Origin of the sequence: Lamprocystis purpurea DSM 4197, from assembly GCF_000379525.1 — a bacterium.
Lineage (GTDB): Bacteria > Pseudomonadota > Gammaproteobacteria > Chromatiales > Chromatiaceae > Thiodictyon > Thiodictyon purpureum.
On the sequence record NZ_KB902452.1, the window covers coordinates 57148 to 99344 of the forward strand.

The following is a 42197-nucleotide window of genomic DNA, read 5'->3' on the forward strand; positions in this document are numbered from 1 at the left end:
TCAGTGCCAGGGGCCGCGGTGGGGCCGCGGCCTTGCCCAGGGGGCGGGGCAGGTCCAGGGCCAGACCGCGCAGGTCCGAGCGCAGCGTGAAGCCGAACGGCGTACTTTGGCCCGAACGGTCGCCGCGGGTGGTATTGCCCCGGCTTGGAGCGCCCCGGGTGAGACCGGAAGTGTAGAGGTCGACCGCCAGGTCCCAGCCCAGGTCGCCGCTTGCGACCCGCCACCAGGGGGACGGAAAGGCCTCTGCCAAGGCCGCGACCGCGGTGCGGGAACGGGCCTGGATGCGCGTCGCTGCCGAGCGCGGGCCCCCGGCAGCGACCGTGCCGATGGCGAGCGTGACCGGCGCCCCCCAGAGCCGGGCGCGGATGCCGTCGGCCTGCACCAAACCCAGGCCGAAACGCAGGTCGCCGGAGAGCGCGGTCAATTGCAGCGGGGTGCCGAGCAGGCGCAGGCCGGCGGGGCCCGGCCAGGACAAGCGCCCGTCGAGCTTCAAGGCCCCGGCCGCATCAAGGGGGAGATCCAGGCCCAGGACCAGTTGCGAAGGGCCATCGACCTCCAGGGCACGCGCCAGGGGTCCCAGGGGTCTGTCCAGGGGGGTGTCGCGGACGAATTGCAGCCCATCGGCGAAGGGCCCGCTGGCCGTCAGTTGGATCGACAACCGACGCGGGTTCCAGAGGTCGGCGATGGCGGCCCGCCCCTGGCTCAGCTCGGTTCGATAGAGACGCCCCTGGTCCAACCGGACCTCAAGCCGCTGTGCGGCGAGGCGCAGCCCGCCGGCGGCGGCCTCGATCGGCGGCCAGCCGGGCAGGTACCGCAGCACCAGGTCCCGATAGTCCAAGTCGAGCTCGAAGCGGCCCTCCCCGGCGCGGAAGGGAAACCGATCAAGCGGGCCGCGCAGCACCAAGTCGCCCCGCGGGAGACGGCCGGCGACCAGTGCCTGGCCAAGCCAGCCGGCCGCACCCGTGTCCGACGCCGCGATCGGCAGGTAACGCCGAATCTGGGCCAGGTCGGCGTCCTCGATGCCCGCTTGCAGGTCCAGGACAGGGCCGGTCTCCGGCGCGTCCGCGGGTCCCGCCGGAGCGCCTGGCAAATCCAGGGTGAAGTGCCCTCGCGCGGTGAGGTCCTGATTGCCCAGCACCAGCTCGGTGCTCGCGACCTGCCAGCCGCCGGCCGGACCGCGCGCCCAGGTAAGCCCCCCGCCGAGGCGCTCGAACTGGAGGATGGAGTCGAGGCGCGGGCGCAGGTCGAGTCCCAGTCCGTTGGTGCCCAACCCGACGGTTCCCCCGTCCTGATTCGCCCGCAGAATGGCGTTGAGCCCAGTGACGCCGGGCCATTGTCCCTGTCGCCGCAGGCCCAGTCCCCGGATGTCGGCTGCCACCTGCCAGCTCGGCGGCCCCTGGGGCGGCAGCCGGACCCGTACCGCGAGTCGCCCGAGCCGGCCGCGCGGGTCCAGGGCGGCAATCCGGTACGGGTCCACTGCCGACGTGTCCAGGGCCAGTGACCGGGGCCAGGCGCCGAGCACCCGCGCGACGAGTTGCAGGTCGAGGTCGGCGACCGCCAAGTCCAGTGCGAGTGGCCGCGCGTCCGCGGCCAACCGCAGATCGAGCCCCAGGTCCGTGACCCCGGCGCCATCTACCGCCAGCCCGAGTTGCGCCGTCTCAACACGCCAACCGGGGTCATCGGGGGTGACACGGACCAGGCCGTCGAGATGGTCCAGCACCAGCAGGGGCAGCGACGTTGTCGGTCCCGTGCCCACTGTGTCGCCGCCTGGATCGCCCTTGGGATCGGTCGTGGCGACCCCGGCTGGATCGGGTCCGGCAGGACGGCGCATGACCACACCGTCCATCCCGACCCGATTGAGACTCTCGCGCAGTTCCCCCTGCTCCAGTTGATTCCAACTCTCCAGGCGCACCCCTTGGCTGCTCACCAGTCCCGGCCCGGGCAGACTCGCAAACACCAAGGGGGCCAGATCGCCACCGGCCAGGCTGAGCCAGACCTCGCCGCTCCACCGGCGCGTATCGCCCGCCGCCCCCCGCAGGTCCGCACGCACTGCGAGCTGCGCCTCGATCGGCACGGCGACCGGGGCGGCAACCGGGTCTGCCACGGGCCCGGGTGCCGCGGCGGCGGCCAGGCTGGCAGCGAGTGCGAACTGGTGGAGTGGACCTGTGTTGTGCAGCCGCAGACTCAATCGCGCGAGCCGGCCCTGCGCCCCACCCAGGGCATCGTCCGCAAAGTGCAGGTCCCCATCGGTAATCGCGAGCTCGCGCGCGGTCAGGAGGAGCGCCAGCGCACCCGGATCGTCCGTGCCCGAATCGCCCAGCCCGACCAGGCTCACCCGACCGTCGTGTGCGCGATGCAGCGCCAGTTCGGCACCGACCAGGGTGAGGAGGCTCAGGCGGGGCTCGCCCGCCATCAGGGAGGCGAACGGGTCCAGGTCCAGTTGCAGGGCGTGCAGGCGCAACAGGTCGGCCCCGCCCCCCTGCGAGCCGATCGTCACGTTGGCGAGCACCAGTTGGGGCGACCAACCGACGAGGCGCAGCCGCAGCGTCTCAACGCTGACGGGACGCTCGAGCCGGGCGGACAGGGCCTGGGCCAAGGGTTCGCGGTAGCGGTCGGCGAGCGGCAGGGCCAGGCGCAGGGCCGTCAGCAGGACGGCAAGCAGGATCAGGGCTAGCAGTCCGAGCCGTAGAGCCCAGTGGATCAGCCGATACATCATGAAATCGCGGCCGTGGATGGGTGAGGCCGGCGCAGATTGCGGCGCCGACGGAAACACCGCCGTCTGTCCCAAGACGGCTCGGTGCGCGCCACCGGGCATTGATCATAATCCCGGCCCGGAGGCAGTCTACGACGCCGCTGGTCCGCACAGCGGACCCCACGAATCGCGGCCTTACCGTAGGGTCCGCTGTGCGGACCTATCAGGGCCGGCTGGAACGACGATAACGGCAGGCCACCGCTCAAGGCCAGGAGGGGGAAGGCGCAACCATGCAGGCCCAGGATGCGCCCCTCAGCCACTCGGAACCCCACCCCTGGATGGCCGTGCGTCGAACGCGCTCAGTACGGCATCCAACCCCGGGAAGAAGCCGTCAGCCCCGACCAGAGCGGTCAGCTGCGAGCGGTCGAATTCCGCTACCGGCAACCGCAATCCGCGCCTGGTGGTGGTCGCTGTTGCCATTCGCAAACTCCTAAGCAACGAGCAAAATCGCTGTCGCTGTCGCCGAACGATCGGCAGCAATCGGCCTGTCTCAGCCCTTCTTGCGCTTGCCGCCCCCCGTCTCCTCAACCGCCGCCGCATGATACTCGCGCCGGATCTGGTCGAGGTCCACTGTCGGCTTGGGGTATTTCAGGTCCAGCGCCTCCATGGCCTCGAGTACGATGTGGCCAACCGCCAGGTTGCGGAACCCTTTATGGTCGCACGGGATGGTGAACCAGGGTGCGTGCTCGGTCGAGGTCCGCTCCAGTGCCTCGTCGAAGGCATCCAGGTAATCGTCGAAGAATTCGCGCTCCTTGTAATCGGAATCGCTGATCTTCCATTGCCGATCGGGGTCATCCAACCGCTCCGCGAAGCGCTTGAGCTGTTCTTCTTTAGAGACGACCAGGCAGAACTTGAGTATCGTCGTGCCGTTCTCGACGGCCAGCAGCCGCTCCCACTCATTGATCAGGTCATAGCGCCGTTCCCAGACCTTGCGCGGGACGAGCTGATGGACGCGCGTGACCAGCACGTCCTCATAGTGCGAGCGATTGAATACAGCCACCTCGCCTTTGGCCGGGGCGTGTGGGTGAATGCGCCACAGGAAGTCGTGCGCGGCCTCCGTCGCGGTCGGCACCTTGAACCCCTGGACCTTGCAGCCCTGGGGGTCCATGCCGCCGATGACGTGCCAGCACACGCCGTCCTTGCCCGCGGCATCCAACCCTTGCAGGACAATCAACAGTGAGTGCTGATTGTCGCCGTACATCTTGCGCTGGAGGTCGCCGAGCTTGACCTTGACCGCCGCAAGCTCCTTGTCCACATCCTGCTCGGCATCGCCCTTGCCTTCCTTGCCCTGGTATGCGGGATCGAATTGCTTCAGCCGTACCTTGGTGCCCGGCTCGACGATCAGCTTCTTCGTGTAGTTCATGCCGGCTGCCCCCCGGCAATCGGCTGGCCAAGAGGCGCCTGTTTCAGCTCACGTTGATCAAGGATGTGATAGTAGGCCAACTTGACCAGGTCGATGATCACCATCCAGGCCAGGACGTAGAGCCACACGATACCGATCAGGCTCCAGGGCAGCTGCGGCACCAGGACGCCGTACGCGCACATCAGGGCCGCAACGGCCTGGGTCGCCACGATCGCCAGGAACAGTGGCGCGCTTGGGTAGGGCGGCACGAAGATCGAGCGCCTGGTGCGCACCACGAACAGCAACAGGTGTCCGCCGGCGGCGAGTTGCAGGAACAGCATGGTCTGGAGGTGATGGTGGTCGAGGGCGAATTGGGCCATCAACTTGGGATCGCTCATCCATTCCATCCCGGCCAGGACCAGGCCGAAGCTTTGTGCGATGGCGAGCAGGCCCATCAGCGAGGAGAAGATCAGGATGCGCTGCATTTGCCACCGCACCGGCCGCGCCGCGGTCTCCACATTGTCATAGGCGATGGTCATGATCGGGATGTCGTCGAGCAGGGCGAGCACCACGATCATGATGGCGGTCAGCGGCTGGAAACCGAAGAACACATAGGCCATGACCACGACGAACATGATGTCGAGCGTCATGGCAATACGGTAATAGACATAGGAGCGAATACGCTCGAAGATCTTGCGCGCCTCCACGATCGCATTGACGATGGTCGAGAGTCCCGGTGCCGTCAGGATCAGGGCCGCGGCGCTGCGGGCGGCATCGGTAGCGCCGCTGACCGCCACGCCGCAATCCGCCTCCTTCAGGGCCGGGGCATCGTTGACCCCATCGCCGGTCATGGCGACCAGATGGCCCAACTGCTGGAGGGCTTTGACGATCTGGTATTTGTGCTGCGGGAAGACGCGCCCGAAGCCATCGGCCCGCTCGACCGCCTGGGCGGCGGACCTCGGGATCTGGTCCGGGTCCGCGCCTTCCTTGAAGACATCCCCGGCCACCAGCAGGTGCCCGCCCATGCCCAATTGCTTGGCGATCTCGCTGCCGATGGCCACGTCGTCGCCGGTGACCATCTTCACCGCCAGGCCAAGCTTCTGGGTTTCCGCGATGGTCGACTTGGCGTCGGGCCGCGGCGGGTCCATCAGCGAGAGCAGGCCGATCAGGGTCCAGGTCTTGCCGCCGTCGCCGGAGTTGGCGACCCCGAGCGCCCGGTAACCGCGGCTGGCCAGGTCGTTGACCTGACCGTCGTACTTACCGCGCGTGACCGGGTCCAGTCCGCACAGTTCGGCAATGGCCTGGGGCGCACCCTTGGCGTACTCAAAGGTTCGGCCCTGGGCGTCGGTGATCGTCGCCACCGTCTTCTTGTTTACCGGATCGAAGGGCACGAACTTGGTCTGCTTGACGGTATCCAGCGCCTTGGGGTCGGCCAGGGCATGCAGGACCGCCTGGTCGATCGCATCCTCGCTGTTGCGAAGGCTTGCGAGCGCGGCGGCGAAGACCACGTCCTGGGGCTGGGCCGTACCATAGGGGATGGGGGCATCCAGCTTGAGCTGATTCATCGTCAGGGTGCCGGTCTTGTCGCTGCACAGCACATCGACACCGGCCAGTTCCTCGATCGCCGAGAGTCGCGAGACGATCGCCTTCTCCTTGGAGAGCGCGAGGGCCCCCAGGGCCATGGTCACCGACATCACCGCCGGCATCGCCACCGGCACCGAGGCGATGAGCAGCACCAGTACGAACTGGGCGATGGCGCCGACCGTGTCCCAGCCCCAGACATCGGCGACCACGACATCGCGATAGACCTGGAAGCCCACCAGCACCACCGCGAGCGCAATGGCGAGCAGGATCAGGAAGTCGCCGATCTGCAGGACCGCCTTCTCGGAGTGCGACTTGGCGCCCGCGGAGGCGACCAGCTTGGCGGTACGCCCGAAGAAGGTCTGGTTACCCGTCGCGGTCACCGCCGCCGTCATAGTGCCCTGCTTGGCGATACTGCCCGAGTAGGCGCTGTCGCCCACGCGCTTGGAAACCGGCAGCGATTCACCGGTCAGGGCCGACTGGTCGACGCTCAAATAATCGCCGTCGATCAGTAGACAGTCGGCCGGCAGGATCTCGCCGGCAGCCACCGTGATCACATCGCCCGGAACCAGCTCGGCGGCATCGATGGACAACCACTGACCCCCGCGTAGCGCCCGCGCCTTGAGCGCCAGGCCCTTCTTGAGTGCCGCCAGCGCATTGGCCGCCTTGTTGTCCTGCCAGAAGCCGACCGCCGCGTTATAGAGCAGGAGCCCCGTCACCACCGCGAAATCGGGCCAGTCCCGGCGCGCCAGCGAGATCAGGGCCGCCGCCTCGATCATCCAAGGGATGGGCCCCCAGAAATAACCGATGAGCTTGGCCCAGCGGCTCTCCTCATGGGCGACGATAGCGTTGGGGCCGACCTTCTCCAGCCGGCCCTTGGCCTCGTCCGCGGTGAGGCCCTTGGGCGAGGTCCCGAGTTTGGCGAGTTCGGCCGCGATGGCAGCCGGGCCGAGGGTGGTCGGCGCCGCCGCACCCGATGAGGCATCGGCGACGGCTGGAGGCGTCGTCGTCGCCACAGTGGCGGCGGCGTCGTCGGGGGCAACGTTGGCAACCGCAGTGAGGGTGGTCATGGTATCTCCCCAATCAATGGTTTTGGGACCGCTAGTCCTGATTCGCTTCGACCTCGGCCAGCGCGGACTTGATAGCCTGGATGACCAGGCCCCGCGCCTTGCCCTCATCATCGACGTCCGGCACGTCCCACTCCATGATGCGGAGGTATTTCTTCAGCACATGCTGGACGTCCTCAACGAGCTCCCGGTGATAGCGGGCCAGCTCGATCTTTTCACTGTCTTCACTTTCGCTCATGGGTGCAATCCTCTCGGTGAACCGACGACTCGATGATTGGCCGCATTGATCGACGCGGCCAGGCGCATCCGCTGATTGGGATGCGACCGGTAGCGACCGGCAATGTCTCATTCAGTGAGGCGACTACGGTCGCGACCGGAATAGGCTGTGATCGTGTCAGCGAATGGCCAAAGTTAGCGCACCCTTGCGAGCGGCGGCAAGCCGGCAAGTACCCAATATGGGCCAGTGCACAGGCTCATCCGCGCGGTGCGTGCGCATGCCTGTGCCAAGGCAGGATGGACCCCGATCATGATGATTTTGTTACGGCTCCTGGTCACCACTGAAGGCCGGCGCACCCCGCGCGATATGGCCCATTTTGAGTACCCGCCGCATTGACTCGCGTTTCGCAATGGCTAAAGTCGCTACCTGTTATAGCCTTCGTACCTGATATCCAGACAGAGCCTTGGTGTAGAGGCGGGTTTGAAACCCGCCCCTACGTCCGGTTATCACGTCCGGTAGCTATATCAGGAAAGTTCTGAAGGCAGACGCTCTGTACGGGTGCAGATTCGATTCTTGCGTCCCTCGCAGCCCTGGTCCGTGACCCAGTCAACCCAACCTTCCTTATTGGAGTACAAGATGGCAACTGATCCAGTGTCAAAGCCGGCCGCGACAGTGAGTCCGCTCGCAACGCCTTACGCCGCCTTTAACGGGGCGCCTTACGCCGCCTTCAACGGGGCCTTGCCGGAGTATCTGATCGACGCCTTTCAGCGTAGCGTACTCTTCCTCGAATTGCTGCGCGAGCGCGGCAACGAGCAGGCCGAGATCACGTCCCAGCCGCTGGCGACCGTACTGCGCTTCGAGCACGAAATCCTGATCAGTGGCCGCTCGCTGCCAAAGCCGATCAACTATTCGCTCTCGCGTATCGTCCCGCCGGTCGGGACCATCATCGACTCGCGCAAACGCCCCGTGGTGGTGGTGGACCCGCGCGCCGGCCAAGGCCCCGGCATCGGCGGCTTCAAGGCGCAGAGCGAGATCGGCGATGCTCTGGCCGCCGGTCACCCCGTGTATTTCATCGGATTTGCGGCCACGCCCGAGCCCGGCCAGCAGTTCCTGCATATCGTGGAGGGCCAAGTCAAGTTCTTCGAGCGCATCGTCGAAATGCACCCCGACGCCCCGCGCCCCTTCGCCATCGGCAACTGCCAGGCGGGCTACCAGACGCTGATGGTCGCCATGCTGCGGCCGGACCTCTTCGGCCCCTGCCTGGTCGCCGGTTCGCCGATCTCCTACTGGCAAGGGGTGCACGGCAAGAACCCGATGCGCTATTCCGGCGGTCTGCTCGGCGGCAGTTGGCTGACGGCACTGACCAGCGATCTCAGCGACGGCAAATTCGATGGGACCTGGCTGATCCTCAACTTCGACAACCTCAACCCGGCCAACTGGCTGTGGGGCAAGCAGTACGATGTCTATGCCAACATCGACACCGACGCCAAGCGCTTCCTGGAGTTCGAGAAGTGGTGGGGCGACTTCATCCAGCTCAACGGCGACGAGCTCCAGTTCCTGGTCGACAACCTCTTCGTCGGCGACAAGCTGACCCGCAACCAGTTGCAGTCGAGCGACGGCAAGGTCTTCGACCTGCGCAACATCACCTCCCCGATCATCGTCTTCACCTCGCTTGGCGACAACATCAGTCCGCCCCAGCAGACGCTCGGCTGGATCCTCGATCTGTACCGCGACGTCGATGACATCCGCGCCACCGGCCGGACCATCGTCTATTGCCTGAACCAAAAGGTCGGACACCTCGCCATCTTCGTCTCCTCAAAGGTCGGGGCCAAGGAGGACGAGGAGTTCGTGCAATTGATGGACGTCATCGACTGCCTACCGCCCGGTCTCTATGAGATGGTCATCGACCCGCGCCCGGCCGACCTGCCCCCGGGCGGCTTCGTGACCGGTGACTGGATCTGCCGCTTCGAGGCCCGCTCGCTCGACGACATCCGCGCCCTGGGGCGCAACAGCGAGGAGGACGACCGCGCCTTCGCCGCCGCGGCCCGGCTGTCGGAACTGAACCACTCGATCTACCGGACCATGATGCAGCCGCTGGTGCGCGCAATGGTCAGCCACCCGGCGGCAGAGTTCGCCCGCACCATGAACCCGCTGCGCCTGAGCTACACCCTGTTCGCGGACAGCAACCCCTGGATGAAGGGCATGCAACAGCTCGCCACTGCGGTGTCCGCCGACCGCAAGCCGGCGGCGCCCGACAACCCCTTCCTCGCGCTGCAGCAGCAGGTCTCCGATCAGATCGTCGCCAACCTGGACGCCTACCGCGCGGCGCGTGACCAGTTCGCTGAGCAGCTGTTCTTCGGCTTCTACGGCGCGCCGCTGGTACAGGGGCTGCTCGGGCTCAACACCGCGACCCCGGTGCGCCAACTCCCAGGCACCTCGCCGGAGGTGTTGGCGGCGCGTGAGGCGCAAGCGGCGGCCTACGCCGCCAAGCTCAACAGCGGCGGCTTCGACGAGGCCCTGACGCGGGCGGTGCTTTACGTCATCGCCGCCGAGCGCTCACTCGACGAGCGTTGCGCACTCGCGCTCAACGCCGCGCGCCAGAAGTTCATGCACTTGTCGCTGGACGCATTCAAGTCGCTGGTGCGCGACCAGTTCTTCGTGCTGCTCGGCGAGCGCGAACGCGCGGTGGAGGCCCTGGCGACACTCGTGCCGGAGGCCGAGGAGCGTGCCGAGTTGCTCAAACAACTGGATGCGATCATCGGTGCAGGTGACCCCGCGACCCCTGCCGAGCATGAACGCCTCGCCCGACTGTCGCAGGTCCTGGCGGTGCCGACCGAGAAGCTGGCGTCCCTGGCGGCCTTCCGCCGTGTCCACGCCGCCAAGGCGGCCGGCCAGCACGCCACGGGGTCGCGCTGAGCCGGTCGCCCAGATCAGGTTGCGCCCAGATCCGCACTGGAGTCATTACCATGCAGACGCTCGTGAACAAGACCTTCGATGAGATTGCCCAGGGCGACACCGCCGCCATGCAGCGCACCCTGCAGGCCGGCGACCTGCGGGCCTGGGCCGCCGCCTTCGGCGATCCGGACACGGTCGCCGGCCCCGGCGAAGACCAGGCCGCCGCCGGGATCGTCACCGCCATCCTGACCGGTTTGGTCGGCTCGGCCCTGCCGGGCCCTGGGTCCTGCGTCCGTGCCGCCTCGGTGCAGATCAAGGCCGAGTTGCCGATCGACTCCGCCCTGACCGCGCGGTTGTTGGTGCGAGAGAAGCGAGACCACGGGATCGTCGTCCTCGACGGCCAGTGCACCGACGCGGCGGGCCAGGTCGTCGCGACCGCGACCCTGGAAGTACTGGCACCGACGACCCGGCAGCAGCGCCAACTGGCCGAGCATCGGCTGGAACGGCTGATCGAGCGCTGCCGGGGCTCAAAGCCCATGCTGACCGGCGTCGTGCACCCGTGCAGCACCGATGCATTGGCGGGCGCGGTGGAGGCCGCCGCGGCCGGGTTGATCGTGCCGGTGCTGTTCGGACCACAAGCGGAGATCAAGACAGTCGCTGCGAAGGCGGATCTCGATATTACCAAATGCCGCATCGTCGATGCGGACGGCGCCGAGGACTCGGCCCAGAAGGCGGCAGCGGCGGCCGGCGCCGGCGAGGTCGCCGCCCTGATGAAGGGCAGCCTGCACACCGACGTGCTGCTGCACGCGGTGATGCAGAAAGAGGCGGGGCTGCGCACCGGCCGGCTGCTCAGCCACTGTGCCATGGTCTCGGTGCCGACCTACGCGCGCCGCTTCGTGGTCACGGACGTGGCGCTCAACATCGCCCCGGACACCGACCAGAAGCGTGACATCTGCCAGAACGCCATCGGCTTCGCCCGCGCCCTCGGCATCGAGGTCCCCAAGGTGGCCGTCCTGGCGGCCGTGGAGATGGTGCGAACCAAGATGCCGGCCTCCCTCGACGGAGCGATCCTCGCCAAGATGGCCGACCGCCGCCAGATCGTCGGCGGTATCGTCGACGGGCCACTCGACCTCGATGCCGCGGTGGACCTGGGGGCCGCGCGGATCAAGCACATCGAGTCCCCGGTCGCGGGCCTCGCCGATGTCCTGCTGGTGCCGAACATCGAGGCCGGCAACATGGTGTACAAGAACCTCGCCTTCATGGCCGATGCTCAGACCGCCGGTCTGGTAGTGGGTGCCCGGGTGCCGGTGATCCTCACCAGCCGCGCCGACACCGCCGCCGCGCGCCGCTTCTCGGCCGCCGCCGCCGTACTCTACGCCGATGCACTGGCGCGCGATCCCAGCATCCTGAACCCCGAAACCGCGGAGTGACCGGCCATGAGCGACGCCATCGTTTGTTTCAACGCGGGTTCCACCAGCCTGAAGTTCAGCGCCTACGCGGCTAGCGGACCCGGCGACCTGACCCTGATCAGTCACGGTCAAATCGACGGGATGCAGACCGACCCGCAATTCATCGTCAAGGACACGAGCGGCAAGACCCTGGACGAGCATGCCTGGGGCAAGGGTCAGGAACTCGACCACCGCGCCGCCTTGCAGTTCGTCATCGGCTGGATCGAGCACCACAGCGCAGGGATGAAGGTGATCGGCGCCGGGCATCGCGTGGTGCTCGGCGGCACCCGCTTCGAGTCACCGGTGCTGATCGACGCCGGGGTGCTCGACTATCTCGAATCGCTCGTGGTCATGGAGCCCTCGCATCAGGCCTATGAGGTGCGCGGGGCGCGGGCACTCGCCGAGGTGTTTCCCGGACTCCCGCAGGTAGCCGTCTTCGACAGCTCCTTCCATCGCACGATGCCCGAGGTCGCCCAGGTCTATGCCCTGCCCAAGGACGTGCTGGACGCCGGGGCGCGGCACTGGGGCTATCACGGCATCTCCTATGACTACATCAGCCGGCAGGTACCCAAATACGCCCCTGGGGCGCGCCGGGTGATCGCCGCGCATCTGGGGGGCGGCACCAGCCTATGCGCCATGCTGGACGGCAAGAGCATTGAGACAAGCATGGGCTTCGCCGGGGTGTCCGGCCTGCCGATGGGGACCCGCTCGGGCGATGTCCCGGCGGACCTGCTCTTCTACCTGCTGCGCACCAAGTGTTTTACCGATGAGTCACTGGAGAAGATGCTGTACGAGCGCTCCGGACTGCTTGGTCTGTCGGGCATCAGTAGCGACATGCGCGACCTCCAAGCGAGCACCGATCCGCGCGCCGCCGCAGCCATCGAGTACTTCGTCTATGCCATGACCAAGTACGTCGGGGCCTATACCGCGGTGTTGGGTGGACTTGACGCGCTCGTCTTCACCGCTGGTATCGGCGAGCGTTCCGCCATCGTGCGAGCGGGGCTCTGCCGTGCGCTTTCCTGGCTCGGCGTGACCCTGGACGAAGCGGGCAATGCCGGCAATGGCCCGCGCATCTCGACCGACGACAGCCGGGTGTCAGTCTGGGTCATTCCGACGAACGAGGAGTTGATGATCGCGCAGCATACCTTGGCGTTGGTGCGGCCTTAGCCTGATCACGCTCACCGCCGAGATGGCCCAGGCCGTGCGCGGCGGTGCCGTGCAGGCGCGCGAGTACGCCTCCAGCAACGCGATCACCCGCGAGGCCCTGCGCGACTGGCGGCACAAGCGGGCCTTGCCATTAGGTGCTGGGGCAGTGGGTTGCTGTCAAGACCAATAGAGGTGCGTTGAGTCATGCCATCCGCTGGCGGCATCACCGGACGTCATGTGTATCTTGTATTTTCCTTGGCTTGGCTGTTAATTGCGAGCCTGTTCTTTTTCCACGCCAGTCTGCTCTTTGAAGTCGCCTGGCACATGCAGAGGTATGGCGCCTGGCTCATACCGCATCTCGGCCCCCGCAGCGCCGGCAAGGCGATTATCTTCGGCTGCTTCGTCATGCTCTTCTTCGCCCATCTCGCGGAGTCCATGGCCTGGGGACTCCTGATCTGGCGCGCGGGGCTGACCCCGAGTTTCTCCGCGGGACTGTATTTTTCCGCCACGTCGATGACCGCGCTCGGTTATGGCGATGTCGTGCTGCTGCCGCCCTGGCGAATCTTCGGCCCCCTGATGGCCATCAGTGGCCTTCTAATGTTCGGTTGTTCGACCGCCTTTCTGTTCGTCGTCATACAAGCGGTCTGGGAGCATCTGGGTTGACGAAAAGTCCAGTCATTGATCCAGTCGAAGAAGGCCACCGCTGGAGGCTGTTGCGCAGGATGGCGAAGCGGTCCCTGAATGCCCCGTCCGGTTCTCCCCCGATGCTAGGCTCGCAACGACCGTCGCCTACGGGCGGTGCCCCTCAATAACACGGCTTGCCCCATTTTGAGTAACCGAGCGCTTGTCGATCCCGACGCGCATTGGCTAATCTCACCCCCACGGTAACTGGGATCACGGCACTCGCCGATGATCGGATCAATCGCGCGGCGTATGCCGATCGCATCACCACGACAACCATCACCATGGCCAAGCGGATTGAAATTGGCCGCGCAAGGTAACTTTGATAGCCTGGGCTTCGCCGCCGCCGTAAAGGCGACCCACGCCCGTTGTCACGGGAGATTTTAAAATGCCGCTGCTTGACGCATTTCGAATGGATGGCCAAGTGGCCATTGTCACCGGTGCCGGGGCCGGCATCGGCCAGAGCATCGCCGAGACCTTGGCGGGCGTCGGCGCCTCGGTGCTGGTAAGCGATCTTGACGCCGTCCGTGCGCAAGCCGTTGCCGAGGGCATCCGCAACACTGGCGGGGAGGCGATGGGCCTCGCCTGCAACGTGACCGTGGAAGACGATCGCACGGCCCTGGTACAGACCGCACTCGACCAGTTCGGAAAGATCAGCGTGTTGGTGAACAATGCCGGCGGGGGCGGTCCAAAGCCATTCGACATGCCGCTGGCAGACTTCATCTGGGCCTATGAACTCAACGTTTTCTCGGTGTTCCGGCTGTGCCAACTGGGCGCGCCGGAGCTTGCCAAGGCAGGTGGCGGGGCTATTCTCAATATCAGCTCCATGTCGGCCGAGAACGCCAATGTGCGGATGGCATCTTACGCCTCCTCGAAGGCGGCGCTCAGTCATCTGACCCGCAACCTGGCCTATGACCTGGGGCCCGATCAGATCCGCGTGAATGCGATCGCTCCGGGGGCGATCCGTACCGCCGCTCTCGGCAGCGTATTGACACCCCAGATCGAGACCGCGATGCTAAAGCGTACGCCGTTGCAGCGATTGGGAGAGCCTATCGACATCGGCTATGCGGCGCTCTTTCTCTGTTCGCCCGCGGCGGCCTGGATCAGCGGGCAGGTGCTGACCGTGAGCGGCGGCGGAGTTCAGGAACTCGACTGATCGTGCCGGTCCCGGCAGTGTCTTCCCATTGATTCCATATGCAGCGGAGCGAGCGCATGGTCCAATTCGACCCCTTTGCCGACTTTCGCATGGACGGACAGATCGCCATCGTCACCGGCGGTGCCCAAAATATCGGCGAGGCCATCGCCAGGACTTTCGCCGGTGCGGGTGCCGGCGTAATGATCGCGGACCTCAACGGCGACCAGGCCGTGGCGACCGCCGCGACGATCGCCGAGCAGACCGGGCGCGCGGTCAAGGGCATCGGCTGCGATGTGACGGTGGAGGCGGATATCCAGCGCTGCGTCGATGAAACCGTCGCGGTATTCGGCGGCATTTCCACGCTGGTTAACAACGTGGGCTGGGGCCGCGCCGTCGATGACCCGCTCGCGGTATCGGCCGAGGAAATGATCGACAGCTACCGGCTGAATACCATCTCGGCACTGCGCATGACAGCGGCATGCCGACCATTCCTGTTGCAGGCGCAGAACGCGTCGATCACCAATTCGGGATCGATGGTAGGCACCTTGCCCGCCTTCGACTTCTTGCCGTATTCCGCGGCCAAGGCCGCGATGAACCACATGATGCTGGGGCTCGCGCACTACTTCGCCGGGCAAGTTCGGATCAACACCGTGCTGATCGGCACGGTCCTGACCGCAGGCTATGCCGATGCCGGGCTGGATGCCGCGGCACAAGAGAAGCTCGCGCATCCGAACAATCTGACCGGCCGGGCCGGCTCGCCCCAGGATGTCGCGGATGCCTTCCTGTGGTTGGCGTCGCGTGCCGGCGCCTGGGTCAGCGGTCAGACGATCCAGGTACACGGCGGCGGTACCCGGGTACGCCTGAAGCCGCAGTGATCCGGTCGCGACTTACTCCCCGTCGTATCGTTGGACTTTGCCTGCTGGTCGCGGTCTTCGGAACCAGCGACGGCGCCGCGGCCGCGGGCGTTTCCCCTTTGGCAAGCCCAGGTCCACTCAGGCTGCTGGACAATACGCAAGGGGTCAGCCTAAGCGAGGTCCTGATCGATCTACAGGGCTCGACCGGCGACCCCCAACGGGACGCATCCCTCGGCGAGCAGGCGCGCGACCTGGTCGGAATGGGCGCCGGCGAGCGCTTCAACGAGCTGATCGCCGACAGCGCGATGCTGCGCATTAGGCGCATCTCCGGTGTACGAAGCGCCACCTATCGCCTCCAGGCGCGCATCAATCCCGACACCGTGGCGCTGGTCGTGACGGTGAAGCTAGAGACTGGCGAGGCCGCCGTGGCCGAGCCTTCCGGCGTCTTTCCCGAACGGGCGATTGCGCCCTTCCCCGTCCTCTATCGCAGTGATCGCAGCCTGGTCCGGGTGATCCTCAACGGGGGCTCCGGGGTCTTTACCGACGGCAATCCCTGGTTCGGCAATCCCGCGACCTTTACACGCGGCAATCCGCTCGTCCAGGACCCGGCCGTGGGCGCCGGGACTCGGGGCCGCGCGACCTGGATCGAAAATTATGCGGAATACGGGTTGGGCGGCTCCATGCAGGTCGGCGATTCGCCTTATTACCTCTACGGGGCCGCGACCGCCCTGACCGCCATGTCCGCCGGGCGCGACATCTTCCGGGACGATACCCGGTGGACGACCAACATCGAAGACCTCTACGCCGGCCTACTCTATGTCAGCCCACGCACGGGCATGAAAGGGAATATGTCGATCGGCCGACAGAACTTCACGCTCAACGATGGCTTCCTGATTTCGCAATACGGGTCCCAATACAACGCCGGTCCCCGTCCGGGCGTCTATTTGGCGCCTCGAACCGCGCACGACTTCGCCGCGCTCGGACAGGCGACGATCGGGCGCTGGACCCTGCAAGGCTTTTATCTCGATCCCAACGAATACGAGCCCATCGAGTCCAATACCCGGGTGGCGGGAACGAACCTGCGCTACACGGTCACGCCACAATTCTACGGCGACGCAACCCTGATCCAGGTCCCGCAATCCGCTACACGCTACCTGGTCCCGGACGGGCCGCCGCTCGGGCGAGCGGGATTAACGACCCTGGCTGCGCATCTGCGCTGGTCGGATCGCAGGCACCTGTCCGGCGTCTGGACCGAGACCGAGGTCGCGCACCAGACCAATGAGCATTTCCCGATGTCGGCATGGGCCGGCTACGGCACACTCGGCTACCTGGCCTCCGCGTGGCCATGGAACCCAAGCCTATCGTATCGCTATGCGTATTTCTCCGGAGATGACCCGCGCAGCAGCCGTTACGAGCGCTTCGATCCGCTGTTTTCCGGTGGTCTGTCGGAATGGTTGCAGGGCATCTCGCTGGCCAAGGCGTTGAGCCAGGGCAACCGCGCCAGCCATCGCGTCCGCTTCAATGTCAGCCCGATGGCGGGAGTCGATCTGACCCTCGACTATTTCCTGCATTTCGCGGACGAGTTCAATAACCGCGGGGGCAATCCGGCCCTCTCGCAATTGAGTTCCAAGGATCTGGGGCATGAGTTACAGCTCGTCGCGCGCTGGTCCATCTCGCGCAACCTCTATTTCCTCGGCGTGGCCGCATCCGCATGGCCGGGCGCGGCCGTCCGGCAAGCGACGCCGGACGGCGCGGCTAAACCCTGGTCGTCATTCCAGGCGCAGGTCTTTTGGAACTTCTGAGCCGAACGCGCCGTGGTGGTATTTTGGCGTGGGTACGACAACCCACCGGGGGGCGATCGGTGTCGCTCCGGGGCTATTCAAGGCCGCGCTCGCGCGTCCGGCTCTTGACTAATACCCGACTAATTTGCTATAAATACAAGCGGCACCACCGTTTGAAACGTTCCGGTGAGTGGCCGGACAGCTCCGCTCATCCAGCCGGGAGTCGCCATGAATGCCAACGCCGATGGTCCCGGAGGGGATATTGAACTCGTTGCGTCTGCCGCAACGCGCGGGCTGCAAGAGGCGCCATCGCCGGCGGAGCGTGTCGAGCTGCCCCTGACGCTGCTTTCCGCCGGTTATCACCTGCGCCAGATCAACGCGGTGCGCGCCCGTTTCGACGGCCACGCCGAATGGGTGGTGCTTCCGGTCCTGCTATGGCTGGCCGGACGGCTAGCCGACCCCGACCCAGCGCTCGCGCACGCCGCCGCAGTGGTGCTGGAAAGCATGGGGCTGCAGACGCGACCGATCCCAAGAGGCTATTCGCTGCGCGAGATCGGAGACGCGACCGGCGTCCCGCGCGAGACGCTGCGGCGTACCGCCCAGCAGCTCGATGGCTTCGGTTGGATCGTGCGCGACGCCGAGGGCCAGTGGAGCGTCGCGACAAAGTTCACGGACTACCTGTGGGCCGATGGCGGATCGGAACGTATGCGCGATTTCCGTTGGACGGCAGCACGTGTGCGCGAGCTGTCCGACCCGGCAACGGCATCGATCGGCGCCTGCGTTACCGAGGCCTTGGCCGCTATGCGTGCGTGCCGCAGCGACGAACTGCCCCAGTCCATTCACTGGTCAGTTCCCGCAGCCCCGACCGGGGCGCCGATGGCGGCGGCCATGGTCTATCTGACCGGCTACAACGTGCGGCATCTGTTGCAGCTCGCACCGCACTTCGACGGCGATCTGCTACAGGTCGTCCTGCTCGGGGAGCTCGGCCACCGCAATATCGCGGCGCTGGCACCCGGTGCCGTCAAGCGCGGCGAGCAACTCGGCTCGGTTCTGAAGCTCGATCAACCGGCGCAGACCGTGCTGTCAAATCCGCAACGTGCCTTCAATGCCTACTCACTAGCGTCCTGTCTGTGCGTCCCTTACGAAACGACGCGGCGCAAATTGACCCAACTATGTAAACGCGGCTGGGTCGCGCGCGACACGCGCGGGCTCTACTGGGTATTGCCGACGACCAGCGGTCACTTTCGGCAGTTCAATCTCGATCGCCGCGTCGACATGCTCGAAACCGCCGCTAGGATTGAGGCGCTGCTGCAATCTCCCACTCCGCCGGCCTGATCGACCGCATACCCTCACCGCGGCGTGTCGCGAATGGCGCGGATCGCGGCAATCGTCGCGCTTTGGGTCGAAACGAACGCAATCTCGGGCATGAGTCTTGCGAACCCCAACCTTTTTGATCCATGTCCCAAAGATGTTGGGGTTCGTTCCTCACCCCAACGGTCATGATCGATCGGGGCGCTCGCCCCAGCCAATGAAAGTTGGGCTATGCTTAGGGGGCCGCGCCAAGGCCGCGAAGTTATTGGCACCCTTGGGGGTGGTGCTTGACCGAGCGACGGAGGCCCGGCCACCGCCGTACCCCTAGCGATAACACCAGCATCGGGATGGCGCCGATGGCGATCTTGAAGACCTCGGCACCGGCTCGGTTGATCGTGTCGAGCCTGGACACGGTCGTTGACCCGTCGTCCGCCAGAAAATAGCCCGCTCGGGTGCAGGAGGGCATCGTACTGGTCGCTGGCCGCCCGTGGCCGCGTCATGCGCTGCCGACGGGCACCGGCCGCAATGATTCCTCAACCTCGATACAGACTGCTGCTCAGATAGGCATCACGGGCGCCATGCAACAGTACCCGAATGACCGCGGCGATCGGTAGTGCGAGCAGTATTCCCACCAGTCCAAATAAATAGCCCCCGGCCAGCACCGCGAATAGCACGGCCACCGGGTGCAGACCGATGCGATCTCCGATCAGCTTGGGGGTCAGGAAGAAATCATTGGCAAGTTGTCCCAGACCGAACAGGAGCAGGACCGGAAAAATGCTAAGCACGCTATGGAATTCCAGAATCGAAACGGCACCGGCGAGCAGAATACCGGTGATCAGGCCCAGGTAAGGCACGAAGCTCACCAGTCCTGCCAGCATCCCGATGATCAACGGAAATTCCAATCCGATCAGTGCCAGACCCACGGAATAAAAGAGACCCAGCATGGCCATCACGATGAACTGCCCACGCAGGAATGCCCCGACGACCTGATCCGATTCCCGTGTCAGGTCGCTGACGTGATCTACGATGGCGCGTGGCAGCAGTTCATGGATGTTGGCCAGCACGACATGCCAGTCGCGCAACAGATAGAATGTGAGCAGTGGGATCAGCACCAGATGGGCGAGCCAGGTGAAGATCACGGTCGAAGAGGACTCCAACGACTCCACCAGACTGATGGTCACCGTGCTGATCTTCTGCGCATATTCGGTCAGCCGCGTATGCAATAACTCCAGCTCGAACGTCGCTGGACCGAAACCGAAATGATCGTGAGCCCAGGGAACCACGCTGGTCTGGAGCCAATGAATATAGACCGGCAGCCGATCCACCAGCGATTCATGCCGACGACCTGCGCGTATCCCGCTCCGACGGCCTGATCAACCGCGCACCATCACTCCCGGCGGCCAACATGCGATACATCAGTGAGCCGTCCAGGTTCTCTTTGGCCAGATCCTCTTGGGCCAGGTGCTCTTGCGTAGAATGCTGGACGGCGGGGCCTGCTGGGACCACCGGGTAGAACCCCAGTTGGCGCCACTGGGCGAGGGTCGCCGCGGCATCCATATCAGTGCGCGGATAGGCCGAGATGTGGCTGGCATAGGGGTTGAGGCCGAAGCCGCCGCGCTGCGCGCCCGCGAAGGAATCCAGCTTCAGGTTGCAGGGCGAACCCAGGCACCCGTGGCAGGCGATGCAACGCCGATTGAAGATCGGTTGAATGTCCCGGCCGTAGTCGATCGGGTTCGCCGTTGGGACCGGCTCAGGTGGGGTCTGGGGTGCCGACTCGGCCGGTGTGAACACGCCGCCGATGAGCGTGGCCATCGAGATCGCTTGAATGCAGATCAACAGGCGGCGGTGCATGGCGCTCTCCGTTTGGGACCTGGATCGATGGCGAACGCCACCCGGGCGGGCGGGCGGGCGGGCGGTTCAATGACCCGCCCACTTTCCGGGTTCTCCTGCCCTCAGACCGCCGCGGCACCCGCGGCACCCGCGGCGCCAATCTTACCCGCACGCCGCGCCGCCAGTGCGACGAACACCGCCGCCCAGCCGTTCAGCAGTAACTCAATGGCCACGAACAGCCCGATCACCCACAGACCGGACACCGGCCATTGGGCGATGATGATGCCGCCGAGCAGGATGGACAGCAGTCCGGCCAGAACGGCCCAGATCCATCCCGGCGCGACCCGGTGCTGGAACGCCATCCAGATGCGCAACACCCCGACGGCGATCATGACGCCGGCGATGATCAGCGTGAAGCTGCGTGAGGCGAGCAGCGGGTCCTGAACGATCAGGTACCCGGCCAGGATGTACAGCAGCGCGGTCAGTACGTGCCCCAGCACGCTCTTCCAGCCCGCGCAGCCGAAGGCATCCACCAATTGGAAGCCCCCGGCGACCAACAGCAGCCACCCAAAAAGAAGCACGGTGATCAGGGTCAGACCGAAGCTGGCGCCGAGCCCGATGGTCCCGAGCGCGATGGAGAGGATCCCGACAGCGAGTAACCAGCCCCAGTTCTTCTGTAGGTCACCGAACAGAGCGACTTCGGCGGCGGGCAGCGGGGCGAATTCGATATCGGACATGGCGGTCGGCTCCTCAATGATTTGTCATGGAAAAAGGGGGGGCGATACGCGACCCCCTCCCGAGATTGGTTGGCACGGAGGCGCCGCATCAGACGGATCGTTCGCGGGGTGTGCCGCCTTGGGTTGCGCCCGCGTCACCGCGCCGGCTCATCCTCGCCCGACACCGGCGGCGTCGCTCAGTTGCTCGAGCAGTTCAAGCGAACTTGCGCTTAAAGACGACCGCAGCCGCCACGGCGGCCAATGGCAGCACGACCAGGAACAGCGACAGTTGGTCCAGGAACCCGAGCGCAACGGCAATGACCGCGAGGATGACCCCGAGCAGCATGAAGGTCCAGTCGAAATACACCCCCGCCAGATAGCAGCTCAAGGCGAGAACCAGGAGGGACCATACCGAGGCTGGCCCGCGGTCCGTGACTCCGGTTGCCTCGAACAGAAGAATGATCTTGATCGCAATCAGGGCGCCTAGCCAGTGAAGGACCTCGGTGCGAATCATCGGCCACACGGGCCGTGCCTGCTGTTTGGCCTTTAACCAAGCCCTTACTATACTGATCCCGGCATAGACCAGGATCAGGCCGAACCAGTACAGCCACAGAAACCCACCACGGTCCTCGACCTGCGACACGCCAGCACCTATAAGCGCAAGCACCAGCATAACGAGAAAAACCCAGAAATCAGCGCGTCGAGCGCGCGACTCGGGTTCAGCCAGTGATGGGAAACCCTGGTTCCCGCTCACTTGCACATGCGCAGCTTCATTGGACATCGTTGTTCTCACATTATTTCTTTATCGACACCCTGCACGAGCGCCGCATACGACGTTTAAGCGCCACCGAGCACACAGTGTGCGGAGCGCCGTCGGGCTTATTGCCCCACCGCTTCGTCGTCAGTCCTCGGCGCGCTCCACTGGTCCGCCACCGTGATGACGATGTTCTGGAGACTGGCCCGGCTCAAGCGTTCAGGGTCAAGATTGACGACATGATCACCGCTTGACCTGATCGATTGGGCTGGCCACTGAATCTAATGCGTAAGAGCGATTACTGGCTAGTCGGAGAATACCCATTTTGGGTCACGTAGCGGGACACTGACAAACATCCGCGGCCCCATTGTCCGCAGTCGACGGCTCCTGATGCGGCAGAATGAACCGATGATCGAGACTTCACTGACCCTCACCGGGATAGGTATACCCCAACCGAGCCTCAGATTGGCCCGCCCTACCCTGCCGCGTGTGTTCCTAGAATGTCCGGGTCTTACCTGACCGCTTCGTGGGTGGACGCCAGGTAACCTTGGATGAGTTGCTTAACTAAGTCCTGAACGGTACGCCCCTCCTGAACCGCCCGAATCTTCAGTTGTTGGCGCATTTTCGCCGGGATCTGAACATTGAGCCGCGCAGTGGGTTCCTCGGCGACCAGCGCTGTCAGCGGCACCAGATCCGGCGGCGTACCGCTGCCTGCGGCCGATTGCCCGGGGCGGGGCTTGACCTTCAAACGCGGTTCAGACATCGAACGCCTCCTGGATTTGCTTGAGCAGGTGGTGGATCTCCCACGCGGCCGGCCCCGTGGGCTCGTCGTCCATAGCCGTCGACCCGTCGGCCATGGACCGGGCGAAGATCGTGCGATCGTAGATGGCCCCTTGCAGGATCGGGAACCCGTAAATCTTGATCGCGTCCGCGACTTCCCGCGCCAGGAGGGTGCCCTTCTTGGACCGGGTGATCACGAAAGCCGCCGCGGGGATACCGTCCGTGACGGTCTGTCGCGCCTGTATCATCTCGACCAGCGGGTCGCAGGCCCAAATATCCAACGGCGAGGGCTGGATCGGGATGAGCACCAGGTCCGCGACCTTGACGGCCGCCGCGCTCATTTTCTCCAGCTTGGCGGCGCCGTCGATGAAGACCCACTGGTAGGGTGCGCCCAAGGAGATCAGGTCCCGATCGAGCGTCGGCCGGTCCAGGCCGATCACGGGAAAGCCGGCTTTCCCGTCGCCCGCATGGTGCCAGTCACGGGCGCTGCCTTGCGCGTCGGCATCGGCGAGCAGGACCGTCTGACCCTTGAGGTGCAGCGCTCGGGCCAGATGGGCGGCCAGGGTGGTTTTCCCGCACCCGCCTTTGGGATTAAGGATGGCGACGACATTTGGCACAGGTTAACCCCCTGGTTGATCAAGCTTTGTTATATGATTTCAACGGTTCCTCGCTTCCCTGCTTCTTGGCTGCATCGCCGTTTTCCTTCCTCGCTTCCTCACTTCCCCTGAACGCCCGTTCCTTTGAAGCCGTCTGCCGGCGACATCGCGTTGCGCGGCCAGATCGAGGGTGACGCCATTTGAGTTCGGCACGTCTCATTGCTTCCCGCCTTCCTCTCTTTACCGCTTCGTTGCTTCATCGCTTCCCCGTTCGTCCGAGACGGTGAAACATTCCACCAGGCGACAAGGAGGGGACGGCTCAACATCCGCCTGGCCCCGCCCGGCGAACTTCACATCCTCCCTTCTCAACTTCCCGGCTTCCTTGCTTCCTCGTTTCTTCGTCTCCGAGGAACGTTGGAAGAGACCAAGGAAAGAATCCTGCATCCGTCACGCTGGTGCACCAGCCCCAAAGAACTGCGCCATCCCTCCTTCGCGTGCCCGTAACTTACGCAGGTACCGCCGGATCATCCGCTCATCCTTCCAGCCCCCGGCCTGGAGAATCCCCGCCGTCGAGACGCCGGCCGCCGCCAGGTCCTGGGCCGCGCCGACCCGCAGCGAGTGCCCGGAGAAGGACGCCGCATACCGCAGCATCGCCCGCCTGACCTCGCGCCGGTCGCTGCCCGTCACGTCTAAAGTGCCATTCATGATGGCGATCCGCGCCACGGCGAGTTTCACCACCGAGTTGACCTCCGGCGCGCTCAAGCGCTGCGCCGTGACCAGCAACACGGCGGTTGGGCCACGCCCGCCGTTGCTGCGCAAGCGGGTGAACACCGGTCCTGACTGAATGTTGCCGCGCGCCATCCAGGTGCGCAGCAGGTCCGCGGTCAGCGGCGCCAGATACCGGGGCTCCGGCTCCGCCGCCAGTCGCTGCTTGGTCGGTCGCAGCATCACCAGGGCACCGTCGCCGTCCGTGAACTCCAGGTCCGCAACATCGATGGCCACCAACTCGGCACGGCGCGCCATGGTGTTGTGGCCGACCGCCAGCAGAGCGGCATCCCGCAGCCCCTTCAGGTTCGCGGGGTCACGGGTCAGCGCCGCCAGGGCCTCCAGAACATCGGTCCAGCGGAACGGCGCCGCCTGGTCCTGGCCGCCGCTGCCACGCGTCTTCGCCTTGACCGTGTTGCGCACCATCGCCGCCTTGGTCGGATCGGGCGCATCCAGGAGGCGATGCAGCGTGCTCAGGGTGCTCAGGTAGCGCAGCACCGTGGCGCGGGCGCGGGCCGGTTCCCCATCGTAGCCACCCAACATGTCGGTCACGAACCGCACCAGCAGTTCCGGCCGGGCCGGGATCCGGATGCGGTCGCGTTCGTCCGGGTACCAGGCCGATGCCCGGCCCAGTGCCCAGGTCCGGAAGACCGCCCAGTCGCAGGTCCAGGCGATCCGGGTGTTCGGCGCGGCGGCCTCCAGTGCGGTGGTGATGGACAGGTCGGAGGTCGCCAGCCAATCGTCGCCGCGGAAGAGCGCGTGGGTAACCGCGCTCGGCAGGCGGCCGAGGGCGGGATCAAAGAGTCCGGCGGTTCCTCCGGCATGTGGCTCCAGAGCGTTCACAGCCGCTCCATGGCCACGACGCCCGATTTGATGGAGCGGCGGGTTCCGCCGAAGTTGATGTCCAGGATGTCCTGGTCACGAATGCCGACCACCAGGCCCTCGCCGAAGAAGGGGTGGCGCACCCGGTCGTTGAGGCCCCAGTCACCGGGAGACACCGGCGCCGTCGGTGGCTCCACCGGCGCCTGATAGCGCTCCTCAAGCCCCACTTCCCCGAGATAGCGGTTGAGCACCGGCGCCGCCGACAGCGCCGCCGCCGGCAAGAGTGCCCCGTGGTCGACGCCGGACAGCCGATGGGTAATCGCCTCCCCGAGTACCGTGCTGGTGCGCAGATTGGCTTCGAAGACGAAGGCGCTGGCGGGGCTCTTGGCCCGCGCGGGTCCCCGGGTGGGGGTGCCAAGCCACACCGCATCGAAGCGCGCATCCGGCGGCACGATCAGCAGAAGTTGCTCCTGGACGCGGGTCAGTGCCACATAGGCGAGCCGCCGCTCTTCCTCGGCATTGGCGCGGCGCGACGGGAACAACCCGTCTTCCAGCCCGGCGACGATGACCAGGGGAAACTCGCGTCCCTTCACCTGGTGGATCGAGGACAAGAGCACGGCATCGCCCCCGGCCTCGTAGCGCTCCCGCGCCCGGCGCAGCGCATCCATACGGGTGACGAACTCACCGACCGTCGTGCGGGTGCGTACCGCCCAATCCAGGAGCGTCTGGAAGGCCAACTCCTTTTCGGCCGCAGCCTCGCTGGTCGCCGCGGTGGCGAACGCACTCACCAGATCGGTCGTACTGGCGTAGTACCGCAGCGCATCGGCTGCCGGCCACTCGGCCCACCCCAGGGCCTCGTGCCACAGTTGCGCACGATCGCTGATCCGCGTTGCGTGATAGGGCTTTTTGGCCTGGCGGGCGGTCGCCATGAGCCTGGCCGGGGCCTGCGCGGGGGCCTCCACGATGGCATCCGCCAAGGCATCCAGGGTCGCCGCGGTGAGCCACAGGGTCGGGGTCGACAGCATGTGGCGGACGATCTCGCGTGCGCGCGGCTCGGCGAAGAGGGTGCCGGCGGCGAGGCGGAGGTAACCCAGGAGCCCGGCGATCTCGGGGACCCGGAACAGGTCGTCCTTCGCCTTGACGTAGGGGATGTCGCGCTCCAGCAGGGCCAGTTCCAGGCTCAGCGTCTGGGCCCAGAGGCGGGCGAGGACCGCGACTTCGCGCAGCGACCGCCCGGAACGGCGCCAGTCGTCGATGGCCGCCACCACCGCCGCCTGATCCCCGGCCGAGGTGGCGCGCAGCACCGCGATGCCGGTGTCGGGCGTGGCCGGCGCCGAGACGCACAGGGTATCCATGCGGTTGCGGTTATGGCCGATCAACTGGGCGGCGGCCAGCGACACCCGGTGGCCGAAGCGAAAGGTCCGGGACAGGGTGTAGCGGGTCGCCCCGGGGAAGTGCTGCGCGAACTCCTCCCCCATGATTTCCGGGCGCGCACCCCGCCAAGCGTAGATGCATTGGGAATCATCGCCCACCGCGTTCAGGTGCGCCCGGGTGCCCACCAGTTGGATCAGCAACTCCACCTGGACGCGACTGACATCCTGGAACTCATCGACCACCACCAGGTCCAGCTTGTTGGTGACCAACGCGAGCGCGGTGGGGTTGGCCCGCATCACCGCCACGGGGTCCGACAGCAGGTCAGCGAAGAACCGCAGGCCGGCGCGCTCGCGCGCCTGCTCAAAGTGCGCGAAGGCCCGGACGAAGTAGGCACAGGTCGGCAGCAAACCAAAGGTCCGGAAGGCGTCCGCCGCGGACAGCAGATCAGATTTGACCAGTCCGATGAAGGCGCGAAACGCCTCGAACGCATCCTGGCTCGGATACTCGTCGCTGCCCGCCTCTTTCAGCGCCGCCAGGGCGGCCTCGCGGGCGAACTTCTTCTCCACGGCTTCGCTCGCCTCCAGGTGGCGGCGCGGCAGCAGTTCCTGCTGCTCGAACAGCACGGTCAGCGACAGCCCCAGGCTGTGGAAGGTGGACACCTTGGGCGCGGCGCGGTGGGTCGGCAGCACGCCCGTGAGCCGGGTCTGGAACTCTTTCGCCGCTTCACGGTTGAAGGCGAGCACGCGGATACGTTCCGCCGGGATTCCCTGCTCCAGCAGGAACAGGACCCGGCCGACTAGCATGTGGGTCTTGCCCGAGCCGGCCACGGCGTAGGTGAGGCTGTGGCCGCCGGTGTGTTCGATGGCGCGCAGTTGTTCGTCGGTGTAGCCAGGGGCGGCTTGGCCGAGCGGGTCGCGCATCGTGGTCACAGGGGAATCCCCGCCTCATGGGCTGATCCGTGGCGTTCGGCGGCGACCATGGCCAACCACTCCGGCAGCGGCACGAACCGCGGCCCCCACTCATTGGTCGGCAAGTCCGGGTGGGTCTGATCATCGGCCCAGATGATCCAGCCGCCGACGGCGTCGGACAGGGTACGCACCGTTTCCAACTGTGCGTCATCGCGTTCGTCCGTTCCCTGCCTGCTGCCGGCGTCGTGAAGTTCGGCCCATAACTGGTACTCGATCCCCATCAACCATCCCGCGCACCAACGCTCCTCGCTCACGTCGCTGATGGCTTCGTAGAGGGCGCGTTGCCGCGGGGTGAGTCGTTCTTCAGGCGTCATGGCGTTCTCTCTTTGGCCTTGGTTTGGCTACGACTGGAGGGTCCACCGCTGACCAACTGCGGCGTTACGGATGGGGCGGGAATTCCAGCTTTCATTACGGATCACTCGCCGATCTACTGCCTCGTATTAGATTGTCGTATCTGGACACCGAGAAACGATGATGTGGGATATCAGACCCCAGGCCGCCAGAGTCCCAGTCGGCATTGCGCAGCCAGCAAAGCGCCTTCATCAGGCTTGCATCCCCTTCGCCAGCGGCCTTGCGCATCGTCACTGTTCCACGTTTCCGTTCCACGCCACCCAACAGCATCCTTAGCCACTGGTTTCGCCCGTCTTTTCGTTTGTTCGCCGAACCATTCCGCACCGTTACTTCCCTGTTCCACGCGTCTGATCCAAGAATTTCGATCATCCTGGAGCGGTGTAGCTACCCGCCATAGTTGCCATTATAGCGGCCCGCAAAATAGCGTCAATGGCGATGAAAATATATAGCTTTCCGCTTTACGTTTTCCACCGTTCTTGCTAGGCTACGCCCCATGGTTTATGTCTTTCATTATTGCTGAGTTTGCTATGAGTGGCACACCGCGACCCGCGACACCGATAGAGCGTTTTTCAGCGTCCGTAAAGGACGGGCCTATATGGGTTGTCCGCGGCCCCTAGCGGACAAGGTGTTCTACGCGAACCAACGGGCCATTGAAACCGCTTTGGGTCACCTGCCTACGGCTCCGGCGACTGGGCAACAATTGGACTTCGTCTTTTAGATCAGTTTCCTGGAGTATCCGCCATGAGTGAAACACCGAAACCCCGCGAAAGATGGGCTTCTGCCACGGTCCATCTATGGGCTGATGAACCGCTCGACGCCGATAGTGAGTGGGATGAGCAGAAGGCCGAAAAGTTGCGCGACGCATTCACGCAGATTGATCTGTCAGGGATTGTACAGCGTGCGGTCGATGCGGCCATCGCTGGAGTTCCGGAGTTGATAGCGTGCCGTGTGGCGGCGTTCGTCCAGGCCGACTAAGCGCATGGAGGGGATGACGGCCGTGATCGCGCACGCATCAACGCGGATGCGCTGGGGCGGGATTCATCGCAGCACGCGCTGCTGGCGCGCCGATTCGACGGCTGATGCGTTTGTCGTTCGCAAGCCGGCGGCGCGAACCACGGCATGGCACTTGATTGCTTCAGAGGGGGTGGGAAATGAATAGGAATCCCGGCGAGGTCTATGCTGACCTCTGGCGCGAGTATGTCGCGGCCAGACGGGCATTCGATGCGCGATCCAACGCACTCGCTCAACGTGAGGCCAGTGAGCTTGCGATCGAAGCATTTTCCCAACAAACCTTTTCCAAGGACACCTATGAGTCCCGGACGGACCTGACGAAACGTGCCGCGGCGATCGTCGCCCGCCTGGTCGGCATGGCCAATGAGGCGTTCACGCCCACCGGGTGCCCGGCGCTGAGCATTCCCTATGGTGATTTCCAAACCCGTTTCGTCACTGAGGCGTGCGCCGACCGCGCGGGTCGGGGTGACGTCTTTCGCCCCGAGCAGTTCGATCCCGCGGCGTTGTGGCGCGAACTGGAACAGGACTATGGCGGCGAGAAGGGCGTTGCACTGGCCTACCGCAAGGCCGCGTGCTGCATCGACGGCGAATTTGACCTGCGACCGGGGGCGGTCGTCGAGCGCCGCCGTGAAGGCATCGTCCTGTCCACGCGGGTCTATATCGACAGTTCATTTGAGACGCGCACCCGCAAACCGCTGTCCTGGGGCCGGCAAGGAGAACTTGCTCAATTGCTGGGCTACTTGCAGACGTTCGCGGTCTGGGCAGAGGACGCCAGCAATCTCGCGGGCGGGCTCGAGGAGACGAAACGCCGCCTGTGCGACCGTGATTACGCAGTGGTCTCCCGGCAACGGATCAGGGTCTCCCCGGCCCTGCACATTGTCACCTATCACACCCGGTTCGAGTTCATCTTCGGTGCCGCGATCGGCGTGCAACTGCAACTGTTCCTGGCCCTCTACGGCCGTCATTCCCAAACCGCCGATGCCCAGGAGGCCGCGTGACGACTGCCGCACCCGTCCCGACCGAGATCCCTGCCACTGACTGGCGCCAGGCCCTGCGCGGCCGGGCCTCGCTCGGTAGCCTGGCGCCGCGTCCGGGGTCGCTCGCTGGACTGCACGCGGCGCGCTTGGCGCACCTGGGTCAGTTCTTCACCCCGGACCCCCTCGCCGCGTGGATCTGGCGCATGGTCTCCCCTGCCCTGGCGCGCGCCCTGACCAGAGACGGTACCGGCGTGCGGGTACCCCTGATCGACACCAGTTGCGGCTCCGGTGCGCTGCTTCAGTTCGCCGATCCGGCCCGCCACACGCTGGCCGGGACCGATGTTCACGGTCCCAGCGTGACGGCGCTCGGCGAAACTGCCAAGGCAGCCGGGTTCCAGTGCCACTTCTCAACCGTGGGCATGGAGCAGATCGACCCGACGGGTTTCGGGGTCGCTCTGATCAACCCGCCCTTCTCGCTCCACCTGGAGGCCCCGACCCTAGTTGCCGGTCCGGCCACGCATTACGGACGGTTCGGGCCGGCGACCTCGGCCTTATCGCACCCCTATGCGCTACAGCAGGCATTGGCGGCGGCTGACGTGGTGGCTGCCGTCCTTCCCCGATCCTACGCCGACACGCTGATCGGAGAACCCATGGCCTGGCCGCGACTGGTGGCGGCCTTCCACGCCCCGGCCTGGTGCTTCCACGACCAGGGGGCGGATGTGCGGGTGTCGGTGCTGTTCTTCGCCAAGGACCCACGGGCACCCGGCGCCGCGATCCGCGTCGAGACCTTGGACGACGCCCTGACCCTGGCGCCAGACTTGGGCCTGTCGTGCCGCACCACCCGCCATCTGACCCCCCGGCTGCGCGAAACCGGGATCGTCGATGAAGGACCGACCATCAACCGTGCGGTCACGGGCAATGCCAAGGTCCGGCTCGGCCACTCGGGGCGCAAACTGACCCTGGGCTTTGCCTGCGGTCTGATCGAGGCCAAGGTCCGTAACGCGATCCTGGGTGAGCGGCTCACCCCGACCGGCATCGAGGGCCACCGCTACCCCAAGGGGGTGAAGTCCACCGGTCAGGGCGCGCTGGATATCGAGGTGCACCTGATCCAAGAAGACCCCCTGGCGTCCCTTGAGGCGCTGTGCGACGTGATCCGCGCCGCGGGTGCCGACCTGCAGGTCGACCCCGGATTGATGCGGTACCTGCGCAAGCGCGTCCGCCGCCTGCGCATCGAGCGGACTCCTTTCCGCCATACCGTCCTGGTCAAGGCCGACATGGCGCACGGCCCGGCCGGCCCGCTCGTCGGCAAGGCGCGCACCCTGCACCTGGTGGACCCTGATACCTGGGGCTCGCCGGTCATCAAGGCGGGGGCGGAAGTGGCCTTCTCGCCCGACGGCACCGGGTCCTACCGGTACCGGGTCGGCGGGCGCGACTTCGCCTTGACGGAAGAGGACATCAACCGCCGCTTCGCCGTCGTCACCGGACAGGCGCAGGATCGGTGGGAGACGGTCCATCCCGGACGCTTGACGGCCTTCCCCGAGCGGGCGGCCGAACTGCGCCGCCGCGGGCAGGCCCTGGGCCTGGATGGGTTTCTGTCCTGGGACTACCAGTTTGAGGACCTGCTGGAACTGTCGATGACCCGCGGTGCCGTCGCCGCCTGGGCCGTCGGCCTCGGCAAGGCGCGGCTGGCGGCCGGGCTGATCCTGCTGTCCGGCTGCACCGCCGGGCTGATCTGCACCGAGGCGTACCTGATCGACGATCTGCGCACCGAACTGGCCAGGCTCCCGATCCCGGCCGCGGATTGGCAGGTCATCCAGCGCCCGCGGGATCTGGACACCCTGCGGCGGATTAACGTGATCAGCTACCACCGGCTGCGCGGGCCGATCCACGGTGCCCACCAGCGGCGGACCTACGCAAGCCGCCTGCGGCACCGCATCGGCTGCCTGGTCGCCGACGAGGGGGACCTGTTGCGCAACAAAGGCACCGCCCAGACTGCCGCCTTGTGGAAGCTCGCGGCCAAGCGGCGCTATGCGTTGTCCGGGACGCCGCTCGGGAACTATCCGCGCGATGCCTTCGCGGTGCTCGCCTTCACCGGGGGCGATGCGACCGCCGCGCAGGTGTACGGAATGCACCGTTGGTATCTGGACCCGGCGCTACGGCAATCGACCCGCGACTGCGTGCCGGGGGTCGATCGGGTGCGCGAGCAGTTCGTTACCTTTGAGTGGGTGACCAATGCGTTCAAGGACACCATGACCACCGGCGCCAAGCGGGAAGTCCCGAAGCTGCGCAACCTGTCGGCCTACCGCGCGGCCCTCGCCCACCACGTCAAGCGGCGCGTGGCCCAGGAGCCGGAGGTCATGCGGCACTTCCAGATCCCGGTACCAGAGCGCCATGTGACCACCCTGGACTGGGACCCGACGCACCTGGCCCATTACCTGCGGGTCGCGGAGGACTTCCGCCAGTGGTACCTGAAGGGCCAAGCCACCTCACGCGAGCGCAACCTGATCGCCCTGCTGGGGCGTATCCAGGCGGTGCAGATCGCGGCGGCAATCCCGCAACGCCGCGCGGACACATCGCCGTTCGTCTACGACGGCGGACTCACCAGCAAACAGCGGTACGTGGTCGACCGGTTGGCGGGCTTGGTCGAGGGCGGCCACAAGGTCATCGCCTACGCCGAATGGCCCGAGTTGCTGGGGGTCATCGGACGGGCGTTGGATGGGCGCGGCATTGAGCAAGTGACCATCCATGGCGGCAAGCCGATCGCTGAGCGGGTGCGAGAACTGAACACGCGCTTCCGCGCCGGCTCCGCCCCGGTGCTGTTGGCGAGCCTGGGGGTCGCGCAGAAGGGGTTGAACATCCCGGAGGCCGATCGGGTGCTGTTCCTGACCCGCTCCTGGACCGCCAAGACCGAGGACCAGGCCGAGGGCCGGGTGCTGCGGCCCCAGCAGAACCAGCCCGTGACCACCGAGTTCGTCCACTTGCGCGGGTCGATCGACGACTACCAAGGGCAGATGGTGGCGCATAAGCGCGATGCCATCAGCGCCGGACTGGATTGGGGCAACCCGGGCTTGGATGGCGTCGAGTTCCAGCATCTCGATACCATTCTGGGGGGGTTCGTCGCGGACTTGGCGGGGCTGATGGGGTGCCGTACCCATGAAGTCCGGGACCGACTGGCAGCATAGGAGCGTGATGATGAGCGATATCGAGGTTGTCATTGGTGACGGGTCAGTCACCATCCGCCGCTCCGGTCGTTCCGCGCCCATCGTGGCGCAGGTCCTGGGGGTCGATCGCAATCCGGACGGTGAAGTCACCCGTCTATGGCTCGATCGCCTGGTGCATCGGCCGGGGGAGGCATGGACGGGCGCATGGTCCGTCCATGGAGCGGTGAGTTCGATCATCGAGCGCAGTCGAGTCGGTGCCGTTGGCGCGCTCGACCGCCCACCGGAATCACCATGACTGCCCACGGATCGACCCGCCAACGCGCCTTCGAGGCCGCTTGTGCCCTCGCCGCCGCCGGCAAGCGCCCGACCATCGCCGCCGTCCGCGAGGGACTGGGTGGCAAGGGCTCGCAGCAGGCGATCGGCGCCGGAATCGACGACTGGCTCGACGAGGCCGCCCGGCGCTTTCAGATCCCCGGTATTCCCGAGGCGCTACGCACCCAAGTAGTCGGAGTCTGGGACCAGGCGTGCCGGCTGGCTGGCGTGCAGTGGGACGGTGTGAAGGCAGCGCTTGAGGCCCAAGTCTCAGGGCTGGACGCCCAAGTCGCCGCAGTCGCAGGCGAGCGCGACGCAGCCAGGAACGAGAGCGAGCGTCTGACCGCCGAACTGACCAGCCAGGGCGCGACGCTGCTGGAAACGCAGGACGCCTTGGAGTTGGCCGGCAACAGCCTCGCAGCCCGGACCGCGACCCTCCAGGAGACGACCGAGGCCCTCGCCAAGACCCGGGCCCAGGGTGAGGAGCAGTCCCGCCAACGGGATCATGCCGAGCGGGTTGCCGCGGCGTCGGCGGTAAGCCTCATGGCGGCCCAAGAGCGCATCGCCCGGCTCCAAGTGGAGCAGGAGGTCGCGACGGCGCGGGCCGAGTTGTTGGAGCGCGCGGAGGCGACCGCCAGGGAATCGGCGGCGCAGGCGCGGGCGGACCTTGTAGCCGTACAGGCGTTGGTGGAACAGTTGCGCGGCTCAGTGTCCGAGCGCGACGGCCAGCTCGCCACGCTCACGGCCACCGTCCAGGCCGAACAGCAGTCCAGGGATGCGGACACCCAGCATTGGCTCAGCCGCCTCGCCGAGCATCAGGCGGCAGTGGTTGAGACCCGGGCCCGGGAAGCGGCGCTGACCGAGGAGAAGAAGGCCCTGACGCTGGAGGCGCAACGCTTGCGGCAGGACCTTCGGAAGGTGCAGCCCGAGACCAAGGGCCACCTCGCAAGCCCGGAGGGCACCGCGACTTTGGCAACCCCCATCCTCCAAGAGTCCGGAAAGGCCCCGTCCTGATTCCCACGGAACCAACTTCCGCGCGACGACGCACACCAAGCTGGGCCAAATCCCCCGCCTGCTTGGCCGGGAGCGGATCAGCACGACCGAGATTGGCTGAGCGTTCGTTGCCGGGACCAAGGGGAAGAGGGGGAAATGACCGCAGGCTATGGCACTGTCCTGCTCACCGCACCATCGCAATAGTGGCCCTGCGCGTGAGGCGTCGAGCAGTTCACTTTCCCGCTGGCCTGCCTCCCGCGCGCTTTCCGTCCCGCGGATGACAAGCGGTATGCGTGCACCCAAGTGCATGACCAACCCAGGCGTCGCTCATACATCGGTATGCCGACGCAACTCCACCATAGCCTGTCTATAGAGGAAATCAGTATTCATTAGCTTCCGTAACGGACCCACAACAGGATACCGATCCGGTATCGACAGCTAACCTCTCAGGCTCGCGATCATCCTGACCAGTTGCCGCTAAAATGCTGTTTATATATCGCTTTACCCCGTTATTCACGCGACCTCCGGCACCAGTGAATGGAAATCGATGCATTCTCAAGGGGACCACGATTTATTCCGTACGCACTGTGATAGGTGATCGCTCCCAGGGCTCTCAACACCCGAGCCATGTCGCGTCAATTATTATTCGCCTATGCCTGTTGCAATCAGCTATTCCGTGTGTAACACTTTCGCCCATGCACCATTCCTCAACCACATTCCAGAAACGCAATAATGAACTCTGACGCGGCGGAATCGCTGGCCAGTAAGGAATTAGAACGCTGGCAGCAACACGACCCACAGTTTGTGGGCTGGCGTTTCTCATAGAACACCCGTAAACGTGCGTTCGGGCTCTGCGGGTACGCTATCAAGGCCATTGCTATCGCTGCGTCGGCGGCCTGGATCAAATCGCTACCGGTCCGGTATTTGACGAACCGCCCAGAGACCAAGGGCACCTGACAACTCAAACGGGTCTGTTGACCTCTGGAGACCGACGATGCTGGCCAACGCAACCCGAACGCCCCCGCGCCCTGCCCCTGAAGATGAGCAACTCGACTGGCTACCCGTTGCTGCCATCGGGTCGCGCCAGGGGCACAACCCGCGCCGATCCTTCGATGACGCCAAGATGCGGGAGTTGGTGGCCTCGGTGCGCACCCAGGGCGTAATCCAGCCCATCGTGGTGCGCCCCCTGGAGGGCGGGCGCTATCAGATCATTGCCGGCGAACGGCGTTGGCGGGCGGCCAAGGAGGTTGGCCTGGAGCAAATCCCCGCCGTCATCCGTCTGGTGGATGCGCTCCAGGCCATCGAGATCGCCATGGTCGAGAACACCCACCGCGTAGACCTCCTACCCAGCGAGGAAGCGCAGAAGGCACGTGACCTCCTGACCCTGTGCAACGGGGACCGCGACGAGACACGGCGGCGCCTGGGTTGGAATGAGACCAGGCTCAAGAGCCGGTTGGCCCTGTTGAACTGCACCCCGACAGTCCTGGCGGCGTTGGACGCGCGCACGCTGAACCTGGGCCACGGGGAGTTGCTCGCCACCCTGCCCGCCGAGACCCAGGACGCCACCCTGCCCCGGATCATCGAACAACGCATTTCGGTCACCGCGCTCTTGGAACGTATCGGCCAGGTCGCCCGCCCACTGACGCCAGCGATCTTCGACAAGACTGGCTGCTTGGATTGCCGCCACAACTCCGCTGTCCAGCGTGAACTGTTCGAGACCCACATCGACAGCGGGAAGTGCTCAAACTTGAAGTGCTACGGGGAAAAGACAGCGGCGACCCTGGCCGGCAAGAAGCAATCTCTGGCCGAGCAGTACCAGTCCGTCTGGCTCGATACCGAGCGCGCCCCGGACACTTTCGCATTCCTGGAGGCCACCGGTCCCCAAGGCGTGGGCCCCCAGCAGTTCGCGCAGGGGTGCCGGGGGTGCGCCAACTTCGGGGTGTTGCTGGCCACGGCCCCTGGACGCGAGGGAACTGTGACGGAGGACCTGTGCTTCCACCTGCCCTGCCAGACCGAGAAGCAGAATGCCTACCGACGCTTGCTACAGACCCCGACGGCCGCGCCGGTGAAACACTTGAAGGCCGTGCCGAACCCGGAGCAGGCAGGTGCAGCCAGGGCTGGCACCGCGACCACGTTGCCGGATCAGCCCGAGGAACAGCCGCGCACGGAGGCCACACCGAAAAAGGTCGAAGAAACCACCGACGCGGCGCTCGGGGGCATCGCGGCGGACCTCGCCGGGGAGGATATGCGGGTCGCCCGCGCCGTGCGGCTCTATGCCCTCTGGCGGGATGCCGGATTCCCGGATAGCACGACGCTCCAGGTTGCCGCGCTGCCACTCGGACGCGCATCCGCCCTTGCGGCCCTTACGACGCTGGAGGAGGCGGACTGCGCGACCCTGGATGCGGCCCTGATGCGCGTCATCTTGACCCGTCCGGGCGGCGACGAATGGGTCCAGGCGGCGGCAGCCGTCATCGCCACGACCAAGACCGACCTCAAGGAGCGCTTCCGGGTCGATGAGCCATTCCTGCGCGCCCACCGCAAGGCGGGCATGGATGCCTTGCTACGCGAGGCTGGCTTCAACCACTGGTACGACACCCGGCACGGTACGGCCAAGTACGCGGCTTTGCTGACCAAGAAGGTGGACGAGATTGTCGCTGCAGCGACGGCGGCGGACGGGTTCGATTGGTCAGGGTTCGTCCCCAGCACCGTCGCGGCCCGGTTCACGTTACTGGGAAAGCGTCGGTAACGGACGGCACGTTTCGCGTTGAAGGATACCCGGCAGTGCCCGGCCCCGTTGGCACGGGCAGCCCCAGGAAGCCGTGACACACTGCCCCGCGTGCCAGGTATCCGCCTTTTTCATCTACCAGGAGACGGCGCAATGGGTCTGATTGAGCAACTGGCTGGCGTACTCGGCGACGGCGAACGCCTGCGCTTTGAACTCGCCCGTAACGGCGACGGCGGCTTGACCGTCATGGTCCAACCCCTGCTGGCCAAGCCGCTGAATGACCTCGCAGGCGACACCGCTGCCTTGCGAGCCGCGCTCGCCATGCCGCTGCGCATTACCGGTACGACCGCCGACCTCGATGCGCGGCTTCCCGCCCTGCTCGTGACCTACGGCGAGCGGCGGCACGACGTGGGTGGGAAGGTGGCCGCGCTCGACGCGCTCAGGGAAGCCGGGAAGGCCGGTGCACGCCTCGCGGACCAGGTGGAAAAGGATGCGCGGGGCAAGGCCCCAAGCGCCGGGCGCAACGTGGCCCTCGGCGAGACCGCGGCGGCTCCCACCCCGGCTGCATCGCAGGCGACCATCCCGACCGATCCCCACTCCCTATTCTGAGGGCCGCGCCTTGTTCGTTCTTCCTCATCAATGGGTATCGCAGACCATCCGCGTGGTCCTGGCCGGGGCCGGGGGGAGCGGCAGCGAGATGCTCGACGGGCTCGCCCGCATCGACCGGGCCATCCGTGCCCTGGGTCATCCGGGGTTGCGCATGTCGGTCTACGACCCCGACACGGTATCGGAGACCAACACCGTCCGGCAACGCTTCTGGCCCGCTGACGTGGGCCAGAACAAGGCCGAGTTGCTCATGCACCGCTACGGGACCTTCGGCGGGTTGGCTGGCCGCGGTTTCGCGTCGCCAGTCACAGCGGACCTTTTGGCCGCGTCCGGGGGCTTCGATCTGCTCGTGACCTGCGTCGACAAGGCCGCCGTGCGCGCGCAGATCGGGGCCTTCGATTGGATGGCGAAGGGTTGGCCCTTCCGCGAAGCCCTCTGGCTCGACCTGGGCAACGGAGCACGTTCCGGGCAAGTCGTCCTGGGGCACCTGACGGGATGGCAGGGGATTCCCGAGCGATTGCCCAATGTGCTCGACCTGTTCCCGGAGCTTCGAGACGCCGAGCGCCTGGATGCCGACGACGCGCCGTCCTGCTCGGCGGCAGAGGCCCTGGCCGCCCAAGACCTGTTCATCAACCGCTGGGTTGCGGTCGCCGCCTGCGACCTGCTCTGGCAGTTGGTGCGCCGGGGCCGGATCAGCGCCAACGGCTTTTTCATTAACCCCACTGGCACCCGCGTGAGCGAACTTGCCATCGACGCGCGCACCAGGGCGAGCTTCGGACTTGTCGCCTGGCGCGAGGCCGCCTGACCACCACGACCCCAACGAGGACTGCCATGACCGAACCCACTATCGAGACCCCACCCCGTGTCTTTCGGCTCGGGGCACTGGAACTCGCCGACCCGGACCCAGCGCTCGCGGCGGAGGACGCCCTGGCGCTCTACGCACCAAACTTCCCGCAGGTGCAGGGAGCAAACCTCGGCGCCCCAGAATCCCGCGCCGACGGTGTACTGGTCTTCCCGGTGGAGCGGGCCGCGGTGAAGACCAAGGGCTGACGTCATGGGCGAGATCACCGATCGTCTACGGGCGTGGGCACAGGACCGGGCGGCACATCGGCAAGCACAGGGGGACAGTCAATGTCGGATCACAGAGCCTTGGCAGGACCGGCGCGTGCGCCAGATTCTGGACCGCGCCGGCCAGGGCCACCGGCGCGCGGCGTTCGACCCCGTGACACTTCCGCCCGCGTAGGCCCGCTCGCCTGGCCGGTGCGGGCTGCCCCTGGGGCCTTCTGCACCGACACCGATGAGCGCGAGGCGTATGCGGCTTGGCTCGAAGCGTCCTGGCTCGATACTGCCACCCTGCTGGAGTTCACCGCGGAGATCGGGCTCATCGGGGCAAGCCAGATCGGCGAGGCCCTGTCCGCAAACGAGCGCGGCGATGCCAGGCCACTCTACCGCTTGAGTGCCCGCGCCTCGCAGGCCATCGCCGATCATCTGAACGCCCAGATGGCCGACCTGATCGACCCCGAGCAACGCGGCGCGTTGGCGGTTGGCGTGACGGCCCTGTACGGTGAGGACCAAGGCGTCGCCGCCGCGGGCCTGGCACAGGTGCGTTGCCGCCTGCCGTTCCTCACGCTCACCCCGGACCTGGCGTGCGTCTGCTACCGCGCCTGCGTGCTGATGTGCGAGACCCTTGGTATCGACGTGACCGCCTACTGGCCGCCGGACCAACTGTTCTGGTCGCTCGCTGAGCGTCTAGACGCCTTCGCCGAACTGCCCGTGGCGGTCCGGCAGGACCCGGTCACGTTCCATGCCGAATGTGTCCGGGAGTCGGGGGACATGGGTCTGTTCTGGGAGGGCGCGCAGTCCGTGGGGGATGCCGGGAACCTGGCAGCGAAGTTGGAAGAGTGCATTGAGGCTCGCGCCCGGTGGGAGTCGTTCATCCTGGAGCAGACGCAGGCGCAACCGCTCGACCTGGACCAGGTGGAGGCGCAGGCCGCATGGCTCACAGAGAACCTGGACGAGGCGCCCGAGCGGGCCTGGGCGCAGTGGGTCCAGCGGGTGTGTAAGCGTCTGCGCAAAGCTGCCGGGCGCTGTCCCGCCGCGCCCCAGGAACCCGATGAAGGCTATTGGCGACTGGATGCGTTGCTCATGATCGACCCCGGCGTGCCATGGTTCGAATCTGCCATCGACGAACTGCTCGACCATGCGGCGCAAGCCGGTGAGTCCATGCTGGACTTCTATCGCTGGGAGCCGGGATGCGCCCGCGCGATCCTCGACGCACTGGAGAATCTGGCCGATGCCATGGTCTTGATCTTATCTGCTCCGACACCCGAGGACGCCGGCCATGGGACTCTTTGAAGGCCACGAACCGGCCGCCATCACCCTGCAACACCCCACCGGTGCGCTCGTCTTTCATGGGCACCACGCGCCCCTTCGCCAGGGTGCGATCACCTATCATCCGATCGACTCCGGTGCGGACGGCTCCAGCATCCTCCCCGGTCGGCCCATAACCGCAGCCGATGCCCGCGGGCTCCTGCAGGCCCTGCTGAGGGATCGGACGGGCGAGTTGCACTGGCTGCCGGAGCACCTCCTGGCCATGGGTGATGAGTCGCTCGCCTGGTTTGTGCCGGGCCGAGTGCGGCCGATGCTCCTTCGCGGGGAGAAGAACCGCACCATCCGTTTGGAGGTTCCGTGGCCGACCCTGGTGTTCGCGGCCACCGACGGGGCGATCCGGTTGGCCGCGATCAAGTCGCGGGGACGGCCGACGCACCGCACCCCGCTCTACCATGCGCCCCTGTGGAACGTCTCCCGAGATGGACAGGTGTGCTTGGGGAGCGCCACGGTTCCGCATCTTGACGGCATGTCCGCCATCCCGGACTACGAGAGCGCGATCTTCGACACCCGGTTCAGCCACGCCAACTTCCGCGGCAACCTGCGGTATCGGCAAGATGCCGACCAGGGTACCGATGACCGCGATCACATCGCCTTCTGGCGCGAGTTGGCCAAGACACAACCGGTTCGGTTCCCCCACGAAATGCTGGTCCCGATGGGGCTGCGCTTGGGCCGTTTCTTGGGGCTGGACCGGACTGGGGCGTGAGCACGGCGCTCGGGAATCCCTTCCCCCCTCCTCCGCCAGCGTGGCGTCACAGAGAGGCCCATACTGTCAGCACGTCCAATGCGGCGAGCACTATCTCATGCAGTTGACTGACCCCACACTTCTGCGCAACCAGACGCTGATCGACGGACTCTGGACCCAGGCCGACGCTGGCGGCACCTTCCCCGTGACCGATCCCGCCACCGGCGCGACCATCGGCCAGGTCCCCGCCATGGGTGCCGCCGAGACCGGGCGCGCCATTGTGGCAGCGGACCGGGCCTGGCCGGCCTGGCGGGCGCTGACGGCGGCGCAACGCGCGGCCATCCTGCGGCGTTGGCATGACCTGATGCTCGCCGCCCAGGACGATCTGGCGCAAATCATGACCGCCGAGCAGGGCAAGCCGCTCGCGGAGGCGCGCGGGGAGATCGCCTATGCGGCGTCCTACTTCGAGTGGTTCGCAGAGGAAGGCCGGCGGGTCTGCGGCGAGTTGATCCCGCCCCACCAGCCTGACCGGCGGCTCCTGGTCATGCACCAACCAGTCGGAGTCTGCGCGGCCATCACGCCCTGGAACTTCCCGGCGGCCATGATCGCGCGCAAAGCCGCCGCGGCGCTCGCCGCCGGCTGCACCCTGGTGATCAAACCGGCGGAAGACACCCCGCTGTCGGCCTTGGCGCTGGCGGTACTCGGGGAACGCGCGGGGCTGCCGGCCGGTGTCCTCAATGTGGTCACCGGGGCGCCCGCGGCCATCGGCGCCGAACTGACCGCCAATCCCACCGTCCGCAAGCTGAGCTTCACCGGCTCCACCGAGGTCGGGCGACTGCTCATGCGCCAGTGCGCGGATACGGTGAAACGCTTGTCACTGGAACTGGGCGGCAACGCCCCCTTCATCGTCTTCGACGACGCCGACCTGGACGGCGCAGTGGCCGGCGCCATCGAGTCAAAGTTCCGCAACAGTGGTCAGACCTGCGTCTGTGCCAACCGACTGCTGGTGCAGTCCGGTATCCATGACGCCTTCGCCGAGCGACTCGTCGAACGAGTGGCGGGCCTCAAGGTCGGCGCCGGGGTCGAGACCGGCGTGGTCCAGGGTCCGCTGATCAACGCGGCAGCACTCGTCAAGGTGGAGGCCCAGATCGCCGACGCCGTCGCTGGCGGCGCACGGATACTGACCGGCGGGCACCGCCACGCCCTGGGTGGCACCTTCTTCGAGCCGACCGTGATGGTCGGGATGCAGCCGGGGATGCGGGCGGCCCGCGAGGAGACCTTCGGTCCACTGGCGCCGATCTTTCGTTTTGACATCGAGGCCGAGGCCATTGAGCTTGCCAACGCGACCGAGTTCGGCCTGGCCGCCTATTTCTACACGCGCGACCTGGGACGCGCCTTCCGCGTCGCGGAGGCCCTGGAGTATGGGATGGTGGGACTCAATACCGGGCTCATTTCCACCGCGGTCGCCCCGTTTGGCGGAATCAAACAGTCGGGGTTCGGCCGCGAGGGGGCACGGCAGGGCCTCGACGAGTATCTGGAGGCGAAATACCTCTGCGTGGGTCTGTAACACGGGCGGGCCGATGGACGAGCGACGATGGCGTCGGTCCTGAGGGAGTGTTGATGTTACCCGCGCCCGCCGGGATGAACTGGACGACGAGGACGAATCCTGGGGGACTCTAGCGGGTGCTCAGGCGCATCCGTCGAAGGTCGGGTGCTTGGCAGGTCACGACCCACTGCGGACGCTCAGTCCGCAGACCTGAGCGGCAGGTTTGGACGCGAAGCGGACTGTCGCGGCGACTAGGTCCTGACCCACACGTGGCGCACGCGATCCACACCCGCCGCTTATGGGAACGCATCGAGACCGAGCAACGTCGCTCCATCCCGTTGATCCGACGGCGACTTGGGCATAGTCTTGGCGTTCTTCGTCGCTGGTTGAGGCGGCAATATGGCCACCTAACCCACTAACCGCCTAACCTTCTGACGAAGAATAGGATATTTCGAGTACTGGCCGGTCGGGCCAGAATATCGGGACCGCTCGTCCGGACAAATGCTTATTCGTTAGCGGGCCACGGCAAACCAAACGAAGGAAATCACACATGAAGTCTTTGCGATCTCTCGCGGGCACCGTCGCGGTGGCCGCAATTCTGCTGACCTCAGCCGCCGTGCAGGCACA

General features: G+C 66.0%; 33 protein-coding genes (1 of these 33 running past the window's edge). 20 read left to right on the plus strand and 13 right to left on the minus strand.

What is annotated here, in order from left to right; genetic code table 11:
• From A39O_RS0108700 to A39O_RS0108715, 4 genes are all read right to left on the minus strand, one after another.
• Positions 1–2716, minus strand: the 5' portion of a protein-coding gene (locus tag A39O_RS0108700) for a YhdP family protein (protein WP_157639869.1). Its footprint begins 1397 nt before the window's first position; 2716 of the gene's 4113 nt are visible here — the first part of the coding sequence; its start codon is at positions 2714–2716; its stop codon lies beyond the left edge, outside the window.
• A gap of 526 nt (positions 2717–3242) precedes the next feature.
• Positions 3243–4115 carry a polyphosphate kinase 2 family protein gene (locus A39O_RS0108705; RefSeq protein WP_020504284.1) on the minus strand — a complete coding sequence of 291 codons (873 nt, stop codon included), beginning with the start codon at positions 4113–4115 and terminating at the stop codon, positions 3243–3245.
• A complete protein-coding gene (locus A39O_RS0108710) occupies positions 4112–6745 on the minus strand; it encodes a plasma-membrane proton-efflux P-type ATPase (RefSeq protein WP_020504285.1) in 2634 nt (877 codons plus the stop codon). Before A39O_RS0108710 ends, A39O_RS0108705 begins: the two co-directional genes overlap by 4 nt.
• A 31-nt stretch (positions 6746–6776) precedes the next feature.
• Positions 6777–6980, minus strand: a complete 204-nt coding sequence (locus tag A39O_RS0108715; RefSeq protein ID WP_020504286.1) for a hypothetical protein — start codon at positions 6978–6980, stop codon at positions 6777–6779.
• Between the two features lie 615 nt (positions 6981–7595).
• Here A39O_RS0108715 and A39O_RS0108720 point away from each other — a divergent pair.
• The 8 genes from A39O_RS0108720 (at position 7596) to A39O_RS0108760 (ending at position 18234) form a co-directional block, all read left to right on the plus strand.
• Positions 7596–9875, plus strand: a complete 2280-nt coding sequence (locus tag A39O_RS0108720; protein ID WP_157639871.1) for a DUF3141 domain-containing protein — start codon at positions 7596–7598, stop codon at positions 9873–9875.
• Between the two features lie 50 nt (positions 9876–9925).
• Positions 9926–11284, plus strand: coding sequence for a bifunctional enoyl-CoA hydratase/phosphate acetyltransferase (locus tag A39O_RS32715; protein WP_020504288.1), 1359 nt, complete (start codon positions 9926–9928; stop codon positions 11282–11284).
• A 6-nt stretch (positions 11285–11290) separates the two neighbouring features.
• Entirely contained in the window at positions 11291–12469 is a 1179-nt protein-coding gene (locus A39O_RS0108730) for an acetate/propionate family kinase (RefSeq protein ID WP_020504289.1), read from the plus strand.
• A gap of 183 nt (positions 12470–12652) precedes the next feature.
• Positions 12653–13111, plus strand: a complete 459-nt coding sequence (locus A39O_RS0108740; protein WP_020504291.1) for an ion channel — start codon at positions 12653–12655, stop codon at positions 13109–13111.
• Positions 13112–13517: 406 nt separating this feature from the next.
• Positions 13518–14285: a 7-alpha-hydroxysteroid dehydrogenase gene (gene hdhA, locus A39O_RS0108745; protein WP_026199254.1), complete on the plus strand. Its 768-nt coding sequence runs from the start codon at positions 13518–13520 to the stop codon at positions 14283–14285.
• 89 nt (positions 14286–14374) lie between these two features.
• Positions 14375–15139 carry an SDR family oxidoreductase gene (locus tag A39O_RS0108750; RefSeq protein ID WP_211211557.1) on the plus strand — a complete coding sequence of 255 codons (765 nt, stop codon included), beginning with the start codon at positions 14375–14377 and terminating at the stop codon, positions 15137–15139.
• 98 nt (positions 15140–15237) lie between these two features.
• Positions 15238–16920 (plus strand): alginate export family protein, encoded by a 1683-nt coding sequence (locus A39O_RS0108755; RefSeq protein ID WP_020504294.1) that lies wholly within the window; start codon positions 15238–15240, stop codon positions 16918–16920.
• A 207-nt stretch (positions 16921–17127) separates the two neighbouring features.
• Positions 17128–18234, plus strand: a complete 1107-nt coding sequence (locus A39O_RS0108760; RefSeq protein WP_020504295.1) for a helix-turn-helix domain-containing protein — start codon at positions 17128–17130, stop codon at positions 18232–18234.
• A gap of 509 nt (positions 18235–18743) precedes the next feature.
• Here A39O_RS0108760 and A39O_RS32725 read toward each other — a convergent pair.
• The 9 genes from A39O_RS32725 to A39O_RS0108815 all read right to left on the minus strand — a co-directional run bounded on the left by A39O_RS32725 (position 18744) and on the right by A39O_RS0108815 (position 27129).
• Entirely contained in the window at positions 18744–19535 is a 792-nt protein-coding gene (locus tag A39O_RS32725; protein WP_020504297.1) for an AI-2E family transporter, read from the minus strand.
• 7 nt (positions 19536–19542) lie between these two features.
• The gene (locus tag A39O_RS0108775) at positions 19543–20061 is read right to left on the minus strand and encodes a hypothetical protein (RefSeq protein ID WP_020504298.1); all 519 of its coding nucleotides are present in this window, start codon (positions 20059–20061) and stop codon (positions 19543–19545) included.
• A gap of 101 nt (positions 20062–20162) precedes the next feature.
• Positions 20163–20777: an HdeD family acid-resistance protein gene (locus A39O_RS0108780; RefSeq protein WP_020504299.1), complete on the minus strand. Its 615-nt coding sequence runs from the start codon at positions 20775–20777 to the stop codon at positions 20163–20165.
• A 193-nt stretch (positions 20778–20970) separates the two neighbouring features.
• Entirely contained in the window at positions 20971–21537 is a 567-nt protein-coding gene (locus A39O_RS32730) for a hypothetical protein (RefSeq protein WP_245561845.1), read from the minus strand.
• Positions 21538–22021: 484 nt separating this feature from the next.
• Positions 22022–22273, minus strand: coding sequence for a ribbon-helix-helix domain-containing protein (locus A39O_RS0108795; protein ID WP_020504302.1), 252 nt, complete (start codon positions 22271–22273; stop codon positions 22022–22024).
• A complete protein-coding gene (parA, locus tag A39O_RS0108800; protein WP_020504303.1) occupies positions 22266–22907 on the minus strand; it encodes a ParA family partition ATPase in 642 nt (213 codons plus the stop codon). Before parA ends, A39O_RS0108795 begins: the two co-directional genes overlap by 8 nt.
• A gap of 426 nt (positions 22908–23333) precedes the next feature.
• Positions 23334–24494, minus strand: coding sequence for a tyrosine-type recombinase/integrase (locus A39O_RS0108805; RefSeq protein ID WP_020504304.1), 1161 nt, complete (start codon positions 24492–24494; stop codon positions 23334–23336).
• Complete coding sequence (locus tag A39O_RS0108810; protein ID WP_026199257.1) at positions 24491–26767, minus strand: ATP-dependent helicase; 2277 nt, start codon at positions 26765–26767, stop codon at positions 24491–24493. Before A39O_RS0108810 ends, A39O_RS0108805 begins: the two co-directional genes overlap by 4 nt.
• 5 nt (positions 26768–26772) lie before the next feature.
• On the minus strand, positions 26773–27129 hold the full coding sequence (locus A39O_RS0108815; protein ID WP_020504306.1) for a hypothetical protein: 357 nt from the start codon (positions 27127–27129) through the stop codon (positions 26773–26775).
• A 778-nt stretch (positions 27130–27907) separates the two neighbouring features.
• On the opposite strand from A39O_RS0108815, the gene A39O_RS0108820 reads away from it, so the two are divergent.
• From A39O_RS0108820 to A39O_RS0108875, 12 genes are all read left to right on the plus strand, one after another.
• Entirely contained in the window at positions 27908–28141 is a 234-nt protein-coding gene (locus A39O_RS0108820; RefSeq protein ID WP_020504307.1) for a hypothetical protein, read from the plus strand.
• A gap of 176 nt (positions 28142–28317) precedes the next feature.
• On the plus strand, positions 28318–29175 hold the full coding sequence (locus tag A39O_RS0108825; protein ID WP_020504308.1) for a hypothetical protein: 858 nt from the start codon (positions 28318–28320) through the stop codon (positions 29173–29175).
• Positions 29172–32336 carry a helicase-related protein gene (locus A39O_RS0108830; protein WP_020504309.1) on the plus strand — a complete coding sequence of 1055 codons (3165 nt, stop codon included), beginning with the start codon at positions 29172–29174 and terminating at the stop codon, positions 32334–32336. Before A39O_RS0108825 ends, A39O_RS0108830 begins: the two co-directional genes overlap by 4 nt.
• Before the next feature lie 10 nt (positions 32337–32346).
• Positions 32347–32610, plus strand: a complete 264-nt coding sequence (locus A39O_RS41690; protein WP_169338425.1) for a hypothetical protein — start codon at positions 32347–32349, stop codon at positions 32608–32610.
• A complete protein-coding gene (locus A39O_RS0108840) occupies positions 32607–33641 on the plus strand; it encodes a DNA-binding protein (protein ID WP_020504311.1) in 1035 nt (344 codons plus the stop codon). Before A39O_RS41690 ends, A39O_RS0108840 begins: the two co-directional genes overlap by 4 nt.
• 973 nt (positions 33642–34614) lie before the next feature.
• On the plus strand, positions 34615–36366 hold the full coding sequence (locus tag A39O_RS36410; protein ID WP_020504312.1) for a PRTRC system ParB family protein: 1752 nt from the start codon (positions 34615–34617) through the stop codon (positions 36364–36366).
• A gap of 132 nt (positions 36367–36498) precedes the next feature.
• Positions 36499–36954, plus strand: a complete 456-nt coding sequence (locus tag A39O_RS0108850) for a PRTRC system protein E (protein ID WP_020504313.1) — start codon at positions 36499–36501, stop codon at positions 36952–36954.
• A gap of 10 nt (positions 36955–36964) precedes the next feature.
• Positions 36965–37756: a PRTRC system ThiF family protein gene (locus tag A39O_RS32740; RefSeq protein ID WP_020504314.1), complete on the plus strand. Its 792-nt coding sequence runs from the start codon at positions 36965–36967 to the stop codon at positions 37754–37756.
• A 26-nt stretch (positions 37757–37782) separates the two neighbouring features.
• Entirely contained in the window at positions 37783–38001 is a 219-nt protein-coding gene (locus tag A39O_RS0108860) for a PRTRC system protein C (RefSeq protein ID WP_020504315.1), read from the plus strand.
• A gap of 210 nt (positions 38002–38211) precedes the next feature.
• Positions 38212–39306 carry a hypothetical protein gene (locus tag A39O_RS0108865; RefSeq protein ID WP_020504316.1) on the plus strand — a complete coding sequence of 365 codons (1095 nt, stop codon included), beginning with the start codon at positions 38212–38214 and terminating at the stop codon, positions 39304–39306.
• Positions 39293–40045 carry a PRTRC system protein B gene (locus A39O_RS36415; RefSeq protein ID WP_020504317.1) on the plus strand — a complete coding sequence of 251 codons (753 nt, stop codon included), beginning with the start codon at positions 39293–39295 and terminating at the stop codon, positions 40043–40045. Before A39O_RS0108865 ends, A39O_RS36415 begins: the two co-directional genes overlap by 14 nt.
• Positions 40046–40142: 97 nt before the next feature.
• Positions 40143–41591, plus strand: coding sequence for an NAD-dependent succinate-semialdehyde dehydrogenase (locus A39O_RS0108875; RefSeq protein WP_020504318.1), 1449 nt, complete (start codon positions 40143–40145; stop codon positions 41589–41591).
• Positions 41592–42197: the final 606 nt, after the last annotated feature.

What these genes read in the sequence shown, in the direction of transcription:
- A39O_RS0108850 (WP_020504313.1), top strand. Translation starts at nt 36,499, where the DNA reads ATGGGTCTGATTGAGCAACTGGCTGGCGTACTCGGCGACGGCGAACGC.
- A39O_RS0108730 (WP_020504289.1), top strand. Translation starts at nt 11,291, where the DNA reads ATGAGCGACGCCATCGTTTGTTTCAACGCGGGTTCCACCAGCCTGAAG.
- A39O_RS0108720 (WP_157639871.1), top strand. Translation starts at nt 7,596, where the DNA reads ATGGCAACTGATCCAGTGTCAAAGCCGGCCGCGACAGTGAGTCCGCTC.
- A39O_RS0108760 (WP_020504295.1), top strand. Translation starts at nt 17,128, where the DNA reads ATGAATGCCAACGCCGATGGTCCCGGAGGGGATATTGAACTCGTTGCG.
- A39O_RS41690 (WP_169338425.1), top strand. Translation starts at nt 32,347, where the DNA reads ATGAGCGATATCGAGGTTGTCATTGGTGACGGGTCAGTCACCATCCGC.
- A39O_RS0108820 (WP_020504307.1), top strand. Translation starts at nt 27,908, where the DNA reads ATGAGTGAAACACCGAAACCCCGCGAAAGATGGGCTTCTGCCACGGTC.
- A39O_RS0108810 (WP_026199257.1), bottom strand. Translation starts at nt 26,767, where the DNA reads ATGCGCGACCCGCTCGGCCAAGCCGCCCCTGGCTACACCGACGAACAA.
- A39O_RS0108775 (WP_020504298.1), bottom strand. Translation starts at nt 20,061, where the DNA reads ATGCACCGCCGCCTGTTGATCTGCATTCAAGCGATCTCGATGGCCACG.
- A39O_RS0108780 (WP_020504299.1), bottom strand. Translation starts at nt 20,777, where the DNA reads ATGTCCGATATCGAATTCGCCCCGCTGCCCGCCGCCGAAGTCGCTCTG.
- A39O_RS0108825 (WP_020504308.1), top strand. Translation starts at nt 28,318, where the DNA reads ATGAATAGGAATCCCGGCGAGGTCTATGCTGACCTCTGGCGCGAGTAT.
- A39O_RS0108875 (WP_020504318.1), top strand. Translation starts at nt 40,143, where the DNA reads ATGCAGTTGACTGACCCCACACTTCTGCGCAACCAGACGCTGATCGAC.
- A39O_RS0108740 (WP_020504291.1), top strand. Translation starts at nt 12,653, where the DNA reads ATGCCATCCGCTGGCGGCATCACCGGACGTCATGTGTATCTTGTATTT.
- A39O_RS0108710 (WP_020504285.1), bottom strand. Translation starts at nt 6,745, where the DNA reads ATGACCACCCTCACTGCGGTTGCCAACGTTGCCCCCGACGACGCCGCC.
- A39O_RS0108815 (WP_020504306.1), bottom strand. Translation starts at nt 27,129, where the DNA reads ATGACGCCTGAAGAACGACTCACCCCGCGGCAACGCGCCCTCTACGAA.
- A39O_RS36410 (WP_020504312.1), top strand. Translation starts at nt 34,615, where the DNA reads ATGCTGGCCAACGCAACCCGAACGCCCCCGCGCCCTGCCCCTGAAGAT.
- A39O_RS0108750 (WP_211211557.1), top strand. Translation starts at nt 14,375, where the DNA reads ATGGACGGACAGATCGCCATCGTCACCGGCGGTGCCCAAAATATCGGC.
- A39O_RS0108795 (WP_020504302.1), bottom strand. Translation starts at nt 22,273, where the DNA reads ATGTCTGAACCGCGTTTGAAGGTCAAGCCCCGCCCCGGGCAATCGGCC.
- hdhA (WP_026199254.1), top strand. Translation starts at nt 13,518, where the DNA reads ATGCCGCTGCTTGACGCATTTCGAATGGATGGCCAAGTGGCCATTGTC.
- A39O_RS32730 (WP_245561845.1), bottom strand. Translation starts at nt 21,537, where the DNA reads ATGTCCAATGAAGCTGCGCATGTGCAAGTGAGCGGGAACCAGGGTTTC.
- A39O_RS0108860 (WP_020504315.1), top strand. Translation starts at nt 37,783, where the DNA reads ATGACCGAACCCACTATCGAGACCCCACCCCGTGTCTTTCGGCTCGGG.
- A39O_RS0108705 (WP_020504284.1), bottom strand. Translation starts at nt 4,115, where the DNA reads ATGAACTACACGAAGAAGCTGATCGTCGAGCCGGGCACCAAGGTACGG.
- A39O_RS0108715 (WP_020504286.1), bottom strand. Translation starts at nt 6,980, where the DNA reads ATGAGCGAAAGTGAAGACAGTGAAAAGATCGAGCTGGCCCGCTATCAC.
- A39O_RS32715 (WP_020504288.1), top strand. Translation starts at nt 9,926, where the DNA reads ATGCAGACGCTCGTGAACAAGACCTTCGATGAGATTGCCCAGGGCGAC.
- A39O_RS36415 (WP_020504317.1), top strand. Translation starts at nt 39,293, where the DNA reads ATGGGACTCTTTGAAGGCCACGAACCGGCCGCCATCACCCTGCAACAC.
- A39O_RS0108840 (WP_020504311.1), top strand. Translation starts at nt 32,607, where the DNA reads ATGACTGCCCACGGATCGACCCGCCAACGCGCCTTCGAGGCCGCTTGT.